This is a genomic window from Nostoc sp. FACHB-133, from assembly GCF_014698055.1.
Lineage (GTDB): Bacteria > Cyanobacteriota > Cyanobacteriia > Cyanobacteriales > Nostocaceae > Nostoc.
Genome location: NZ_JACJSH010000014.1, coordinates 115,344 through 156,141, shown reverse-complemented (window position 1 = coordinate 156,141; position 40,798 = coordinate 115,344). Strand labels below are relative to the sequence as shown.

Here is a 40,798-nt window from a genome sequence, read left to right as displayed (position 1 = left end):
ATACCCTTAAACGGCTGCCCATATACCTGTTACCGTGGTAGATACATTATGTGTATTTACTTATCTTTACACAATTTGGTTTTTTCACCCTGTCCTACTTATAAAGAGTTTCTACCTTCCACATTAAAACCCGTATCTTTGTACTTCATGAAAAAGAAAACTGTTTTATTACTAACTAATTAACTCACATTATATTTTGATTTTCTATCTTTGCAGCAAATTATTAATGAGTCTTTCTGAGAAATACCTATGTTTCAAATACTAATAATTGATGATGATTATTCGATAAAAACACTTTTGAAAAGGATGTTAGAAAAACAGGGTTATGAAGTAGTTACTGCCAGTAGTGGCGAGGAAGGAATAGAAAAAGCGCTAGCTTGCCATCCAGCACTAATTATTTGTGATTGGATTATGCCGGGGTTGACTGGTCTGGAAGTCTGCCACCGTATTAAGACAGATCCCAAATTTTTTACCACATTCTTTATTTTATTAACATCCTTAGATTCAGTTGCCGATTGTGTCAAAGGTCTAGATGCTGGTGCTGATGATTTTATTTCCAAACCTATCGAGCATAATGAATTACAAGCGCGGGTAAGAGCGGGGTTACGCCTGCATCAGTTGAGTAGAGATTTGCAGGCTCAAAAGTTGCTTTTAGAATCAGAAATGTCAGAAGCAGCAGAATATGTGCGATCGCTGCTGCCTTTTCCTATGACTGAACCTTTCAATATAAATTTCCGGTTTATTCCCTCGCGGCAACTCGGTGGTGACTGTTTCGATTACTATTGGCTTGATGACGATTATCTAGCAATTTATTTACTCGATACTGCGGGACATGGACTCAAAGCTACTCTTCCCTCAGTTTCAGTGCTAAATCTGCTGCGTTCTCGTGCGCTTAAAAGTCTGAATTACTATCAACCTAGTGATGTGTTGAAGGCTTTGAATGATACCTTCCAGATGAATTATCAAAATGACAAATACTTTACGATTTGGTACGGAGTTTACAATCGAATTAACCGCCAGTTAGTTTATGCTAGTGCAGGTCATCCGCCAGCAGTTTTAATAACTGGTTTATCACCGAGAAAGTCTGACGTTCAACTCTTGAAAACCCCCGGTATGCCAGTTGGGATGTTTCCAGAAGCAAAATATGTTGATGGGGTTTACAATATTGAAAAATTCAGTAGCCTTTACATTTTTAGTGATGGCGCTTATGAAATCACTAAATCAGATGGCACTCTTTGGAGTTTGGATGCTTTTATTCAGCTACTAGTTAGCTTACAAAACCCTGTTGATTGCCAACTCGATCATGTACTGAGTTATTTAATCGCTCTGAACTCCAAAGATGCTTTTGATGATGATTTATCTATTTTGCAAATGAAGTTTGATTAATTACGTATTGGATACTAAAACCTGATTGAATGCGTCTTGGCTAGGGAATATTTCAAATACTTTATCCATATTAGTAAGTTCAAATAATATCCTTACTTGCTCATTAATTGAGCAGAGAACAAGCTTAGTATCTGCTGCCCGCAAGGTTTTAAAAGCTAACACTAAAGCTCCTAAACCTGAACTATCCATAAATATTACATCTTTAAAATCCACTAACACAATTTTCGCACCACTTTCTAAAATATCAGTGATATTTTGTCGAAATTCTTGTGAAGTTGTGGCATTCAAATTACCACTGAGCTGAATAACTTTTACTTGTTCTCTCATAATTATGTCACGCTTATTTGTGTAAATGATGCTCTGATGCCGCTATTTTCGCTATTATATACCCATCATAGAGCATTTAAAAATGCTTTCAAAATTAAATCTAACATTAAAAATTGAGTAATAATTGATAATTAATCTGTATCGACGAAGATTCATTATAAATATTTAAATATGATGTTTTTGTAATTATAAAAAAAATACTAGCTTAATTAAGTATATTTTTTCTATTACGAACAGACTAACTATAAATAACAAAATTAGTAAATTGGCATGATAAAACCCATGTATGTTTAGTTGTGTAAAAACATTGGAATAACCGATTTTCAAGCTGTTCGCTGATTTTATGTTTTATCACAGATGTTGATTTTTAACGCCAACTTACTTCGATCTCATTGATGTAGCTATCTACTGATCTACAAGCTGAAGTTATGACTTTTCAGATTATTTCCTAAATATTTTTTTATTTATGTCCGATTACTTACATTATGGAAACAATTTATCTCTGGAATGCCGCTCTAGAGCGAAAAATTTCGGTTTCAACAGCGCCAAGTAAGCTTAAACCTACACCAACGCTTTAACAGAACTTCTCAGAGGCGATCGCATCTGCAATTTTAGTATTCCCAATATTTGTCATTTTTCAACAGACAGCATAAAAAGTAAAGAGTTATGAATTTATAACTCCTAACCCCTAACTCCCTCAAACAGGACTGACTTTAGCTCTGTAAAGCAGCTTCTCACCTTGAAGATATCCAGTGTAGCGCACCTTGACTATTTCTCCAGGTAATGAAGTTCCCTCCATCAGTTGGTGTAGTTGGGGATTATAAGGTAATTCTGCTCCCACTGGTGCGATCGCTTCCACTCCCCACGCCTGTAAAAGCTTTTCTAGAGGTTTTTGCACTAACGGTACTATTTTCACTGCTGCTAGCTGTGGATTCTCTTGGGCTTTCTGTGCTGCTGTTGGCCATTGCAATAATAAAGACTCCAGCAGTTGTAAAGTTGACTGCTGGAGTTCTTGTAGTAGTATCTCTCGCTGCTGTTCTAGTTGAAGCTGCGATCGCTGATACTCTTTTCTTAAATCTGTAATCTCTTGTAACAATTCCTGACTCGGCGCTGCTTTCTCCGGTAATAACTCTACGGTTGAAAAAGTTGCGATTAATTCATTCAATGGCATCTGTAGCACTGCCGAAAGCTTAAGCAGCACATCTACCCGCATTTGCTCTAGCTTTCCTTGGCGTAAACGCAAAAGTTGCCGTTCTGAAACACCAGCAGCTCGACTCAGCGCTTTAAAACTAGAAATACCCACCTGTTGCATTAAATCTTGCAACTTTTGGGTATTGGGCATTGTGCATTGGGCATTGGGCATCCCTTCGGCTCCGCTCAGGGCAAGTAGGTATTGGGGACTGGGTATTGGGGATTGGGCATGGGTATTGGTGATTAAGTTTTTTCTCAATTCCCAATGCCCTATTCCCTATTCCCTAATTCCTATTCCCCATTCCTATTCTTCCAGTAAACTTCTCAACATCCAAGCGGTTTTTTCGTGTACTTGCATCCGTTGAGTTAATAAATCGGCAGTAGGCTCGTCGTTAACTTCCTCTATCACGGGGAAAATAGACCGTGCAGTTCTGACTACGGCTTCTTGTCCTTCCACTAATAAGCGGATCATCTCAACAGCTTTCGGAACCCCAGGAGTTTCTGGAATTGAACTCAGTTTGGCATATTCGCTGTAGGTTCCCGGTGCGGGATAGCCAAGCGCTCTAATTCTCTCGGCTATTAAATCAACCGCTAAAGCTAATTCTGTATACTGGGTTTCAAACATCAAATGTAAGGTTTGGAACATCGGCCCCGTTACATTCCAATGGAAGTTATGAGTTTTCAGATAAAGTGTATAAGTGTCAGCCAACAGACGAGATAAACCCTCGGCAATTTTAGCCCTACTCGCCTCGTCAATGCCGATATTTACATTTTTGACTGTTACTTTTGATGACATAATTTTCTCCTAATTAGGTTATATGTAATTGGGGATTGGGAATTGGGAATTGGGAATTGGGAATTGGGCATTGGGCATTGGGCATTAGTCAGGAGCTAGCAATTATTATTCTCCCCTCTCCCTCTGCCTCCCCTGCCTCCCCTGCTCCCATTCTCTATGCCAAGTGCATCTTTAAAACGCTACGGGGTGCTTTACGAACTCTGGCTAAAACGGTTTCTTTGCCTAAACGTTGGCAAGCTTCATACCGATGGCAACCAGAAAAGCCATAATATTGTCCATCTACTTCTAGGACATCAATAGGTTCTTGCTGCCCAATCTCCGCAATCGATTCCATTAAGGCTTGCACTTTATTTGGATCGTTTGCACGGGGCAATGGCCGTTTTATCTGATTTAATGGAATTTCTTGGACTCTAACCATAAGGAGTTTATCCAACTAGTTCTGTTTTGTGTCTCTAAACAAATCATAGTCGTTATGACTTCGTTTTGCAACATATATTTGGGGCAAAACTGGTAATGGTATCATTGGAGCGCTCATGCGACAAAAAGACCGCACTGCAAAGCAATTGGAAAATAAGCTCCAACGCCGCATTAGGGGGCAAAAGAAGCTCGATATGCTGCGCGTAGCTTGCTTCCCCATAGGGGTACGCTATCAGGTAGCCATGAAATTTTTGTTTTGGCGTTTTTCCCACACTGTGCTGACAACATTTTGTCTATTGGGACTGACTGCTGCATCAGGTCCTGAGAGTAACATCCAGGATATAGAACTAAAAATTGGGATTGTGCAGCGATTTGGTTCACAACCCACAGTCAAACTGCAACTGGAACCCACAAAAGGCGATCGCTTAAAGCTAAAATTTCAAGCGGGTAACAAGCAGCAAATCCTGGTGACAAAGAACCACGTATTGCTGGAAACAGTTATGCAAGCTTTACCCCAGCCAGCAGTTGAAGAAATAGTAGTCTTAGGCACATACCGTACTTTTGAAACTGCGGAAGATAGTGCTAACAAATGGCGTTCTCAGGGAATAGAAGTGGAAATCGCCCAGCCAGAACGCTGGCAGGTTTGGGCTAAACGAGATGTTTATAGCACTCCTTTATTGCGACGCTTACTATTGCAGAACATCCAATCCTCTAACAAAGATAAAGTATATCTTGATACTAAAGTTTTAAAACAAGTGCCGCAAGTTAGTTGGGTGGTGGATGGTAAACGCTATAGCCCAAATGATTTGGAAATCAGCACTGATAAAAACTTGATTCGGGTCAATAAAAGCGAAAAGCCAGAAAATGCTCGTCTTTATTCTGGACAACTGAATTTGCAGCCAAATGCTTACGGCACATACACTTTAGTTAACCAAGTCCCTTTAGAAACTTATTTACGTGGGGTTGTGCCTTACGAAATAGGAACGGATGCACCAAAAGCGGCGCTAGAAGCCCAAGCAATTCTCGCCCGGACTTATGCTTTAAGAAATTTACGCAGGTTTGCCGCAGATAACTATCAGTTGTGTGCCGATACTCACTGCCAAGTTTATTATGGGCTAAATGGAGCGGCTGCTAAAACAGACCAAGCGATCGCTTCCACCAGGGGTAAGGTAGTAACTTATAAAAACGAACTAGTAGATGCCCTGTATTCTTCTACTACAGGTGGTGTTACTGCTTCCTTCAGCGATGTCTGGAATGGCGACGATCGTCCCTATTTGCGCCCTGTACTAGATGCTGCGACTAATTTTTGGAACTTGTCTAAGCAGAGTTTGGCAGATGAAAAGAACTTTCAGAAATTTATTAATATCCAACAGGGATTTAATGAGAGCAAATGGGATGCTTTTCGTTGGCGCAGGGAAACCCGTTTAGAGGATATTATCAAGGACTTGCAAAAATTTTTGCAGGTAAAAAACAGTCCTCATGCCAAATTTAAGACAATTCAGGCTATGGCAGTGGTGAAGCGAAGCGAGAGTGGACGCATCCTGGAACTCGCGGTTAAAACTGATAAAAGCACCTTTATTCTTCACAAAGACGAAGTTCGCAGCGCCTTTGCTGCTCCTACAAGTACGCTTTTTTACCTAGAACCTCTGAATAAAGGCAAACCAGAACTGTGGGGATACGCTTTTATTGGTGGTGGATTAGGACATGGAGTTGGCTTGAGTCAAACTGGCGCTCAAAATCTAGCAAAACTAGGTTGGTCAAGTCCTAAAATTCTCCAATTTTATTATCCTGGTACTCAGATTCAAGTCCTCAACAAAGAGATTAAATTCTAAGCTAATCGCTTTTTACAGCAGTTTGCTTTTTGAGGGAGATACAAAATACAGGACTCAAAATTAGATAGAAAAAGTTTTTACCTCCTTATTCCTACCTCTAGAATAAGGAGTCAACAAAAGGCAAAATTGCTGAGGTGGAACTCCATACTAAAAAAATTAAGCAGGAACACTAAATTTACTGTGTTCCTGCTCAACATGAAATCAGTCTTTTTTTCAAAGTGGCTTTAAGAGGCACACACAAATTGATGCTTAGTCTCAACATTGAGACCTTGGACGATCACTCAGTCCAAATGTTCGAGCAACTATAATCACCAATAGAAATAGGTTTTTGGCTATTTAGTTTTGCTCTTAATAGAGTTCTTCTTCTTTGTGAGTTTCGATTGTGACATTAGAAGTTGGGTAAGCAACACAGGTTAGTACATATCCAGCTTCTATTTGATCGTCATCTAAGAATGATTGATCGCCTTGATCGACAGTACCTGATACGAGTTTACCTGCACAGGTAGAGCAAGCACCGGCACGACAAGAGTAGGGCAAGTCAATACCAGCTTCCTCAGCTGCGTCTAGAATATAGGTATCGTCTTCAACATCAAGGGTTGTGTTCAGCCCTTCAGCCTCGTTGATTAGTGTCACTTTATAAGTTGGCATTGAGTAATCCTCTCTTTTGTGAACGGCAGTATAAGTTATCTTAAGGCAAAGGTCGCGGCTGTTCTTGAGAATTAGCCGCTAGTTTATATTTGCTTCAATTCTGATACTACGAGAAAAATTAAACTATGTAACTCGAAATTGAACCCGATTAGTAATGAAATTTAGTTGCTTAATCCCGATAAGTTTTATTTATGTATTTACTGCCCTAGTTGAGCTGTGATAATAAAAAACTATGTTCTAGCTAAGAAAACATGATTAAATTTGATGTTATTTAAATTTGCAGCAAGGATTTTTAATCCATAAGATCAGACTTTTGTCAAGACAATCAAGAAACTTGAGAGGTTGTTTGAAATCAAGAAACTTCCTGCAACAACTCGGAAAATTTTAAGACTAACAAAAACCGATTTTTAAGCAGGTTACATAATGAGTTTGTGCCAAGTTTTTATATAAAATGATTATGTCTAATTCAGGAGCAGCTTTGGAAAAAGCAAGAGTGCGTGTAGGTTTGGTAGGTACTGGGTATGCGGCAAAGTTCCGGGCTGAAGCATTGCTCCATGATGAGCGATCGCAGTTGATAGCGGTTGTTGGTCATACCGCAGAAAAAACAGAAGCCTTTGTCAGAGAGTACCAGATTAAAGCATTAAGTTCTTGGCAAGAGCTAGTAGAGCGTGAAGATGTAGACCTAGTGGTGATTTGTACTGTTAATCGAGATCATGGTGCGATCGCTCGTGCAGCACTTACCAATGCCAAACATGTAATTATAGAGTATCCCCTTTCGTTGGATGTAGTCGAAGCAGACGAACTGATTGCCCTAGCCAAAGCACAAAAAAAACTCTTGCACGTAGAACACTTAGAACTTTTGGGTGGTTTGCATCAAGCCTTGAAGCAAAACGTAGCCAAAATTGGTGAAGTGTTTTATGCTCGCTACAGCACCATCAATCCCCAAAATCCTGCACCCCGTAAATGGACTTATAACCACGAGTTGTTCGGTTTTCCCTTAATTGGGGCACTGTCTCGCCTACATCGCCTCATCGATTTATTTGGTACAGTATTTACTGTTAACTGTCATCAGCGATATTGGGCAATAGAACCGGAATATTACCAAACCTGTTTCTGCACTAGTGAACTGTGCTTTAACAGTGGACTTTTAGCCCAAGTAGTATATGGCAAAGGCGAAAGTATTTGGCAATCAGAACGCAAGTTTGAAGTTCACGGAGAAAAAGGTGGTTTAGTCTTTGATGGCGACACAGGAATTTTCATCCAGCTAGGGGAAACAACATCTATAGAGGTTGGCCCTCGTCGGGGTTTGTTTGCCAAAGACACAGCTATGGTGTTAGACCATCTTTTTGATGGCACTCCTTTGTACGTTACCCCAGAGCAGAGTTTGTATACCTTAAAGGTTGCTGATGCTGCTCAAAGAGCTGCACAGACAGGGTTCACTATGTTTATGTAAATTTGTCTAGATAAAAGTTAATGAAAACTGAACTAATTGTCATTTTATCCCAACGAGAAATAGAGAAAATGCGTCAAGCTGGGCGTTTAGCAGCCAAACTTCTCCAGCATCTCGAACCGTTTGTGAAGCCAGGGGTTAGCACTCTAGAACTAAATGATGAAGCCGAACGTTGGACGCAAGCGCATGGAGCAAAAAGCGCACCTCTTGGCTATAAGGGTTATCCAAAATCGATTTGTACCAGTGTCAATGAGGTAATTTGTCATGGCATTCCCAACGCCAAGCAGATTCTTAAAGACGGTGACATTATTAATATTGATGTAACGCCCATTGTTGAAGGGTATCACGGCGATACATCCAAGACATTTTTTGTTGGTACTCCTTCCCCAAAAACCAGAAAGCTGGTAGAGGTGACAGAAGAGTGTTTGCGCCTGGGTATTGCTGAAGTTAAACCTGGGGCACGTATTGGCGATATTGGTGCAGCTATTCAAGAGTATGCTGAAGGGCAAGGCTTTTCTGTAGTGCGAGATTTTGTTGGACACGGCATCAGTAACATTTTTCACACTGCGCCGGATGTTCCTCATTATGGTACTCGCGGTAAAGGCAAGCGCCTGAGACCGGGGATGGTTTTTACTATTGAGCCAATGATTAATGAAGGTACTTACGAAGTTGAAGTTCTCAGCGACAAGTGGACTGCGGTAACGCGCGATCGCAAGCTTTCTGCTCAATGTGAGCATACCTTAGCTGTAACTGAAGATGGCGTTGAAATTCTCACTCTACCTGAAGGCGAGAATTACTAAACTGGTAGGTTTTCTACTACTTAATTAACACAATAACTCCAACTCTTGCTGCGGAAAATGTCACACTAGAGCAACTAATATTGCTCTATGGATTAGAGTTAGTTGATTCGGAAGAATTCTTTCGAGAGTGGTAAGATGACCTACCAGAACTCACAAACTTATATTTTTGGTGTCCGTAACCAGGGCAATAAGTTGTATAGCATACTCCAGATTTTGAAGCATATTAGTCAATTGCCTAATCAAAGATAGTTAGAATAATCAAGAGCAGCAATACCTGCTCTTATTCTGAACCTGGAAGGACAAATGTCTATGGTCTTAGCCACTGTTAATACAGGTACTATTAACTCTGAGGCATTCGTTGCTGGCTATCTGGATGATGGACGCTACGAGTTAATTGACGGAGAAATAATCGACTTGGAACCTACTGGACTTCATGAACAGGTTGCTGGGTTAATTAATCGTAAGCTTAACGTAGCAATTGATCTGCTCAACTTGCCTTGGTTTATTCCTATGAAATGTCTAATTAAGCCATTAGGTCAAAATTCAGCCTTTAGACCAGATGTTGTGATTCTTGATCAGACTAGTTTGGCAAATGAACCATTATGGAAAACTGAGCCAGTGATTACACTAGGCAAGTCTGTAAAGTTAGTAGTAGAGGTTGTCAGTACTAATTGGCAGAATGATTATGCTCGGAAAGTGGAAGACTACGAAGCTTTAGGTATTGGGGAGTACTGGATCGCAGATTATCTAGGGCTAGGAGGCAAACGCTACATTGGCTTATCCAAAGAACCTACAATCACGATTTATCAGTTAGTTGATGGAACTTATCAAGCACAACAGTTTAGAGGAACAGAACTCCTCATCTCCCAAACATTTCCAGGACTGAATCTGACCGCAGAACAGATATTTGTTGCGGGTCGCTAGAGTTAGAGATTGAGGAACACATCGTATTCTTTGGGAATAAACATTTACACTTTTTAAAGCTAATAAAAAAAACACAAGTGCGAATTTTATCACCGAAAAATCAATATTTATTAAATGATAAAGTAAAACATATATGGAGGTAAGATTATGACTCAATCATTGCCCAAATTACTCACCTTCAACGAATTTATTGAATGGTATCCCAATGACGCTAAACGCTATGAATTGCATAAAGGAGTAATTATTGAAATGCCGCCCCCAACTGGAGCGCATGAAAAAGTTGTGGGATTTATAGCCCATAAGCTAACTGTCGAGTTTGATCGCCTGAATCTTCCCTACACTATACCCAAAACTTCATTTATCCAAACTCCTTCTGCCAAATCCGCTTATTCGCCTGATGTGTTGCTGCTAAATCTTGATAATCTCGACAATGAACCACTTTTTCAAAAACAGTCAACAGTAAGCCAAGCATCATCAGTTCCAATAGTTATAGAAGTTGTTTCAAGCAACTGGCGAGATGATTACTACAATAAGCTTGGGGATTATGAAGAAATGGGAATTCCCGAATATTGGATTGCTGATTATGCTGCATTGGGCGCAAGAAAGTTCATCGGTAATCCCAAACAACCCACTATTTTTGTATGCGAATTAGTTGATGGTGAATATCAAATGACACCTTTTCAAGGTAACACAGCGATTTTATCACCTACTTTTCCCCAATTAAATTTAACTGCACAACAGATTTTTAATGCGGCTAACTAATTTTTTATCTAGTCTTTCAAGACGCGATAAATCGCGTCTCTACATGAATATTTTGGGCTTATAGAAATACTCTTTGAGTTGTGAAAACATAGATTAGGAAACGAACCGCATAGACGCAAAGCGTCTTCCCGTAGGGTAAGACGCAAAGAAAGGAAAGAAGAAAGAGAGATATAGGACTACTATAAATTTCTGAACTGTATTGTCTTATAACTATCTTCCCAACTTATTAGGAATACCTTCACAACCACCGGGAATAGTAGCTCTAGTTTTTTCGCCACCCCAAGTACAACAGTAGCAACGTGCAGACTCAGACATCCGTTGCACATTACTGAAATCGGCATTTTCCACTACAGCGCCAGTTTGTTCGCCAGTTTCATAATCTGGCGGTTCAGTCCGACTACGGGGTGATGCTTTATCTACTACACCGTAGAATAGGCGAATGCCGTTGATATCGGCACCAGTGAGATTAGCATTATATAAAATTGTGCGGGAGAGGTTGGCTTTTACTAAGTCACAACCGGTCAAATTAGCGCGGACAAGATTAGCTTCGCTGAGGTCAGTCCAACGTAAATCAGTACCAGAAAGGTCGGCTGCGGCTAGCATTACACCTAAATCGATGACACGCAAACCTTCCAGACGGTCTTCTGCATATCCGCCAGTCCCATCGAGAATGGCTCGACCTAATAGGCGATCGCGTTTTAGGGGTGACAACAACTTGGAACGTGAGAGAAAGCGGAGAATTTTCGCTTTACCACTACCATCAACGCTACTTAAAATTGCCGCAGTGCGTCCTTCAGCGATCGCTCTTTCTTGAGGCCAATCTTCTAATAATCCTTCTTCATCTAGCACCAAGTCTGAAATGCCTTGGAAATAGGAATCAATTGTCTGTTGCTGGGTGATAATATTTTGCTGAACTGTAAGCAGGTTTTGCTGAATTGTCAAGTCTTTGGAAATAACATATTGCCGCCACGCTACATAAACAGCAATGATGGCGATGAGAATTTGTCCCAAAGCGCCAAACCATTCTGCTAGGCTACCAGCAATATCCCAGTTAATTTTGCGTCCTAAAACAAGTAAGCGATCGCTCACACCTGTGAACCTGATCAAGCCGATGATTGCTACTAGTAATCCCAAAAAGGCCACAAACAAGGTGCGTTCTTGGGGTGAAAACCACTCATCTAAAACTATTTGTAACCAAGGCAATAATATGGCTAAGGATAACAGCAAAGTTATCAGTGTTCCGATAATGCCAACGATCCAGTTATTGAGGATAATTCCAGTCAAGGTGATGGCGATCGCTATTAGAGTAATTAGCAATGCCCTTGGCTTAACTGTGAATTGGCTAGTAATGGGTTGCCTGAAGTCAGAACGGGCTTGTTTGAGAGCATTTGTATGTTGCGGAGATTGCAAAGATGCGATCACCGCTAGTACATCTGAGGTTAGGTTTCTCTCAGTTGAACTACCGTCAAAGTCATCCGGTTGCAAGTCGTTTTCGGGGACTGGTTCTGGGGTTGGTAGATTAGAGGAATCGGGTTCAATCGTCATGTTTTCTATTTTGCCCCTTCAATCCAGGTTATACAGCGTTCCTACCGGAGTAAATCGTTGAAAAACAAGCTGAAGATTATCCTGCTTGTGCTTGTGGCAACTACCACTATTGCCCTGACAGTCATTGCTAAACCTGTTGCTCATTTGACTTTAACAGCCTGGAGCGATCGCAATGATCGTCAACCTCTTCCTCCTGGCACGGTTGATGATGCCAGTCACCTGAATCAGACACAGGTGACAATTAAGCAGGTTAATAGTCAGCCTGGAATTACTGAGGTGATATTACAGTCTGTACTTAGAGATGCCTTACGTCAAGATAAGAAGGTAGCGATCGCTGGTTCACGCCATACTATGGGTGGTCACACTCTGTATGCTAAAGGCATCTCCCTGGCGATGCTTAACTTCAACCGGATGCAATTCAATCCGGCGACTAAAATTCTGACGGTACAATCAGGAGCTAAATGGTCTAAGATTATTCCCTACCTAAATGAACGTGGCTATTCTGTCGCTGTTATGCAGTCCAACAACGATTTTTCTGTTGGCGGTACAATGAGCGCCAATGCTCATGGCTGGCAACATAATAGTCCCCCCTTTGCTAGCACAGTCGAAAGTTTCCGGTTAATGCTGGCAAGTGGCAAGGTTGTACAGTGTTCCAGACAGGAAAACCCAGAGTTATTTTCTCTCGTTTTAGGCGGTTACGGATTATTTGGGATTATTCTTGACGTGGATTTGAGAGTAGTACCCAATGAGACGTATATAGCAGAACGGTTCGTGATTAAAAGCGAGAATTATATTGATACCTATCGGCAACGGGTAGATGGTGCAGCCAATATTGGTATGGCATACGGTAGACTTTCTGTTGCCCCGGAAAGCTTTTTAGAAGAAGCTATTCTCACCACTTACCGCCAAATTCCCCAAGGAAGTCAGGCTATTGTCTCTTTAGAAAAACAGCCAGATTCTGGATTACCTCGGACGGTTTTCCGGGGCAGCATTGGCAGTGACTATGGCAAAAACTTGCGCTGGCAATTAGAAAAAATCGTTGGGGGAGAAGCGGGAAGCCGGGTTTTGAGAAACCACATTCTCAATCGTCCCTCCACCTTATTTGAAAATCGTCATCAGGCAGAGACTGACATCCTGCATGAGTACTTTATTCCCCCTCAATCTCTGGAAGCTTTTTTAGAGAAGTGTCGCGTGATTATTCCTCAATCCAAAGGGGATTTGCTCAATGTCACGGTGCGAAATGTTCACCAAGATAACGACAGTTTTCTCAGATATGCCGATGGGGAAGTTTTTGGATTGGTGATGCTGTTTCATCAGCAACGCACTCAAGAGGGAGAGGCAATGATGGAGGTAATGACCCAGAAATTGATTGAAGCAGCCCTTGCGGTTGGCGGTAGGTATTATCTACCCTATCGTCTTCATGCTACACCTGAACAATTTCGTCGAGCTTATCCACAATCGGCTAAATTTTTCGCCCTCAAGCGTAAGTACGACCCCAATGGGATTTTTCAGAATTATTTTTACCTGAAATACGGCAAATAAATGAAATGTATTTGATGATTTTAAGCTCTTTACTCTGCGTCCTCTGCGCCTCTGTGGTTAAAAAACTTTTAAACCGCAGAGGCACAGAGATCGCTGAGAAAAAATAAGAGATTTTATAAGTCACATTGAAAGACCTAGTTGTGGGGTGCGCATCTTGCCGCCCTGATTAATCAGCGTCCAAGATATCCACCCCACAAAATTGAGTAATTTATTGGTTGGAATTCCCAGTCCTTTGCCCTCAATTAAGGTGCAAGGGCATTACCCCGAATTAGACTACCAATAGTTTTGGCAGTAATCTTCAATTGGGTGATGGGATTAGCTGGAACAACCGTTTTATACAGATAGCTATCGAATGTTAGCCGTTGTACATCGAGGTCATCACACATTTCCACAAACGCTTCGCGGGTAGCGTCGGAACGATAGAATACGCTTTGCAGAATGTCCAACACCTTGTAGGTGAGTCCGTATCTTTTATCCCAACGCTTCAGGTAAATTTTGAGGTCGCCTTCTGTAGGAATCCGGCTACCACTGTTAGATGTTTCTACAATGGTTTCGGCACACATCCGGCCAGATTTAGCGGCAAAATAAATACCTTCACCAGAAGACTTGGTAACATAACCAGCAGCATCTCCCACCAAAGCGATGCGACCAACGACACGACGGGGACGGGGATGTTCAGGAATGGGGTGGGCTTCGACTTTGATGATTTTACCGCCTGCCAATTTTTCGGAAGCACGGGCGCGGATACCAGCTTGTAACTGTTTGATGCTGGCTTTGTTGATGTGCATTGTGCCAGTACCGACAGCTACGTGGTCATATTTGGGGAAAACCCAAGCGTAGAAATCGGTCGAAACGTCATCACCGACATACATTTCGGCGAGGTCGTTGTAGTAGGCCATTTTGTCTTCGGGTAAGCGAATTCGCTCTTGGAAAGCGATCGCATAATTGTAATCCCCAGCGTCCATTTCTTTAGCAACGCGAGAATTAGCCCCATCCGCCCCAATGATTAGATCCACCTTCAGGGTTTTGGCAATCCCCTGTGAAATACCTTCTGTATGGTCAACGTAATGGATGGTATAGGGATCAGTATTGTTTCCTGGTATATCAAGTTTATGAACAGTGGCATTAATTAAATTTGCGCCTAATTTTGCCGCGCGATCGCGCAAAAAGCCATCCAGCACTTCCCGGCGGCACATTCCTATATATTCATCTTCATTTACCAGATTGATATCAACTTCCCGATTAGAAGGTGAAATCATTTTCATCTTCCGTACCCGGCGATCGATAATCTCTGGTGGTAAGTCAAATTCACTCACCATACATAGGGGAATTGCGCCCCCACAAGGCTTTGCATTGTCTAGCTTCCGCTCAAATAGGTAGGTTTCAATCCCAGAGGCTGCCAGTGTTTCAGCGGCAGATGAACCAGCAGGGCCTGACCCAATAACAGCAACCCGTAGTGTCAAAGGTCTTTCTCCCAAATCTTCACATTTACCGAGAGCATACTACCACGGTCTTTCTAGTGATTTGGCGCTTTTCCTCCAGGTTTATGCTTAAATGCAATATTCCTTAATGTTTCGATACGAATTGAGATTGGGAATTGGGCATTGGGAATCGGGCATTGGGAATGGGGCATTGGGCATTGGGAATTGGGAAGAATGAAGAATATTGCCCCCCAGTCCCCAGTCCCCAGTCCCCAGTCCCCAGTCCCCAGTCCCCAATCCCCAATCCCAAAATATGCAGATTTCCTTGTTCGATTCTTTTGCTAGACAAGTTAGTACCGCCGCAATTACCGGATATCAAAAGCACATTTCCCCACACAAAGGTTTTGCTTGTGCCCACAGAATACTATATGGCGGCGAATCATGCTCTGGGTACTTCAAGCGGGTAATTGCTAAGGAAGGGTTAAAAGTAGCATTTGTCAATAGTCGTGAACGATTTCAAGCTTGTAAAGAAGCTAACCATATTTTGCGTAAACGCGCAGTAGCTTTCCGCTATGTGTCTATGCAAATCGAAAATTCCGAAGAATCTACAGAAGAAGCAGAAACACAGCAACGAAAACAAGCATCTGGTAAAGTTGGTCAAACATCATCATTTATTAACAGCAACAATACTGAATGTTTTGATTGTGCGGATTTAGGCTGCAATTGTGCCGAAATACTTAATATAGCTCCTGATTGTAGTCCCCCGGATTGTGGTTTCCTGGATTGTAGTGGCGCTGATTGTAGCTTCCTCGACTGTGGCAGTTGCGGTAGCTAAATCTTGTTCATCCATAAATAACGATATATGGTATATGTAAGACACAGTAATCCTACCAAGGATCTGTAGATTTAGTTGCAGAGGTATAGCAGCAGTGGGCATAGTAGTTGAGAATGTCTCCAAACAATTCGGGAGTTTCAAGGCTGTTGATGAGGTTAGCCTGGAAATTAAAAGTGGTTCGCTAGTTGCGTTGCTTGGGCCGTCGGGGTCGGGTAAATCTACGCTACTACGGTTAATTTCCGGTTTAGAAATGCCAGATAGCGGCAAAATCCTGCTTACCGGTAAGGATGCTACATACCAAAGCGTGCAGCAGCGCAATATTGGCTTTGTATTTCAGCACTATGCCCTATTTAAGCATTTGACTGTTAGGCAGAATATTGCTTTTGGCTTAGAAATTCGTAAGGCACAGCCAAAGAAGATTAAAGGAAAGGTAGAACAATTACTAGAGTTGGTGCAATTGAGTGGATTAGGCGATCGCTATCCATCACAACTTTCTGGTGGTCAAAGACAACGGGTAGCCTTAGCAAGGGCATTAGCAGTAGAACCTGAAGTGTTACTCCTAGATGAACCCTTTGGCGCACTTGATGCTAAAGTCCGCAAAGATTTACGGGCATGGTTACGCCGCCTCCATGATGAGGTTCATGTTACCACGGTTTTCGTCACCCACGACCAAGAGGAAGCAATGGAGGTTTCCGATGAAGTTGTGGTCATGAATAAAGGGCGCGTGGAACAGGTAGGGACACCATCGGAAATTTATGATAATCCTGCCACCGCATTTGTGATGAGCTTTATCGGCCCTGTAAATGTATTACCCAGCAACTCGAAGATTTTTCAAAGTAGCGGATTTGATGCGCCACATCCACAAGTATTTTTGCGCCCGCAAGATGTGATTTTAGAAAAGGCTGCTAACGGTACCACTACACCTGCAACAGTGAGCCGATTGATACATTTGGGTTGGGAAATTCAGGTGGAATTAACTTTCGATGACGGGCAAGTGGTGATGGCCCATTTAACGCGCGATCGCTTTAATGACTTAGAGTTAGAACCGAAACAGCGTATATATGTCAAGCCAAAGGATGCAAAATCCTTCCCTGTGTCTTATTCAATTTAGACTTTTACCAGTTTCCCAATGGTCAAAACCCCTAGTTAATCGCTGTCTAATTCAGCTATTGACTTGGGGTTTTAATCTTACATAAGTAGGTCGGCGCAATTAAAGCTAACTGGCTAAGGCTGTCATTTTTCATTGGTAAGGGTTTTAAGCCTATTTCCATTTCGTAATATACTTGGGTTTTTTCGCACCAACTTACTTAGAGGATGTTTGAAAAGTGGTTTGTTGTGATTTTAATCAAATTATTACCCCCCTTAAATCCCACCATATAAAGGGTGGAAACCGGAAAATAATCTAGTTCCCTCCCCTTTATAAGGGGAGGGTTAGGGTGGGGTAAAAAATATTTGATACATCAATCACAACTTTTCAAACATCCTCTTAGGCTAGAAGGATAACAACACCGAAACTTCCAAGATGAAAACCCTAATCATTGATAATTATGACTCTTATACTTTTAATCTTTATCAATTAATTGCAGAAGTCAATGCAGAGTATCCCACTGTGATTTACAACGATCAATTTGCATGGGATGAACTGCAACATTGGGAATTTGACAACATTGTGATTTCACCAGGGCCAGGCCGTCCTGAGAATCTAAAAGATTTTGGGATCTGTAGTCAAGCTATTCAAAATACCCAAGTGCCCCTTCTAGGTGTTTGTCTTGGACATCAAGGACTTGGTAATGAGTATGGAGGAAAAGTTATTCATGCACCTGAAGTTCAGCATGGTCGGATCAGTGAAGTTTATCACAATGGTACTGATTTGTTTGCGGGAATTCCTTCTCCTTTCTCTGTTGTGCGTTACCATTCTTTGCTGGTTGCAAATGACCTACCAGACTGTTTAGAAAAAGTAGCGTGGACAGAGGACAATCTGGTGATGGGAATGCGCCATCGATCTTTGCCGCTATGGGGTGTGCAGTTTCATCCAGAGTCAATCTGTACTCAATATGGACAAACCTTATTCGAGAATTTTAGAGAGATTACCCTAAAATTTGCCCAAGAACGCGGCAATAATCCGAGAAAACACTATTGGGTAGGAGATAGTGGTGCTGCTCTCATACCTGCAAGTTCTTCTTCCCAAAAACAGCAACAGGAATTTCAACTTTGTACGCAGAAGTTGAATCTGTATCCCGATACCGAGCAAATGTTTGTGCATTTGTTTGGCAAATCACCAAATACCTTCTGGCTAGATAGCAGTCTGGTTGAATCCGGTCTTTCTCGCTTTTCCTTTATGGGAGATAGCAGTGGCGAAAACAGTCTGCTAATTCGCTATCAGACGCGATCGCAGGAACTCACAATTACACAGTCCGATACCATAAGCTGTAAGACTAAGGGGATTTTTGAATATCTCCAGCATGAAATTGAACGGCGACATTGCCCATCTGATGATTTACCCTTCGATTTCAACTGCGGGTTTGTAGGTTACTTTGGCTATGAACTAAAGGCAGAGTGCGGGTCTAAATTAAATCACCCCTCTAGCTTACCTGATGCCATGTTTCTGCTGGCCGATCGGATGATTGCAATCGATCACCAGGAGCAAACCCTCTATCTGCTTTGCCTAATTCAGCACGGACAAACCGCCTCAGCAGAAGCCTGGTTTGAATGGATCAGACACCAAATTGACCATCTTCTTCCCCTATCGCCTATTGTTCCACCAGAAGTTCAGATACCTGTTATTTTCCGATTAAGTCGGTCTGAAAGGACTTATCTTGATAATATTCAGATGTGTTTGCAAGAAATTCACGAAGGAGAAACTTATCAAGTTTGTTTAACAAACAAGATTCACACAGACACAACACCCGATCCCCTGGTGTTCTATCGTTCATTACGCCGCATCAATCCTGCTCCATACTCTGCATTTTTGCGCTTTGGCGATGTGGCGATCGCTTGCTCATCTCCAGAGCGATTTCTGCACATTGATTGTCAAGGCTGGGTGGAAACAAAGCCTATTAAGGGAACGCTACCACGAGGAAAAACACCCAACGAAGATTTTATCCTGCGTGAAAAATTGCAAAACAGTGAAAAAGATCGGGCTGAAAATCTGATGATTGTGGATTTGCTTCGCAATGACTTAGGACGGGTTTGTGCAGTCGGTACTGTCCATGTTCCCAAATTGATGGATGTAGAAACCTATGCGACTGTACATCAACTGGTGACGACTATTCGCGGTCATTTACGCGCTGATATGAGCGCCACAGACTGCATTCGCAAAGCCTTTCCCGGCGGTTCGATGACAGGCGCTCCCAAACTTAGAACCCTTGAGATTATCGATCGATTAGAGCAAGAAGCACGGGGAGTTTACTCAGGAGCGATCGGCTTTTTGGGATTGAATGGTTCGGCTGATTTGAATATTGTCATTCGTACTGCTGTGCTGACTCCAGAACAAACCTCAATTGGCATTGGCGGCGGCATTGTGGCGCTTTCCGATCCTGAGATGGAGTTTCAAGAAACACTCCTGAAAGCAAAGGCATTGATTCATGCCATGATGATCGCCACGCATGGAGCCTTTGATTCTAACCAATATTACATCCAGGGGATAGAAACAGAGGCTTTTGATAGCTATAAAAAAGTGCGAGCAGTTTACTAGCTGCCGCTAATACCATTTCTTTGTGAGGTTGCACCAAACCCTTTTAACTTTTTCTTTCTTTGTGTCCTTTGCGCCTTTGCGGTTCGTTTTTCTTTCCTATACCTAAATCTGATTTAGCCCATCTTCATACAGAAGAAAGATAACCCCAGTCGGGTAACTCGCTCAAAATCCCAACAGATGGGATTTTTGTTAGACTACTCACCTGTGCGTAACCAATATAAAAAAATGGGGTTTAACGCCTTAATCCTCAAGTGTATATCAACTCCGATCGCCCAAATGAGGTAAATTCGTTAAGACAACCTTAACAGGGATATCCTCTGAAACTCCCCTATTCCCGTTCCCCTAACATGTTTGTCAAATTAACTGTTAATTTTTTAGTTGTTGGGCTTTATAACAAAGACTACTAACAACTTTATTTAAGATGCTAACTCTGTTAAAAACAATTCGACATGCGATCGCAAGTTGGTGGTCTGAGTTTACCCTCCAGACTAAGCTGCTGGCTGTGGCTACATTGGTGGTTTCCTTGGTGATGAGTGGTTTGACCTTCTGGGCTGTGAATACAATCCAGCAGGACGCGCGGATGAATGACACCCGCTTCGGGCGTGACTTGGGTTTGCTGCTTGCTGCCAATGTTGCCCCCCTCGTGGCTGACAATAATCTCACGGAGGTTGCCCAATTTTCTCAACGCTTCTACAGCAGCACCTCTAGCGTGCGTTATATGCTTTACGCTGATGAAACCGGGGAAATCTTTTTTGGCATACCTTTTTGGGAAGCCGAGGTAGAAAATTCTCTCACCATTAAACGGCGAATACAACTGCCAGAAGATTACCCTGGTGATGGGGAAAAGCCGATGGTGCGGCAACACATGACCCCAGATGGAGTTGTTACCGATGTATTTATTCCACTGATCGTTAACAAGAAATACTTAGGTGTATTAGCGATCGGTATCAACCCCAATCAGACTGCTGTCATCTCCACCAATTTTACCCGCGATGTCACCATTGCCGTTTTTATCACAATTTGGGTAATGGTGATTTTGGCAGGAGTAATAAACGCTTTGACCATCACTAAACCAATAAAAGAACTCCTGGTTGGGGTAAAGGAAATTGCTACCGGGAATTTCAAGCAGCGCATTGATTTACCTTTAGGGGGCGAACTAGGGGAGTTAATTTTAAGCTTTAATGAGATGGCAGAGCGATTAGAACGCTATGAAGAACAGAATATTGAAGAATTGACCGCCGAAAAAGCCAAGCTAGAAACCCTAGTTTCCACGATCGCAGATGGTGCTGTGTTGATTGATAACAACATGCAGGTGATATTAGTCAACCCTACAGCGAAGCGAATTTTTGGCTGGGAAACGGCTGATGTGGTCGGCTGCAATGTGTTGCATCACTTGCCGTCAGCAGTACAAATGGAAATCAGTGGCCCATTGTATGAAATGGCAGCAGGTGAATGTGAAAGTGCCGAATTCCGCATTTTTCTTAACCAACCCACCCAACGAACAATCCGCATTCTTTTGACGACAGTACTCAATGTGCAAAGAGAAAGCATCAAAGGTATTGCGATTACCGTCCAAGATATAACCCGTGAGGTGGAATTAAACGATGCAAAAAGTCAATTTATCAGCAACGTTTCTCACGAACTGCGAACGCCTTTATTTAACATCAAAACCTATATTGAAACCCTGCATGACTACGGCGAAGACTTAGGATTAGAAGAAAGGCAAGAGTTCTTGCAAACAGTTAACCATGAAACCGATCGCCTGACCCGCCTAGTTAACGATGTTTTAGATTTATCAAAACTCGAATCTGGTCGTCAGTATAACTTCGATGGAGTGGATCTAGCCCAAGCGATCGAGCAAACATTGCGTACTTACCAACTCAATGCCAAAGATAAAGGTGTTGAACTTCTTCAGGAAGTTGATGCTAATTTACCCCTAGTAATGGGTAATTACGATCTGTTAGTACAAGTTTTTGGCAACCTAATTGGTAATGCCCTCAAATTTACCAAAGCCGGTGGTAAAGTAGCAATCCGCGCTTACCAACTAGATTTCAAACCCAATCACAGCCAATCTTCTCCAGTGCGGATTGAAATTTCCGATACTGGAATTGGCATCGCGACAGAAGACCAGCACTCAATTTTTGAACGCTTCTTTCGTGTAGAAAACCGAGTTCACACCCTAGAAGGCACAGGTTTAGGATTATCGATTGTCAGAAATATCATCGACAGACATCGTAGTAAAGTCCATCTAGTGAGTGAAGTTGGCATTGGTACAACTTTCTGGTTCGACTTAGCTGCCTTTGAGGAAAAAGCGCCACCGATACAAGTTGAAGCTATTACTGAAGCATCCAAAATCACCACAGCCTGAAGTTTAGGGATTGGGCATTGTTGTTAATTTTGACCATTTCCTATTCCCAATCCCCAGTAAACACCAATCAAGACCTTAATATCACGAACAACAAACAGACCAATAATAAACCTAATAGCAACAGCAAAGCCTGATTGCGTTTTACCCAAGTTTTCACAGTTACAGCAAAACTGTTAGTGTAACGCTGCTGTTCCAACTCTAACTTTGTCTGTTCAATATTTTGGTAGAGGGTACAGTCTTTGGCGTAGGGACGCTGAGGAAAATTGCAAGTATCATCAGCGTGATAGGTGCAGGTGTCGCACAGATACCCATCCCCAGTGGCGCGGTGCAATGGAATACCGGGATGACCGTAAGCTTTGAGTGTAGTCCGGCAATAGGGACAACTAATAGCTTGACTATCAACGAGTTGATGGCAGTGGGGACAAGATACAGTAGCCAAAACCTTTAGCACAAATAGGTAAACACTTTGATTCTACCCATTTACAAGAGTAATGGGTAAATACATAGGTAGCCTGTTAATTTTGAGTATGATTAACTCTAAAAATTAGTGATTTTTCCAGCAAAAGTACTAATTTTATGATGAGAATTTATATTTTTATAAGTGATTTATATCACTCAGAATAATTAAAGGTATGCCATAATCTAGCAAGTATGAGGTTTTGTGCTAAGTCCAATAATTATTTAAAGGTAGAAAAATATTGCCTTTTAATCCTGAGCTATGCCGTAACGAAAGCGAAGTTGAAAGCAAACTCATAGTGCAATATTTGCTACCGCAGCTAGGTTATACTCCTGACACCTGGCATCAAGAAGTTGCCGTTGGTAGCATCCGCTTAGATTTCTTAGCATTTGCTGCACAGGTGATTCCCTTTGTCTTAGATGCCAACTCACCCTTGAGTGTCGTCATGGAGGCAAAGCATCCCAAACAAAACTTAAATAATCATGTCCCGCGACTCAGGCATTATTTGACCAGCTTGAATGTCAGGTATGGATTGCTGACTAATGGCAAAGAGATTAGAATTTATCAAAAATTACAGGCTGATATTCAGTTAATATTTCAATGCTCTGGGAAAGAAGTTGATATTAATTTAGATAAAATTAAAGGTTTAATTGGTAGAGAGAGTCAGAAAGAAGGACAGTTAGTAGATAAAGCAGAAGTTCAAAAAACTGAAAATGATTCCAATTTTGAAACCAAAAGGCAACATTCAATGAAAACGATTGCAATCTACCACAATAAAGGTGGCGTTGGGAAGACTACTGTTGCAGTTAATCTTGCAGCAGCATTACGTAAAAAAGGCAAAATAGTACTTTTGATTGATATAGATTCTCAAGCAAATACTACTTTTGCTACAGGATTAATCAAATTTCAATTTGAAGAAGATGATAATTTAAGAGAGCGAAACGTATACCATTTATTAGAATCAGGAGATTTTAACTTTATTCCCGAAGTAGTACGTACATCTGATTATTTCAACAATCCAGAAATTGATGTTATTCCTTCACATATCACATTAATTGAGTCTCAGGATAAACTGAATAAAATATTAGCTAGTAGGAGTAGGCTAGTAACAAAATTAAAAAGGGTAGAAAACAACTATGATGTTGTAATTATCGATACTCCACCTTCTAGAGATTTGTATGCTGAAGTTGCACTGATTGCTACTGATTACCTGATAATTCCATCGGATTTGAAACCATTTGCTAACCAAGGTTTACCAACGGTCAAAAATTTTGTTAATCAAATCAATGAATCCAGAGAAATGATGGGTAAACCGCCCATTAGTATAATGGGTGTTCTTGCTTCTAAAATCTCAACAAATGCTAAATTTTTACAATACAATTTCCCCAAACAGAGAGAAGTAATTTCAGAACGCTATCAACTGCCACTTATGGAAGCTGTAATTTATGACAGAACAGCGTTGTCAGAATGTATGAATCAGACTCTCTTAGTTGGAGATTTAGAATATCCTGACCCTAAGTCTATTATTAAATTTGCAGAATTAAAAACTTCTGCTCAAATTTCTGCTGAAGAATTTAATGTATTAGCAGATGAAGTTATCCGAAAAATGGGAGTTGATTAATGATTAATTTTTCTTTAGTGGATGTAAAAAGCATTACTTCTAATGAGCCTCGGTCAAATTTTGCAGAAGCTGATTTAGAGAACCTTGCAGATATAATTATAGAAACAGGAGGAATTATAAGACCATTAATTTTGAAAGGAACAGGGGTAGAAAGCTATACAGTAATCGATGGGCATTTTGAATATTATGCTGCTGTTAGGGCAAGAGAAAAAAATCCTCGACAAGGTGAAATGGTTAATGCTTTTGTCATAGCCCCAAAAGTAGAAGATTTAGTAGTAAAGCAAGTTGAATCTCTCAAGGGAATTAATTTTTCTATTAAACCAGTAACACCACAGCCTGAAACAACAAAATTAGAACCACGTCTGGCAAATCTAGAATTACGTCTTGAGAAGCAATTCAATGAATTTAAGTCAGAATTTATACAAGAAAGACAGAGAATAGAGAATCAGTTCAAACAACTTGAAAACCTTATTCCCCAAAAGGGTGAACAAAATAATCCACTTAGTTTATTGAACTCTTTGGATAAAGATGAATTATCTATAAAATTACAACGCTCTAGAATTTCTGGAGCAGAAAAACTTGCCAAAGCTATAGAAGATGCTCGACATAAAAAGCCAAAGCAAAAATTTGAAGATTATCGTGATGTAGTAAAATCTGTTAAAAACTTGGGTGATAAAACAATTTTGACTATTATTGATGAGTGGTCAAGAAATTATTAGAATCGTAGTAGCGCGGCAAGCCTAAAATATAGGGTTCAAACAATCTAGAAAATCCAACAACAACAAAATATTCTCTGATGACTCAACCCAATAAATTAAGCTTGCCGCGCTAGTAGGTTAAGATTTTTGGCTCTAACTGAACCATATTGCAATATGTCAATGTCTAACCCCGCACTTGTCGCAGTGCATTAAATGCCTTACCTCGCAACCCAACTGGTAATAGCGATAATCCTAAACCAGTCCAAGCTTTAGGAGTTGAAAAAGACTGCCCTGCCAAAACTAGCTCTCTGCCTTTTTGCGTTTCACCCTTTTCAATTAAACGCAAACCTAATAATAACTGCGTTTCAGTTAGACGATTTTTCCTGATTGTCTCTATTTTTTCAGAATCAAACTTATAACTTTCTAAATACCGCATTTTATCAAATAAATAAGGAATGGCTCTATTTATACCTTGCTGTTCTGCATGAGTGCGATATTCCATCAATAATTGTGGTAAATAATAACCCTTTTTTCCAGCCAAAGCTAGACGCACAAATAAATCATTATCTTCACAGTTTTGCATATTTGGCTGCATAAATCCTAGCTCTTGCAAGGTTTTGCGGCGAAATAATGTTGCGCCAACTTGAAAGCTTTGGTTAACAAATACAACTTCCAACAAATTATCTACAACACCTGCTGGTAAATTCTTCCTACCCCAGCGATGAGTATTTTCTTGAGTTTTTGCCTCATCCCGCACATTGTTAATATCAATTATCCAATGATCTGTACCAACAAAATCAATGCTAGAGTCTTGAGCAAGAATCGCTGCGGTACTTGCGAGAAAATCGGGTGTGAGCCGATCGTCATCATCAAATTTAATAAAATATTCACCACTGGCTGCATTAAAGCCAGAGCGCATATTATTACTTTTACCAATATTTTGCAGATGACGAATATATTTAATCCGTTGGTCTGTGTACTGTGACATCAATTCAGGTGTGTGATCGCTAGAACCGTCATCACAAACAATTAGCTCAAAGTCTTGCTCAGACTGATTCAGTACACTTTCAATGGCATAAGGAAGAAGATTAACACGATTAAAAGTAGGAATGCAAACAGTAATTTTAGGCATATTTTATACTAGTAACTGAAAAATATAGAAAATAGAATGCTAATTTAACACGTCACCAATAAAGCTATATTTAACGGAGAGTTCTTTGAATTTTATTCATTGTTTTGTTAAAGAAATTGTTAGTTTTAGTAATTATACTCGCTGGCTTAAGCTGTTTTGGTCTTTGTTCTGGTTGTTTAAGAAAGCGATAATGCAAAAATTCATTTCCATAACATATATTGATATCTTGCCCTTGAGATAACTGGGCAAAATCACGAGAAGAATAGCTCATATAATGTATACGATGAATTGGTTTTAAGCCATCTTGATTGTAAAGAACGTTATTAATATTGACAAAGGGATCTGCATTGGCACAGTTACCCGTTCTATCTTCACCATTGAGGCTAAGTGTAAAGTTAAAAAGTGGGCGATCGCAGCGCAAGGTCATATAGTTAAACAAAAAGGAATCGTCCCACCATCCATGTCCATTAATCCACTCAACTTCTTTTTGGTTAATTAATCGTTCCTTCATTATCTCAATATCTTTAACAGTAAACAATCCTCGTTTAGAGCCAAAAAAGCTAGAACAATGCAGCTTAGGGCGTATATCCGCTTCTGTATACAGTCCAGTTTTCTCTATAACTGAAATATTTAACGCTGCAACAGTCCTATCCTTAAGGTGTTCCCAATCATCAAAAACAAAATCTGATGTTTCTAGCTTGTCAATTACATTATTGAGTGGCTTCATTGCCAAACTATCACCATCATAAAATACGAACTTATCAAAAATGCCCTCAAAGGCAACAAACTTTCTTTGTAAATGACTTTTGTACCAACTAGGACGTGATAGTTTTGTATCTTTTTCCCTTGGATGTGCTGCCCAAACCTGATGAGCAAATTCTTCCCAGTGTTGAATTACGTCCCAGTTATCAAATAAGATTACATTTTTTCGATTATTAATTTCTTTCCTAACTAAATCTAGTTGCTCATTATATGGAATTATACAAATAGGAATATCTGCACTAACATTCACCTCAATACTGTTTAGCAAAGCTACTAGTTGGTCAAACACCACATCATTAGCCAGGGTGTAGATACCGAAGGAATCCATTTTGATAAATCCTTTTTCTCTTGCAGTGACTGAGTAACGCAAATAATATTCTCGTTATTTTTTGAGCTATTATTCTCGAATCATTATTAGTATACACATCTTTACACTTTATACTGGGGCAAGGAGTAAGGGATTTTGCTTAGTTTGGATGATACTAACCTTACTCGTTGTTTGTCTGCATCGTCAAAACCCATGCAGTGGCCTTGCTTTTTCCAAAAATGTCCTGTGCGTTAGGACATTCGATTAAAGTACGTGGCAGTGTACCAGTAATGAGACTATCTGGGATGCTGTCTAGAATGCAATAATATTTGGGGCTGCCCAAAGCGGTAGTGGCTGTCTTTCAAAAAATTAGCAATAATGCACGGAGCAAAAATTTATCGAAACAGAATTCAGGAGTCAGGAGCCAAAATTCAGAATGGATTTTGTGCGACTGGTGGATGAATCCAGGGGTTTAAGACCCCCACTAAATCCTTGATTTAGTGGTGCAACAATTCAGTGGCGGGTCTGAATCCCCCACTGATAGCGTCGGCGGTAAGCGAGTCCGCGATAGCGAAGCGTTAGCGAGTCTTCGAGCGTCGCGTCTTCATTCTGACTCCTGTTAGCGGTAGCGGGGCGTTTAGCCCATTCTGACTCCTGAATTCTTCTTCAATTTTGAACTTGCATCAGCCCAGAATTAATCACTGATAAGTAAATACTATTTTTAGTTGTAAGTAAAAAGGAGTAGCAATGTCTAAGGTTGAAGACAATAAATTAATTGCTCGACGCTGGATCAAACTCATTAGCGAGCATCGAATTGAAGATATCTGCGAGATGACTGCCCCAACTTGGAGGATGCACGGTGCTTTACCTGGGCTTCCTCTAGGACCGGATGGAGTACGTAAATTATTTGGTTCATTTGGGGCTATTAAGCAGAAATGGACAATTGAAGACGTAATTGCTGAAGGTGACAAAGTTGTGGTGCGTGCAACTAATACCTGCGCTCAGGAAAGTTTCTTTGGAATACCTAGTCATGGTCGAGAGCAGACGTTCACGGCTATGTTCATTCATTGGATTGTTGACGGGAAGATAGTTGAAACTTGGCGAAACGCTGATGATCTCGGACGAGTTCTTCAGCTTGGGGCGCGGATTGAGCCGGGAACGTCTGGGGAATAACTTTACTGACTTGCTGAATAAACGGCGAGTCTCTTCAGAAACTGGTAGAAGTCTTAAAAATCTAGCTGTTGAACAATTGCCTTCTAGAGAATAATCTCAGCAACCCGGCGGTTCCTATTCCCCAAGCACCATTAACTAATAAACCTGTGACTATTCCCACAAGTTTCCAGCCTCCAGCTATGGGCTGACCCTTGAGTGGTGCGACCACAAACCAAGCTACTAGGGTTGGGGCAATTGCACCAAATACCAATGCTGCTAACCAATAGCTTTTATTATTTTGAAAACGAGGCGCGATTGCTACCCAAATTATTCCCCAAATTCCTCCCCAGAATGCACTTGACCAAATTTGCGGGATTCCAAATGGTTGTGTTGGTGCAGTTGAATAAGGAGTGCGAGGCGTGAAATTCACTGTATGTAGCAACGCCAACATACCTTGGTGAAATAGCAAAACAGACACAAAGCCTGCAATAAATGCTAAGGCAAATCGAGATAAGGCTGTTTTTTGAGTCATTGCTTATACGAAAACCTCTAGGACTTGCTTCTTAGAGGTGTCTATGATAGTTTGCTAACCAGTATAAAATACAGTAAATTTATCGAGTTACCGTATTTTAGTGAATACTGTTTTTAATATAGTCGAAGGAGCTTGGAGTATCTAAGTAATTTACCAAAATATATGACAAGTAGAAAAACCAGTGTTGCTGATTGAGAAGATAATGCCTGAAATAAACCTGAATTTGGCAATTTATCCAGAGTATTTTTGAGCAACAAAGCGATCGCAGCGAACAGATAGTGAGGATAATGAATATACGTATGCAAACTATTCATGACCGTAAAGTCAAAGGCGGAGGCTAAATCTTGGCACAATTGGAAACACAACCTCTGGCTTTGTCAGGCGCTCAGAAAAATTGGGTCTTATTCGGTGTCGGACTTGGGGTGTTCATGTCTACCCTCGATGTGGGCATCATCAATGTTGCTTTACCCACATTGGTGCAAGCCTTTGGCACCAGTTTTCCGACGACCCAATGGGCTGTATTGAGTTACCAGTTGGTCAGTTCCGGTTTAGTTTTGGGGGCAACCCGCTTGGGAGATATGTGGGGCAAGAAATCCTTGTATCAAGGGGGACTTGTTCTGTTTACTCTCAGTTCGCTGTTGTGTGGTTTTGCACCTAGTATTGAGTGGTTGATTGCCTTTCGCGCACTTCAAGGACTGGGTGCTGTGTTCATCTCTGGGCTTGGTTTGGCAATCATTACAGAAGTTTTTCCATCTTCGGAACGAGGTCGGGCTGTTGGCGTTATCGGTAGTGTTGTATCACTGGGAATTGCTTTTGGCCCTTCCGCAGGCGGGCTGCTCCTAAGCTTATCAGGGTGGCATAGTATATTCTTCATCAATGTACCGTTGGGGATTATTGCTAGTTTCTTGATAGCTCGGGTAGTGCCACCTTCTGTACGCATTCAGGGTAAACAGAAGTTTGACTTTTTTGGAGCTGTATTGGCTTTATTGACTCTGGGTAGTTTTGGTCTGGGTATGACGCTAGGGCAAAGCCAGGGCTTTGGCAGTACCAATGCACTAGTATTATTAGCGATCGCTACCTTAAGTTTCATAATTTTTTTGGTAGTTGAAGCAGTTATAAAGGAGCCACTACTAGAACTACACCTGTTTCGCAATCTTCAGTTGAGTATGGGTTTGCTAAGTGGTTGGCTAGCATTCATTGTTATCGGCGGTTCGCTACTTATCGTCCCTTTCTTTCTAGAGAGCGTCAAGCATTATCCGACGGTAAAAGTGGGACTGCTACTAGCTGTGTCACCTGTACTTAGTGGGTTAATTGCCCCATTAGGGGGAATACTTTCAGACCGCTTTGGCGCTCGACTAATCAGCCCAATTGGACTGGGGTTGATGATAGGTGGTTGTTTGGGGATTAGTACCTTTGATGCTCAAATTACTGAGCTAGGCTATGTGTCACGCTATTTTATTTACGGCATTGGACTAGGTTTATTCCAATCGCCCAACAACAGCACTGTTATGGGAGCAGTACCAAGGGAGCGGCTAGGGATTGCTTCTGGGCTGCTATCTTTGTCACGGACATCAGGGAATACAGTAGGAGTTTCTTTAATTGGGGCAGTATTTGGAGCATTAATCGCTAGTATGTCTGCGGGTGCAGATGTTTCTGTTGCCCCTCCTGATGCGATCGTTGCGGGGTTCCAAGGAACTTTTCGTTTTGCAGCCCTAATACTTTGTGGAGCAGCAGTCGCATCTGTGTTGAGGATCGGGAAGAGGCAGGGGACAGGCTTGCCGTGAGCGTAGCCGAACGGGAGCAGGGGGAGAATAACTAATCTCAATTAGCAATTACCAATTACCAATCACTAAGGAATTAAATAAATGACAGGTAAATTAAAAGAACAAGTAGCAATTATCACTGGGGCTTCAGCAGGAATTGGAGAAGCAACTGCGATCGCATTGGCTTCAGTTGGAGCAACAGTAGTACTGGCTGCTAGGCGTGGCGATCGCATTCAGGCATTAGCAGAACGGATTGAAGCTAGTGGTGGCAAGGCATTGCCCATTGTCACTGATGTGACTGATGAAAACCAGGTAAACAACTTGGTGGCAAAGGCAAATGCAGAATTGGGAAGGGTCGATATCCTGGTGAATAATGCGGGGATTGCCTTACTCGGAACCATTGAAGCTGGAAATAGCTCAGACTGGCGGCGATCGTTCGACATCAACGTCCTAGGACTGCTATATGCTACCCACGCTGTTTTACCTCTGTTGAAGGCGCAAAAATCGGGGCACATAGTCAATATCTCCTCAGTGGCAGGTCGGACAGCACGGGCAGGTGTTGGTGTTTATAATGCTACCAAATGGGGCGTTAATGCCCTCTCAGAAGCTTTACGCCAAGAAGTTCACAAGGACAACATCCGCGTCACCATTATTGAACCTGGTTTGGTGGATACGGAAATTGACAACCAAATTACCGATCCAGTTGCCAAACAACGCATTGAGGAACGGCGCAAGGCAATTACACCTCTGCATAGCGAAGATGTTGCTGCTGCGATCGTTTATGCCGTCACACAACCGTCGCGCGTTAATGTCAACGAAATTCTTATCCGGCCAACAGGACAAGAACATTAAAGCTCAATACGCTTGGGTTAAGAGACGCGATAAATCGCCGTCTCTACAAGTGTTTAGACAATAATTGTTACCTGCGTTGGCGTACTTTCAAAATGGCAGATGAAACACCGAAAGCTAATATAGCCAAGGTATAATTTGGTTCAGGAACTGCAATAATACTCACCCTGTTGATAGCAAAAGCCCTATTTAACTCAGAAGTGCTGAAAACCAGTTGCGAGATGTTAGCAGTTTTACTGCTAATCCCAACGAACAATGCTGAATTATCCAATGTTACTGAAGAAGTTCCCGGTACAGAGAAAGTGCCCAATAGGTTATTGGCACTATCAAAAGCTGAGACAAACACGTTGAATTTTAGAATATCATCTACAGCTATTTGAGTACCGGCACCGAAAACAGGCTGATCAAAGTTAATGGTCAAAGGGCCTGGGTTGCCAATGGCAGGAAAACCACTTTGTGGATTCAAGCCTGTCAAGAGAAGAAAATCGCCATCAGTGAAGTTAGTCGGAATACCTTTAGGTATAAAAGAGGTTTGAAAAACAAAAGGTGGGGTAATACCAGAATCATTAACTTGAGGTACAGTTACACCTAGACCTAAACCGCCTTCGGATACCGCTGAAAAGGAGTTAGGCAGAAAAGCCGAAGGATCGGGAGCAAAGGGATTGAACACTTTACCCAAACTTGACCAATCAATTCCGTCATTACTTACAAAATCAACACGACTAGTGACTAATGTAACTGCTTTAACTGGTAATGGTAGAATTGCTATTAGAGTTGTAATTGCTAATTTAGTGGCAATTGTTGGTAAATATTGGATTGATAACTTTAATAACTGATTTGTCGCAGATGCCACAAAGTTTGCTCCTTATTTCGAGGATTAGCATCATCAAGATACTGCTGCCTGTAGTTAGGCTTACTCTATAATCCTACGGAAAAGGAAACAATACTATGATTAATTTATTTTAAAGTTATAGTGAAATTACTGAATATTTACACAAAAAAAAGGAAATAATCTACATTATGTCACTCAGTCGTAGCGACCTGGAAGCCGGAAACGCCCAGACGAGACTGTTAGAAGCATCACACTCTGGAATCAAGTTAACTACCTTGAGCGAAGATGAGTTACAGCGATCGCTCCATGAAATACTACAACACCAACTACCAAATTCTGATATCTGGATATTTGCTTACGGTTCCCTGATTTGGAATCCCCTAATCACATACGTCGAACGCCGTGCTGGGATAATTTATGGTTGGCATCGGCGCTTCTGTGCATGGATGATTCTCGGTCGCGGTACTCCAGAGAATCCCGGATTACTCTTAGGACTCGATCGCGGCGGTAGTTGTCGTGGCATTGTTTATCGAATTGCTGCTGCTGATGTAGCATCCGAATTATTGCTGATTTGGCGACGGGAAATGTTAGCTGGTGTCTACGTTGCCCGTTGGGTAAGAGTATTTGATGGTACGCAAGAATTTAAAGCGATCGCCTTTGTTGCTAACCGCCAGCATCCCAGGTACGCTTATAAACTACCATTAACAACTACTGTTAATAGCATTGCCACCGCATCTGGAAAATTGGGTTCCTGCGCTGATTATCTCATGAGAACTGTCGATGGATTAATCGCAGAAGGTATAAAAGATAGAAAATTGCTCTTGTTACGCAAACAGGTGCTGGCAAAACAACAAGCGCTTTTAGTTAATCGCGGCTCTACTGAAACTACTAATTATGAATAACTGTTGTGAACCTCAAATTAAATAAAATAATTGAGTTTGGAACAGATTTTAAATTGTGAAAAATAAGTATACCCAAACGCTAATTTCAACTATTTTTAAGCCATATTATTGACATAAATTATCTAAATTTATCTCAGAACTTACAGCCGCATTGAGAACTGTTAGAGGTACTGATACCACGCACAAAAATATCTACACAGGTTTCGATATAGTCCTCACAGCTATAGCTGCCTTGGTTAAATTTTGCACTGCGACATAGCATTCCAGCTAACAGCATTCCTGTAAACATATCGACTGCTGGAAATGGATCGAGGTCTACTCTGACAGTGCCTAGTTTCTGACTCGATTGCAGATAAGCGACCAGCTTTTCTCCTAAAGGCTTGGCGGCTTCTTGAATCACTTGTTTAGCTTCTTCAGGATGACGTTTAGCTTCTCCAATAAATGTACGAATTAAGTCCTCCTGTGCTTCTAGCATAGTATTATAAAGATGGGCATACTGTCTTAAATCAATTTTTAGATCCTGTGTCCACGCTTCGGGGTATGCAAGGGCTTCAGTCTGGAGTGCCAAAGTATTTTTGATCACTGCTCCCAGAAGTTGTTCTTTGCTAGCAAAGTGACGAAATAAAGTCACCTCATTCACACCAGCAACACGAGCTATTTCACGGGTAGTCGCTCCTTGAACACCTAAACTGGCAAATACTTGCGAGGCGGCTTCTATCAAACGTATACGGGTGAGAGTTGATGAACGGATGCTTTTATTCATTTATACTGGCAAGTACTTATTTTCATGATATGTTATGTCTCCAAAGTTGTTGCAAATTAAATAAAAATAATCTTGATACCAGTACTTTTAAAGTTATTGAAAATCTGGTATCGACTTAAATTTATCTCGGTGCGGTAGCTAATGTTTTACTCATTTTCGTAACTGGGACAACTATCCCCTTTCTTAAATAATGAGGTGCTTTTTGGATGGCAGTAAATCCCAGTCGTAAATAAAATCCTTCAGCATAAAGACTAGCAGTTGTAATTACCTTATCTATACCCTGATCGGTTGCTTCGTCACAAAAATGTTGAACTAAAGCACGTCCAATCCCTTTCCCTTGATGTTTAGGATGAACATACAGCCCGATGAGTTCATCAACAATGAAGCTAGTAAAACCTATAACAACATCTCCTTTAATTGCAACTTTGCAAGTTTCCACTTTCATGCTCTTCAAGATATTTGAACCATCCGGTTTATCGCGGTAATTACGCCAAGCTAAAAGTTCTTTTTCGGTGTAGAAAGTTGCAGGCAGAGCTTTGATAGCAGCAATATGAATTGCACTCAGTACCCACGCATCTGTTTCTTGAGCAGGTCGAAGAGATATTTCGTTAGCGCTCATAGGTTCATGACTGACATTCAGATTACATGTCTGTTTGACTTTTTGGCATGTTATAGACATTTTAGTTGCGTAGCCGTAGCCCGTTGTAGACATCGCAACAGATCAAGTAGCCAAATTTTCAATTGCTTTACTGATATTAGCAGTTTCCAATTGAGTCACAACTCGCTGAACAATTTGTCGTCTAATTTTCTGTGTGACTCGCATCCGTAGTCTGTCGTAGACATCGCTTCCCCGAATCGCCAGCCCAAAATCAATACCTGCCCTCTGCCAGTAACAGAGAACCAATATAGACTGCTGATATATAAGCTGTGATAATTTTATCGGTAAAAATCATAATAAGCTCTAATTAACACTAAATCTATCGACAAACCGTATATTATGGATAAAGCAATAAAATAACCAACTTCAAAAGACGTATTTTGAAGTAATCAAGCAATATCTTTTGATATTTAGCTAATTTTGCAGTGCTTACTTAAATAACTTCTTAAAGCTTGCTGATTCGACTATTTACCAAGCTGGAAGCCATTAGAAAGTCAAAAAGGAGTAAATGTGATCAACGCCATACAGATTAACGAAAACTTAACGACAACAGGACAAGTTATACCAAAACAGCTTGAGCAAGCTATCCAAGAAGGTTTTAAGTCCGTTCTAAATTTGCGATCGCCTGATGAGCTAGGATTTTCTAAGGATGAGCAAAAAGTAGCTGAAGCATTAGGGCTGCATTATAAGAATGTTCCACTCAAGGTAGATTTAAAAAACTTGAATGAAGAGGCCATTACCAAAATCCTCACAACACTCGAAGAAATTCCTAAACCAGCAGTTGTGCATTGTGCAGCCGGAATGCGCTCGACTGGAATTGCACTCTTAAGTATCGCTATCCAGGAAGGATTAACACCAGAAGAAACCTTAGCAAGAGCTAAGAATCTGGGTTTTGGATTCTTTGAACACGCTGGCGTGAGTCCCCGACTGAGGCAATTATTTGTGGACTACGTTAACAAACACGCCAAATTAGCTGTGCCTACTTGCTGAAACAGATGTACTAAATAATAGGATATTGATAACTTAGCATTAGTTCAGGTGCGGCTTTTGACCAAGATGATAGCGCTGGTACTTTTACTCAGGTACAATTCGCGCAACTCAGCAGTGGATTATCACTAAGCGCAACTAATTTTTTTGTTGTCTAATTTGTAATATCAAATCCGAATTCGGTTCAATTAACGCATAGATTGCTCATCTAAGTAATTTCCGTTAGGATATTTCACTTTTGTAAGTAGCCCTCAACCTACCAGTCTGAGGGCATAATTTTGACTTATCCAAAAGACACCCATCAACCTTGTATCAAGCTGAAATGTAGGCTGTACAAAAATTTATACTCTATCTAGTTACACAACGCACAATAAAAATTTCTTTTATTATCCTTTATCACTAGTAACTTATTTCGATTTTCAAGATACAAACACGTAATTTCTAGAAAATTTTTATACTAAATATAAACAGTAAAAAAATGCCATTCCAAGTAGTGACACTCAACAAAACAAACACTATAGTGATTAAATTAATCAACTGTATTGTGTTAGCAAGTTAGCTAAATAGTCCTTTCCAGCCTGTCAAAAGGTTGATTCAAGTGAAAAGTTGTGTTTCTCAATCGTGACATAAACTATACCGAAAGTGTCAACTCTTGGTATAGTTTATGTGCATTAAAACAGCAAGCCTCTGAAAAATCAATTTAGGTCAATATGAAGTTATGGCAAATATCAATGGTACTGATGCTAATGATGTCATTATAACAAGTAAATCTACTAATAATAGCTTCTCTGGAGGAGATGGTAATTACATCTTATATAGTGGCGAAGGAGATAATACCCTATACGGTGATTTGGGTAACGATATTCTTGATGTTTCCTTTTCTTCTGGGAAAAACCTTTTAGACGGTGGCTTGGGGAACGATCAACTTTATGCTTCTAACACCACTAGCAGCAATAGCCTTAAGGGTGGAGCTGGAAATGATTATTTTAATATAAACAATTCTTCTGGGAAAAATTTTTTAGACGGTGGCTCTGAGAATGATTCATTTTCTGCTTCCTATACCACTGGCAACAACACCCTTAATGGAGGAGAGGGAAATGATTATCTATACATTTATCATTCTTCTGGAAATAACCTTTTAAAGGGTGGCTCTGAGGATGATCGACTTTATGCCTCTAACACCAGTGGCGACAACACCCTTAAGGGGGGAACTGGGGATGATGTGTTGGATATTTCTTCCTCTTCTGGAAATAACTTTTTAGACGGTGGCTTGGGGAACGATCAACTTTATGCTTACAGTGTTAGTGGCAATAACACCCTCAAAGGAGGGAGTGACAACGACTCCTTCCATTTGAGCGCCCCATTAGTTACCCCTGATGTTTTAGTGACTCAAACGGTAGATGGAGGTACGGGCGACGACTATTTGTCTATCGATTATGGCAGTTTTACTACTGAGGGAATCACCTCAACTTTCGATACAGTCACTAACCAAGGTTTAATTACAGCTGGGACGTATCAAGTTAGCTATAACAATATTGAACAATTAGATATTTCTGGTACAGCTAACACTGACACTATTCTAGGCAGTGATGGTAACGATTTCCTTTTCGGAAATGATGGCAACGATCTCCTGAATGGAGGGAGAGGCAATGATTGTCTGTGTGGGGGAGAGGGCACTGATACATTTGCCTTCAATAATTACAATGAAGGTGTTGATAGTCTTTATGACTTCGACCCAATTGCTGAAGTTATTCAGGTATCCTCTGCTGGTTTTGGCGGATCTTTAGTAACAGGCGCACTCTCGACTAGTGAGTTTACCATCGGTTCAGCCGCGACAACAGACGCTCAACGATTTATCTACGACAATGGTACAGGTGCGCTGTTCTTTGACCAAGATGGTAGCGGTAGCACGTTTACTCAGGTACAATTCGCGCAACTCAGCGATGGATTGTCACTAAGTGCAACTAATTTTGTTGTTGTTTAATTGTACAAAATCAAAGCGATCGCCCCATAGTACCTTGTGATTAAAAGTTTTTAGTTGAAGGGTGTAAAGGATGCGATCGCCTTTTTTGCATTTAATGAACATTTGTTATGAAAGTTTTTCGATAATTCCTGAGATAGTAAATCTTTCAAACCTGCCACACAGATTGTTGAGACGGTAAAACTTCCCTCTGCGACTTATCCCGCCTCAATGACTCCAGAAGAAATCTATGAGGCAGTATTAGACTCAGAAAAAACAGCTTAACACCACCCTCACCTCATAAATTGTTAACACCCTTGCTGCTAGACATAACGAAAGTGATACACTACATCCATGCTAGGGGTGCCTACATAACCAGGCTGAGATCACACCCTTAACACCTGAGTCTGGGTAATACCAGCGGAGGGAAGCTGTTTATTGAGGAATCATAATATGCGGACAGAATGGGTTGCTAAACGGCGTGGGCAGAGTAATGTATCTCAAATGCACTACGCGCGCCAAGGTGTTATCACCGAAGAAATGCACTACGTCGCCCAACGAGAAAATCTCCCTGCCGATCTCATTCGTGATGAAGTGGCGCGGGGGCGAATGATTATCCCCGCTAATATTAATCACACTAATCTAGAGCCGATGGCTATTGGTATCGCCTCTAAATGTAAGGTTAATGCTAATATCGGCGCTTCCCCCAACTCTTCTAATCTTCAGGAAGAAGTTGATAAGCTGAATCTGGCGGTGAAGTACGGTGCTGATACCGTGATGGATTTGTCTACAGGCGGCGGTAATTTGGATGAAATTCGTACCGCCATCATCAAGGCTTCACCTGTTCCCATTGGTACGGTGCCGGTTTACCAAGCTTTAGAAAGTGTCCACGGCACAATCGAGAATCTGACTGCTGATGATTTTCTCCATATCATCGAAAAGCACGCCCAGCAGGGGGTAGATTATCAAACTATCCACGCAGGGATTTTGATTGAGCATTTGCCCTTGGTGAGAAACCGCATCACTGGTATTGTCTCTCGCGGTGGCGGTATTTTGGCGCGGTGGATGCTACATCACCACAAACAAAACCCACTTTATACCCACTTCCAAGACATTATTGAGATTTTCAAAAGGTACGATGTCTCCTTCAGTTTAGGAGATTCTCTACGTCCCGGCTGCACTCATGATGCCTCAGATGAAGCACAATTAGCTGAATTGAAAACCCTGGGACAGCTAACTCGCAAAGCCTGGGAAGATGATGTCCAGGTAATGGTGGAAGGGCCAGGACACGTGCCAATGGATCAAATTGAGTTCAACGTCCGTAAGCAGATGGAAGAGTGTTCTGAAGCACCTTTCTATGTTTTGGGGCCATTGGTGACAGACATTGCTCCTGGTTATGACCATATTACTTCAGCCATTGGAGCAGCGATGGCTGGATGGTACGGCACTGCAATGCTGTGCTATGTAACACCAAAAGAACACTTAGGTCTACCAAATGCCGAAGATGTGCGGAATGGGTTGATTGCCTATAAGATAGCAGCTCATGCGGCTGATATTGCTAGACATCGCCCCGGTGCAAGGGATAGAGATGATGAACTTTCTAAGGCACGTTACAACTTCGATTGGAACCGTCAGTTTGAATTATCACTCGATCCAGAAAGAGCTAAGGAATATCACGATGAAACTTTACCAGCAGATATTTATAAAACTGCTGAGTTTTGTTCGATGTGTGGGCCTAAGTTCTGCCCAATGCAAACTAAGGTTGATGCTGATGCGCTGACAGAATTAGAGAAGTTCTTGGCGAAAGAGCCTGTGACTCAAAGCTAACAGACATGGGGGAATGGGGAATGGGGAATGGGGAATTGGGAATTGGGAATTGGGCGTTAGGAGTGCTGTTCGCGGTAGCGGGGCGTTTAGCCCGTGCTGAGTTAGGAGTTTTGTTTATCTCCTTGTCCCCTTGTCTCCCTCATCTCCCCTGCTCCCTGCTCCCGTGCCCCATGCTCCCCCTGCTCCCTCATCTCCACACTCCATAACTCAAACCTATTGGTCTAAAACCCAATTTCAATAGTCAAGCTGCGAATCTTTCCTGTATCTGTGGTAGCTTTATCTGCAACTTCCAGAGTCCAGGTTCCTTGGGGACTTTTACCTTTAAAGGCAGCAAGTTTTGGGGTGTTTACCTCGTCATAAGTTGTTTTGATATTATCTGTAGCTCCGCCCTGGCGATCGTGCAGAATAATGGGAAGTATGCCTATTTGCACTGGGGGAAGGAGAGTAACTACAAGATCCCCAATATAAGTATGCTCGATGTCTACATTAACCTTGATGGATTTCATCAGGCTGGTATTAGCGATCGCCAACGACAATGTTGATGTTTGCAAATCGTTAATTGGGATATCTTGCACTGCCTTGAATATGCTAATGGGCGATGTTTGCGCCGGCTTGGCCAATTCTACAGCTTTGAGAGCATTGATTCGACCATAACCGTAGAAAGGGCTGCGACCATTGGCATCATATTTACCTCCAGCTTGATCGATGCGATCGCAAGAGCGTTTAATAATATCTCGTACTTCGTCCCAACGCAGATTTGGGTTTCTGGCAATAATCAATGCTGCTACACCAGCCGCACCAGGACAAGCACTAGAAGTTCCGCCGAATTCGTTTGTGTAGTTACCTCCGGCATCACCCAGATTTACATTACCGGAATTATAACCAAGTACACCAACGCGATCGGTTGTCCAAATTCCAGGGGTTTGAGAACTATCACCATTGTTACTAGGAAAGGCACACCACACCGCTTGACCAAAGTCACTGTAAGCGCTTCTTGTGCCAAAGTCGTTACAAGCTGCGATCGCAATTACCTTTTGGTAGCTGGCGTAGCCATCGTTATCTACACTTTCGTTACCATTGCCAGCCGCGAATAAAATTACACATCCCTTGCCGTTACGTCCTTTATTGATTGCAAAGTCCATAGCCAATCTTGTAGAGTCAGGCAAAGGTACTTTTTGCTTGTGTAGAGGATCGTTTGGCTCAAACCAAGTCCCATCTGCTGGGCCCCAACTACAAGAAATCACATCAGCTCCATTTTGAGCCGCCCAAATAAAAGCATCTGCCTCATCCTGTGAACCTAACGACGAAGCTAAACGAATCGGCATCAGTTTTGCACCCGGTGCTACACCAGATGCACCAAATTTGCCGTTACCACAAGCTACTCCTGCACAAGCTGTCCCGTGGTTATTGTCGTTTCCCGGTCTGGGATTGTCATTTTTACGCGTGACATCACGCGGGGCAACAATCTTTCCAGAGGAACGGAATTCTTCATGATCGAGATCCACACCGTCATCGATAATTGCAATAATTGCTCCTGTGCCATCGCTCAACTTCCAAGCTGCTTCAACGTTGGCATGGGCGTTAATTACCTTACCGTTAATTGTTGTTTGTTTTAAGTGCCACTGCTGCGGGAAAACCTGACGTTGGCGTGATTCCCG

General features: G+C 41.5%; 36 protein-coding genes and 1 riboswitch (1 of these 37 running past the window's edge). Of the genes, 20 read left to right on the top strand and 16 right to left on the bottom strand.

Annotation, left to right across the window (positions count from 1 at the left end; genetic code table 11):
- The first annotated feature begins 249 nt into the window (after window positions 1-249).
- Window positions 250-1,386: a SpoIIE family protein phosphatase gene (locus H6G86_RS14095; protein WP_190934850.1), complete on the top strand. Its 1,137-nt coding sequence runs from the start codon at window positions 250-252 to the stop codon at window positions 1,384-1,386.
- On the opposite strand, the gene H6G86_RS14090 is transcribed toward H6G86_RS14095, so the two are convergent.
- The 4 genes from H6G86_RS14090 to H6G86_RS14075 all read right to left on the bottom strand — a co-directional run bounded on the left by H6G86_RS14090 (window position 1,387) and on the right by H6G86_RS14075 (window position 4,118).
- Complete coding sequence (locus H6G86_RS14090) at window positions 1,387-1,713, bottom strand: STAS domain-containing protein (RefSeq protein ID WP_163937441.1); 327 nt, start codon at window positions 1,711-1,713, stop codon at window positions 1,387-1,389.
- A gap of 697 nt (window positions 1,714-2,410) precedes the next feature.
- Window positions 2,411-3,055: a nucleotide exchange factor GrpE gene (locus H6G86_RS14085; protein ID WP_190934854.1), complete on the bottom strand. Its 645-nt coding sequence runs from the start codon at window positions 3,053-3,055 to the stop codon at window positions 2,411-2,413.
- A 153-nt stretch (window positions 3,056-3,208) separates the two neighbouring features.
- Entirely contained in the window at window positions 3,209-3,700 is a 492-nt protein-coding gene (locus H6G86_RS14080) for a Dps family protein (protein WP_012410091.1), read from the bottom strand.
- Between the two features lie 154 nt (window positions 3,701-3,854).
- Complete coding sequence (locus H6G86_RS14075) at window positions 3,855-4,118, bottom strand: ParB N-terminal domain-containing protein (RefSeq protein WP_012410090.1); 264 nt, start codon at window positions 4,116-4,118, stop codon at window positions 3,855-3,857.
- 115 nt (window positions 4,119-4,233) lie between these two features.
- On the opposite strand from H6G86_RS14075, the gene H6G86_RS14070 reads away from it, so the two are divergent.
- On the top strand, window positions 4,234-5,949 hold the full coding sequence (locus tag H6G86_RS14070) for a SpoIID/LytB domain-containing protein (RefSeq protein ID WP_190934849.1): 1,716 nt from the start codon (window positions 4,234-4,236) through the stop codon (window positions 5,947-5,949).
- A 348-nt stretch (window positions 5,950-6,297) separates the two neighbouring features.
- Here H6G86_RS14070 and H6G86_RS14065 read toward each other — a convergent pair whose 3' ends face one another.
- Window positions 6,298-6,597, bottom strand: a complete 300-nt coding sequence (locus tag H6G86_RS14065; RefSeq protein WP_012410088.1) for a ferredoxin — start codon at window positions 6,595-6,597, stop codon at window positions 6,298-6,300.
- A 457-nt stretch (window positions 6,598-7,054) separates the two neighbouring features.
- Here H6G86_RS14065 and H6G86_RS14060 point away from each other — a divergent pair, with 457 nt between their 5' ends.
- The 4 genes from H6G86_RS14060 to H6G86_RS14045 all read left to right on the top strand — a co-directional run bounded on the left by H6G86_RS14060 (window position 7,055) and on the right by H6G86_RS14045 (window position 10,533).
- Window positions 7,055-8,050: a Gfo/Idh/MocA family protein gene (locus tag H6G86_RS14060; protein ID WP_190934848.1), complete on the top strand. Its 996-nt coding sequence runs from the start codon at window positions 7,055-7,057 to the stop codon at window positions 8,048-8,050.
- Window positions 8,051-8,070: 20 nt separating this feature from the next.
- The gene (map, locus tag H6G86_RS14055) at window positions 8,071-8,847 is read left to right on the top strand and encodes a type I methionyl aminopeptidase (RefSeq protein WP_163928561.1); all 777 of its coding nucleotides are present in this window, start codon (window positions 8,071-8,073) and stop codon (window positions 8,845-8,847) included.
- Between the two features lie 303 nt (window positions 8,848-9,150).
- A complete protein-coding gene (locus H6G86_RS14050; protein ID WP_190934847.1) occupies window positions 9,151-9,771 on the top strand; it encodes a Uma2 family endonuclease in 621 nt (206 codons plus the stop codon).
- A 147-nt stretch (window positions 9,772-9,918) separates the two neighbouring features.
- A complete protein-coding gene (locus H6G86_RS14045; protein ID WP_190934846.1) occupies window positions 9,919-10,533 on the top strand; it encodes a Uma2 family endonuclease in 615 nt (204 codons plus the stop codon).
- 210 nt (window positions 10,534-10,743) lie between these two features.
- Here the strand turns inward: H6G86_RS14045 and H6G86_RS14040 are convergent, their stop codons facing one another.
- Window positions 10,744-12,078, bottom strand: a complete 1,335-nt coding sequence (locus tag H6G86_RS14040) for a pentapeptide repeat-containing protein (RefSeq protein ID WP_190934845.1) — start codon at window positions 12,076-12,078, stop codon at window positions 10,744-10,746.
- Between the two features lie 57 nt (window positions 12,079-12,135).
- On the opposite strand from H6G86_RS14040, the gene H6G86_RS14035 reads away from it, so the two are divergent.
- Window positions 12,136-13,620: an FAD-binding oxidoreductase gene (locus H6G86_RS14035; protein ID WP_190934844.1), complete on the top strand. Its 1,485-nt coding sequence runs from the start codon at window positions 12,136-12,138 to the stop codon at window positions 13,618-13,620.
- 242 nt (window positions 13,621-13,862) lie between these two features.
- Here the strand turns inward: H6G86_RS14035 and chlP are convergent, their stop codons facing one another.
- Window positions 13,863-15,083: a geranylgeranyl reductase gene (gene chlP, locus H6G86_RS14030; protein ID WP_190934843.1), complete on the bottom strand. Its 1,221-nt coding sequence runs from the start codon at window positions 15,081-15,083 to the stop codon at window positions 13,863-13,865.
- Window positions 15,084-15,354: 271 nt separating this feature from the next.
- Here chlP and yidD point away from each other — a divergent pair, with 271 nt between their 5' ends.
- The 4 genes from yidD (at window position 15,355) to nblS (ending at window position 21,938) form a co-directional block, all read left to right on the top strand.
- Window positions 15,355-15,876, top strand: a complete 522-nt coding sequence (gene yidD, locus H6G86_RS14025; RefSeq protein WP_190934842.1) for a membrane protein insertion efficiency factor YidD — start codon at window positions 15,355-15,357, stop codon at window positions 15,874-15,876.
- A gap of 94 nt (window positions 15,877-15,970) precedes the next feature.
- The gene (locus H6G86_RS14020; protein WP_190934841.1) at window positions 15,971-16,987 is read left to right on the top strand and encodes a sulfate/molybdate ABC transporter ATP-binding protein; all 1,017 of its coding nucleotides are present in this window, start codon (window positions 15,971-15,973) and stop codon (window positions 16,985-16,987) included.
- 411 nt (window positions 16,988-17,398) lie between these two features.
- A complete protein-coding gene (gene pabB / locus H6G86_RS14015) occupies window positions 17,399-19,570 on the top strand; it encodes an aminodeoxychorismate synthase component I (RefSeq protein ID WP_190934840.1) in 2,172 nt (723 codons plus the stop codon).
- Window positions 19,571-19,991: 421 nt separating this feature from the next.
- A complete protein-coding gene (gene nblS / locus H6G86_RS14010) occupies window positions 19,992-21,938 on the top strand; it encodes a two-component system sensor histidine kinase NblS (RefSeq protein ID WP_190934839.1) in 1,947 nt (648 codons plus the stop codon).
- Between the two features lie 67 nt (window positions 21,939-22,005).
- Here nblS and H6G86_RS14005 read toward each other — a convergent pair whose 3' ends face one another.
- A complete protein-coding gene (locus H6G86_RS14005) occupies window positions 22,006-22,377 on the bottom strand; it encodes a zinc ribbon domain-containing protein (RefSeq protein WP_190934838.1) in 372 nt (123 codons plus the stop codon).
- Window positions 22,378-22,840: 463 nt separating this feature from the next.
- Here H6G86_RS14005 and H6G86_RS14000 point away from each other — a divergent pair, with 463 nt between their 5' ends.
- Together H6G86_RS14000 and H6G86_RS13995 are read left to right on the top strand one after the other, a co-directional pair.
- Window positions 22,841-24,016, top strand: a complete 1,176-nt coding sequence (locus H6G86_RS14000) for an AAA family ATPase (protein ID WP_242064813.1) — start codon at window positions 22,841-22,843, stop codon at window positions 24,014-24,016.
- Entirely contained in the window at window positions 24,016-24,735 is a 720-nt protein-coding gene (locus H6G86_RS13995; RefSeq protein WP_190934836.1) for a ParB/RepB/Spo0J family partition protein, read from the top strand. The genes H6G86_RS14000 and H6G86_RS13995 overlap by 1 nt, the downstream gene beginning before the upstream one ends.
- A 163-nt stretch (window positions 24,736-24,898) precedes the next feature.
- On the opposite strand, the gene H6G86_RS13990 is transcribed toward H6G86_RS13995, so the two are convergent.
- On the bottom strand, window positions 24,899-25,846 hold the full coding sequence (locus tag H6G86_RS13990; protein WP_190934835.1) for a glycosyltransferase family 2 protein: 948 nt from the start codon (window positions 25,844-25,846) through the stop codon (window positions 24,899-24,901).
- A gap of 70 nt (window positions 25,847-25,916) precedes the next feature.
- Window positions 25,917-26,936 carry an Npun_R2821/Npun_R2822 family protein gene (locus H6G86_RS13985; protein WP_190934834.1) on the bottom strand — a complete coding sequence of 340 codons (1,020 nt, stop codon included), beginning with the start codon at window positions 26,934-26,936 and terminating at the stop codon, window positions 25,917-25,919.
- A 726-nt stretch (window positions 26,937-27,662) separates the two neighbouring features.
- On the opposite strand from H6G86_RS13985, the gene H6G86_RS13980 reads away from it, so the two are divergent.
- Window positions 27,663-28,088, top strand: a complete 426-nt coding sequence (locus H6G86_RS13980) for an ester cyclase (protein WP_190934833.1) — start codon at window positions 27,663-27,665, stop codon at window positions 28,086-28,088.
- A 61-nt stretch (window positions 28,089-28,149) separates the two neighbouring features.
- Here the strand turns inward: H6G86_RS13980 and H6G86_RS13975 are convergent, their stop codons facing one another.
- Window positions 28,150-28,599, bottom strand: a complete 450-nt coding sequence (locus tag H6G86_RS13975; RefSeq protein ID WP_190934832.1) for a hypothetical protein — start codon at window positions 28,597-28,599, stop codon at window positions 28,150-28,152.
- Between the two features lie 344 nt (window positions 28,600-28,943).
- Between H6G86_RS13975 and H6G86_RS13970 the strand changes: the two genes are divergently transcribed.
- Complete coding sequence (locus tag H6G86_RS13970; protein WP_190934831.1) at window positions 28,944-30,383, top strand: DHA2 family efflux MFS transporter permease subunit; 1,440 nt, start codon at window positions 28,944-28,946, stop codon at window positions 30,381-30,383.
- Between the two features lie 81 nt (window positions 30,384-30,464).
- The gene (locus H6G86_RS13965) at window positions 30,465-31,214 is read left to right on the top strand and encodes an SDR family NAD(P)-dependent oxidoreductase (protein WP_190934830.1); all 750 of its coding nucleotides are present in this window, start codon (window positions 30,465-30,467) and stop codon (window positions 31,212-31,214) included.
- Between the two features lie 67 nt (window positions 31,215-31,281).
- On the opposite strand, the gene H6G86_RS13960 is transcribed toward H6G86_RS13965, so the two are convergent.
- The gene (locus H6G86_RS13960) at window positions 31,282-32,064 is read right to left on the bottom strand and encodes a hypothetical protein (RefSeq protein ID WP_190934829.1); all 783 of its coding nucleotides are present in this window, start codon (window positions 32,062-32,064) and stop codon (window positions 31,282-31,284) included.
- A 167-nt stretch (window positions 32,065-32,231) separates the two neighbouring features.
- On the opposite strand from H6G86_RS13960, the gene H6G86_RS13955 reads away from it, so the two are divergent.
- Window positions 32,232-32,945, top strand: coding sequence for a gamma-glutamylcyclotransferase (locus H6G86_RS13955; protein ID WP_190934828.1), 714 nt, complete (start codon window positions 32,232-32,234; stop codon window positions 32,943-32,945).
- Window positions 32,946-33,078: 133 nt separating this feature from the next.
- Here H6G86_RS13955 and H6G86_RS13950 read toward each other — a convergent pair whose 3' ends face one another.
- From H6G86_RS13950 to H6G86_RS13940, 3 genes are all read right to left on the bottom strand, one after another.
- Entirely contained in the window at window positions 33,079-33,708 is a 630-nt protein-coding gene (locus tag H6G86_RS13950) for a TetR/AcrR family transcriptional regulator (protein WP_190934827.1), read from the bottom strand.
- A 121-nt stretch (window positions 33,709-33,829) separates the two neighbouring features.
- Entirely contained in the window at window positions 33,830-34,327 is a 498-nt protein-coding gene (locus tag H6G86_RS13945; RefSeq protein WP_190934826.1) for a GNAT family N-acetyltransferase, read from the bottom strand.
- Window positions 34,328-34,429: 102 nt separating this feature from the next.
- Window positions 34,430-34,612, bottom strand: coding sequence for a hypothetical protein (locus tag H6G86_RS13940; RefSeq protein WP_190934825.1), 183 nt, complete (start codon window positions 34,610-34,612; stop codon window positions 34,430-34,432).
- Between the two features lie 264 nt (window positions 34,613-34,876).
- On the opposite strand from H6G86_RS13940, the gene H6G86_RS13935 reads away from it, so the two are divergent.
- From H6G86_RS13935 to thiC, 3 genes are all read left to right on the top strand, one after another.
- On the top strand, window positions 34,877-35,356 hold the full coding sequence (locus H6G86_RS13935) for a protein tyrosine phosphatase family protein (RefSeq protein ID WP_012410063.1): 480 nt from the start codon (window positions 34,877-34,879) through the stop codon (window positions 35,354-35,356).
- Window positions 35,357-36,071: 715 nt separating this feature from the next.
- Window positions 36,072-37,337 (top strand): calcium-binding protein, encoded by a 1,266-nt coding sequence (locus H6G86_RS13930; RefSeq protein WP_190934824.1) that lies wholly within the window; start codon window positions 36,072-36,074, stop codon window positions 37,335-37,337.
- A 325-nt stretch (window positions 37,338-37,662) separates the two neighbouring features.
- A riboswitch (TPP riboswitch) is annotated at window positions 37,663-37,759 on the top strand.
- Between the two features lie 7 nt (window positions 37,760-37,766).
- Entirely contained in the window at window positions 37,767-39,140 is a 1,374-nt protein-coding gene (gene thiC / locus H6G86_RS13925; RefSeq protein WP_114081781.1) for a phosphomethylpyrimidine synthase, read from the top strand.
- A gap of 221 nt (window positions 39,141-39,361) precedes the next feature.
- On the opposite strand, the gene H6G86_RS13920 is transcribed toward thiC, so the two are convergent.
- Window positions 39,362-40,798 carry the 3' portion of a S8 family serine peptidase gene (locus tag H6G86_RS13920; RefSeq protein ID WP_190934823.1) on the bottom strand. The gene runs 552 nt beyond the window's last position, so the window shows 1,437 of its 1,989 coding nt (coding positions 553-1,989); its start codon lies beyond the right edge, outside the window — the gene reads right to left on this strand; the stop codon is at window positions 39,362-39,364.

Bases quoted from the DNA above. Each gene is read 5' to 3' on its own strand.
- H6G86_RS14095 (WP_190934850.1), top strand. From the start codon at position 250: ATGTTTCAAATACTAATAATTGATGATGATTATTCGATAAAAACACTT.
- H6G86_RS13985 (WP_190934834.1), bottom strand. From the start codon at position 26,936: ATGGATTCCTTCGGTATCTACACCCTGGCTAATGATGTGGTGTTTGAC.
- H6G86_RS14085 (WP_190934854.1), bottom strand. From the start codon at position 3,055: ATGCCCAATACCCAAAAGTTGCAAGATTTAATGCAACAGGTGGGTATT.
- H6G86_RS14070 (WP_190934849.1), top strand. From the start codon at position 4,234: ATGCGACAAAAAGACCGCACTGCAAAGCAATTGGAAAATAAGCTCCAA.
- thiC (WP_114081781.1), top strand. From the start codon at position 37,767: ATGCGGACAGAATGGGTTGCTAAACGGCGTGGGCAGAGTAATGTATCT.
- H6G86_RS13930 (WP_190934824.1), top strand. From the start codon at position 36,072: ATGGCAAATATCAATGGTACTGATGCTAATGATGTCATTATAACAAGT.
- map (WP_163928561.1), top strand. From the start codon at position 8,071: ATGAAAACTGAACTAATTGTCATTTTATCCCAACGAGAAATAGAGAAA.
- nblS (WP_190934839.1), top strand. From the start codon at position 19,992: ATGCTAACTCTGTTAAAAACAATTCGACATGCGATCGCAAGTTGGTGG.
- H6G86_RS13980 (WP_190934833.1), top strand. From the start codon at position 27,663: ATGTCTAAGGTTGAAGACAATAAATTAATTGCTCGACGCTGGATCAAA.
- H6G86_RS13965 (WP_190934830.1), top strand. From the start codon at position 30,465: ATGACAGGTAAATTAAAAGAACAAGTAGCAATTATCACTGGGGCTTCA.
- H6G86_RS14045 (WP_190934846.1), top strand. From the start codon at position 9,919: ATGACTCAATCATTGCCCAAATTACTCACCTTCAACGAATTTATTGAA.
- H6G86_RS14065 (WP_012410088.1), bottom strand. From the start codon at position 6,597: ATGCCAACTTATAAAGTGACACTAATCAACGAGGCTGAAGGGCTGAAC.
- H6G86_RS13975 (WP_190934832.1), bottom strand. From the start codon at position 28,599: ATGACTCAAAAAACAGCCTTATCTCGATTTGCCTTAGCATTTATTGCA.
- H6G86_RS14000 (WP_242064813.1), top strand. From the start codon at position 22,841: ATGGAGGCAAAGCATCCCAAACAAAACTTAAATAATCATGTCCCGCGA.
- pabB (WP_190934840.1), top strand. From the start codon at position 17,399: ATGAAAACCCTAATCATTGATAATTATGACTCTTATACTTTTAATCTT.
- H6G86_RS14075 (WP_012410090.1), bottom strand. From the start codon at position 4,118: ATGGTTAGAGTCCAAGAAATTCCATTAAATCAGATAAAACGGCCATTG.
- H6G86_RS13995 (WP_190934836.1), top strand. From the start codon at position 24,016: ATGATTAATTTTTCTTTAGTGGATGTAAAAAGCATTACTTCTAATGAG.
- H6G86_RS14060 (WP_190934848.1), top strand. From the start codon at position 7,055: ATGTCTAATTCAGGAGCAGCTTTGGAAAAAGCAAGAGTGCGTGTAGGT.
- H6G86_RS13990 (WP_190934835.1), bottom strand. From the start codon at position 25,846: ATGCCTAAAATTACTGTTTGCATTCCTACTTTTAATCGTGTTAATCTT.
- H6G86_RS14090 (WP_163937441.1), bottom strand. From the start codon at position 1,713: ATGAGAGAACAAGTAAAAGTTATTCAGCTCAGTGGTAATTTGAATGCC.
- H6G86_RS14050 (WP_190934847.1), top strand. From the start codon at position 9,151: ATGTCTATGGTCTTAGCCACTGTTAATACAGGTACTATTAACTCTGAG.
- H6G86_RS13945 (WP_190934826.1), bottom strand. From the start codon at position 34,327: ATGAGCGCTAACGAAATATCTCTTCGACCTGCTCAAGAAACAGATGCG.
- H6G86_RS14080 (WP_012410091.1), bottom strand. From the start codon at position 3,700: ATGTCATCAAAAGTAACAGTCAAAAATGTAAATATCGGCATTGACGAG.
- H6G86_RS13950 (WP_190934827.1), bottom strand. From the start codon at position 33,708: ATGAATAAAAGCATCCGTTCATCAACTCTCACCCGTATACGTTTGATA.
- yidD (WP_190934842.1), top strand. From the start codon at position 15,355: ATGCAGATTTCCTTGTTCGATTCTTTTGCTAGACAAGTTAGTACCGCC.
- H6G86_RS13955 (WP_190934828.1), top strand. From the start codon at position 32,232: ATGTCACTCAGTCGTAGCGACCTGGAAGCCGGAAACGCCCAGACGAGA.
- H6G86_RS14040 (WP_190934845.1), bottom strand. From the start codon at position 12,078: ATGACGATTGAACCCGATTCCTCTAATCTACCAACCCCAGAACCAGTC.